This is a genomic window from Desulfobaculum xiamenense (assembly GCF_011927665.1).
Classification (GTDB): domain Bacteria; phylum Desulfobacterota; class Desulfovibrionia; order Desulfovibrionales; family Desulfovibrionaceae; genus Desulfobaculum; species Desulfobaculum xiamenense.
This window is the reverse complement of the sequence record NZ_JAATJA010000002.1, coordinates 460,258-517,928: the sequence shown is the minus strand read 5'-3', so window position 1 is coordinate 517,928 and position 57,671 is coordinate 460,258. Positions and strand designations below refer to the sequence as shown.

General features: G+C 65.7%; 44 protein-coding genes, 1 tRNA gene and 1 riboswitch (2 of these 46 only partly in view). Of the genes, 10 read left to right on the top strand and 35 right to left on the bottom strand.

Annotated elements, in window-relative coordinates:
- Together mnmE and GGQ74_RS10185 are read right to left on the bottom strand one after the other, a co-directional pair.
- Positions 1-1,243: the 5' portion of a tRNA uridine-5-carboxymethylaminomethyl(34) synthesis GTPase MnmE gene (mnmE, locus tag GGQ74_RS10190; protein ID WP_167941451.1), read on the bottom strand. 167 nt of this gene lie to the left of the window's left edge; the window shows 1,243 of its 1,410 coding nt (coding positions 1-1,243); its start codon is at positions 1,241-1,243; the stop codon falls past the left edge of the window.
- Positions 1,244-1,296: 53 nt separating this feature from the next.
- Positions 1,297-2,490 carry an HD-GYP domain-containing protein gene (locus GGQ74_RS10185; protein ID WP_167941450.1) on the bottom strand — a complete coding sequence of 398 codons (1,194 nt, stop codon included), beginning with the start codon at positions 2,488-2,490 and terminating at the stop codon, positions 1,297-1,299.
- Between the two features lie 404 nt (positions 2,491-2,894).
- On the opposite strand from GGQ74_RS10185, the gene GGQ74_RS10180 reads away from it, so the two are divergent.
- The gene (locus GGQ74_RS10180) at positions 2,895-3,680 is read left to right on the top strand and encodes a class I SAM-dependent methyltransferase (protein WP_209280149.1); all 786 of its coding nucleotides are present in this window, start codon (positions 2,895-2,897) and stop codon (positions 3,678-3,680) included.
- 118 nt (positions 3,681-3,798) lie between these two features.
- Here GGQ74_RS10180 and GGQ74_RS10175 read toward each other — a convergent pair whose 3' ends face one another.
- The 18 genes from GGQ74_RS10175 to GGQ74_RS10090 form a co-directional block, all read right to left on the bottom strand.
- Positions 3,799-5,001, bottom strand: coding sequence for a glycosyltransferase family 2 protein (locus tag GGQ74_RS10175; protein ID WP_167941449.1), 1,203 nt, complete (start codon positions 4,999-5,001; stop codon positions 3,799-3,801).
- 18 nt (positions 5,002-5,019) lie between these two features.
- Entirely contained in the window at positions 5,020-5,940 is a 921-nt protein-coding gene (locus GGQ74_RS10170; RefSeq protein WP_167941448.1) for a YceI family protein, read from the bottom strand.
- 173 nt (positions 5,941-6,113) lie between these two features.
- Entirely contained in the window at positions 6,114-6,509 is a 396-nt protein-coding gene (locus GGQ74_RS10165) for a hypothetical protein (protein WP_167941447.1), read from the bottom strand.
- Complete coding sequence (locus GGQ74_RS10160; RefSeq protein ID WP_167941446.1) at positions 6,506-7,963, bottom strand: O-antigen ligase family protein; 1,458 nt, start codon at positions 7,961-7,963, stop codon at positions 6,506-6,508. Before GGQ74_RS10160 ends, GGQ74_RS10165 begins: the two co-directional genes overlap by 4 nt.
- A 36-nt stretch (positions 7,964-7,999) precedes the next feature.
- On the bottom strand, positions 8,000-10,138 hold the full coding sequence (locus GGQ74_RS16495; protein ID WP_167941445.1) for an AAA family ATPase: 2,139 nt from the start codon (positions 10,136-10,138) through the stop codon (positions 8,000-8,002).
- Between the two features lie 15 nt (positions 10,139-10,153).
- Complete coding sequence (locus tag GGQ74_RS10150) at positions 10,154-11,302, bottom strand: polysaccharide biosynthesis/export family protein (protein ID WP_167941444.1); 1,149 nt, start codon at positions 11,300-11,302, stop codon at positions 10,154-10,156.
- 14 nt (positions 11,303-11,316) lie between these two features.
- Positions 11,317-12,348 (bottom strand): HD-GYP domain-containing protein, encoded by a 1,032-nt coding sequence (locus GGQ74_RS10145; protein WP_167941443.1) that lies wholly within the window; start codon positions 12,346-12,348, stop codon positions 11,317-11,319.
- Between the two features lie 20 nt (positions 12,349-12,368).
- Positions 12,369-13,244, bottom strand: coding sequence for an ExeA family protein (locus tag GGQ74_RS10140; protein WP_167941442.1), 876 nt, complete (start codon positions 13,242-13,244; stop codon positions 12,369-12,371).
- Positions 13,245-13,387: 143 nt separating this feature from the next.
- Entirely contained in the window at positions 13,388-14,620 is a 1,233-nt protein-coding gene (locus tag GGQ74_RS10135) for an MraY family glycosyltransferase (protein WP_167941441.1), read from the bottom strand.
- An 89-nt stretch (positions 14,621-14,709) separates the two neighbouring features.
- On the bottom strand, positions 14,710-15,876 hold the full coding sequence (locus GGQ74_RS10130) for a glycosyltransferase (protein ID WP_167941440.1): 1,167 nt from the start codon (positions 15,874-15,876) through the stop codon (positions 14,710-14,712).
- Positions 15,877-15,878: 2 nt separating this feature from the next.
- Positions 15,879-17,105, bottom strand: coding sequence for a glycosyltransferase (locus GGQ74_RS16490; RefSeq protein WP_167941439.1), 1,227 nt, complete (start codon positions 17,103-17,105; stop codon positions 15,879-15,881).
- Positions 17,102-18,112: a GDP-mannose 4,6-dehydratase gene (locus GGQ74_RS10120; RefSeq protein ID WP_167941438.1), complete on the bottom strand. Its 1,011-nt coding sequence runs from the start codon at positions 18,110-18,112 to the stop codon at positions 17,102-17,104. Before GGQ74_RS10120 ends, GGQ74_RS16490 begins: the two co-directional genes overlap by 4 nt.
- Before the next feature lie 66 nt (positions 18,113-18,178).
- A complete protein-coding gene (locus tag GGQ74_RS10115; protein WP_167941437.1) occupies positions 18,179-19,267 on the bottom strand; it encodes a glycosyltransferase family 4 protein in 1,089 nt (362 codons plus the stop codon).
- Positions 19,264-21,630, bottom strand: a complete 2,367-nt coding sequence (locus tag GGQ74_RS10110; RefSeq protein WP_167941436.1) for a glycosyltransferase family 4 protein — start codon at positions 21,628-21,630, stop codon at positions 19,264-19,266. The genes GGQ74_RS10115 and GGQ74_RS10110 overlap by 4 nt, the downstream gene beginning before the upstream one ends.
- Entirely contained in the window at positions 21,627-22,814 is a 1,188-nt protein-coding gene (locus GGQ74_RS10105) for a glycosyltransferase family 4 protein (protein WP_167941435.1), read from the bottom strand. Before GGQ74_RS10105 ends, GGQ74_RS10110 begins: the two co-directional genes overlap by 4 nt.
- The gene (locus tag GGQ74_RS10100) at positions 22,814-24,046 is read right to left on the bottom strand and encodes a glycosyltransferase family 4 protein (protein ID WP_167941434.1); all 1,233 of its coding nucleotides are present in this window, start codon (positions 24,044-24,046) and stop codon (positions 22,814-22,816) included. Before GGQ74_RS10100 ends, GGQ74_RS10105 begins: the two co-directional genes overlap by 1 nt.
- Positions 24,043-25,107 (bottom strand): glycosyltransferase, encoded by a 1,065-nt coding sequence (locus GGQ74_RS10095; protein ID WP_167941433.1) that lies wholly within the window; start codon positions 25,105-25,107, stop codon positions 24,043-24,045. The genes GGQ74_RS10100 and GGQ74_RS10095 overlap by 4 nt, the downstream gene beginning before the upstream one ends.
- On the bottom strand, positions 25,104-26,006 hold the full coding sequence (locus tag GGQ74_RS10090; RefSeq protein WP_167941432.1) for an alpha-1,2-fucosyltransferase: 903 nt from the start codon (positions 26,004-26,006) through the stop codon (positions 25,104-25,106). The genes GGQ74_RS10095 and GGQ74_RS10090 overlap by 4 nt, the downstream gene beginning before the upstream one ends.
- A gap of 827 nt (positions 26,007-26,833) precedes the next feature.
- On the opposite strand from GGQ74_RS10090, the gene GGQ74_RS10085 reads away from it, so the two are divergent.
- Positions 26,834-28,279: an aminotransferase-like domain-containing protein gene (locus GGQ74_RS10085; RefSeq protein ID WP_167941431.1), complete on the top strand. Its 1,446-nt coding sequence runs from the start codon at positions 26,834-26,836 to the stop codon at positions 28,277-28,279.
- A gap of 258 nt (positions 28,280-28,537) precedes the next feature.
- Positions 28,538-30,241 (top strand): glutamine--tRNA ligase/YqeY domain fusion protein, encoded by a 1,704-nt coding sequence (locus GGQ74_RS10080; RefSeq protein ID WP_167941430.1) that lies wholly within the window; start codon positions 28,538-28,540, stop codon positions 30,239-30,241.
- A 91-nt stretch (positions 30,242-30,332) separates the two neighbouring features.
- On the opposite strand, the gene GGQ74_RS10075 is transcribed toward GGQ74_RS10080, so the two are convergent.
- Complete coding sequence (locus GGQ74_RS10075) at positions 30,333-31,253, bottom strand: diguanylate cyclase (protein WP_167941429.1); 921 nt, start codon at positions 31,251-31,253, stop codon at positions 30,333-30,335.
- Positions 31,254-31,645: 392 nt separating this feature from the next.
- Here GGQ74_RS10075 and GGQ74_RS10070 point away from each other — a divergent pair, with 392 nt between their 5' ends.
- Positions 31,646-32,005 (top strand): hypothetical protein, encoded by a 360-nt coding sequence (locus tag GGQ74_RS10070; protein ID WP_167941428.1) that lies wholly within the window; start codon positions 31,646-31,648, stop codon positions 32,003-32,005.
- Here the strand turns inward: GGQ74_RS10070 and GGQ74_RS10065 are convergent.
- Both GGQ74_RS10065 and GGQ74_RS10060 read right to left on the bottom strand, forming a co-directional pair.
- Positions 32,002-32,268: a hypothetical protein gene (locus GGQ74_RS10065; protein ID WP_167941427.1), complete on the bottom strand. Its 267-nt coding sequence runs from the start codon at positions 32,266-32,268 to the stop codon at positions 32,002-32,004. The genes GGQ74_RS10070 and GGQ74_RS10065 overlap by 4 nt on opposite strands.
- Positions 32,269-32,342: 74 nt before the next feature.
- Complete coding sequence (locus GGQ74_RS10060; protein WP_167941426.1) at positions 32,343-34,079, bottom strand: YeiH family protein; 1,737 nt, start codon at positions 34,077-34,079, stop codon at positions 32,343-32,345.
- 646 nt (positions 34,080-34,725) lie between these two features.
- On the opposite strand from GGQ74_RS10060, the gene ilvB reads away from it, so the two are divergent.
- Both ilvB and ilvN read left to right on the top strand, forming a co-directional pair.
- Positions 34,726-36,405: an acetolactate synthase large subunit gene (ilvB, locus tag GGQ74_RS10055; protein ID WP_167941425.1), complete on the top strand. Its 1,680-nt coding sequence runs from the start codon at positions 34,726-34,728 to the stop codon at positions 36,403-36,405.
- Positions 36,392-36,706, top strand: a complete 315-nt coding sequence (gene ilvN / locus GGQ74_RS10050; RefSeq protein WP_167941424.1) for an acetolactate synthase small subunit — start codon at positions 36,392-36,394, stop codon at positions 36,704-36,706. The genes ilvB and ilvN overlap by 14 nt, the downstream gene beginning before the upstream one ends.
- 174 nt (positions 36,707-36,880) lie before the next feature.
- Here the strand turns inward: ilvN and GGQ74_RS10045 are convergent, their stop codons facing one another.
- A complete protein-coding gene (locus GGQ74_RS10045) occupies positions 36,881-39,295 on the bottom strand; it encodes a methyl-accepting chemotaxis protein (RefSeq protein ID WP_167941423.1) in 2,415 nt (804 codons plus the stop codon).
- A 240-nt stretch (positions 39,296-39,535) separates the two neighbouring features.
- Positions 39,536-39,620, top strand: a riboswitch (ZMP/ZTP riboswitch).
- Between the two features lie 51 nt (positions 39,621-39,671).
- On the opposite strand from GGQ74_RS10045, the gene GGQ74_RS10040 reads away from it, so the two are divergent.
- A complete protein-coding gene (locus tag GGQ74_RS10040; protein ID WP_167941422.1) occupies positions 39,672-40,934 on the top strand; it encodes a serine hydroxymethyltransferase in 1,263 nt (420 codons plus the stop codon).
- 446 nt (positions 40,935-41,380) lie between these two features.
- Here GGQ74_RS10040 and phsC read toward each other — a convergent pair whose 3' ends face one another.
- From phsC to GGQ74_RS10020, 4 genes are all read right to left on the bottom strand, one after another.
- Positions 41,381-43,039, bottom strand: a complete 1,659-nt coding sequence (gene phsC / locus GGQ74_RS10035) for a thiosulfate reductase cytochrome B subunit (protein WP_167941421.1) — start codon at positions 43,037-43,039, stop codon at positions 41,381-41,383.
- 48 nt (positions 43,040-43,087) lie between these two features.
- The gene (locus GGQ74_RS10030; RefSeq protein WP_167941420.1) at positions 43,088-43,543 is read right to left on the bottom strand and encodes a cytochrome c3 family protein; all 456 of its coding nucleotides are present in this window, start codon (positions 43,541-43,543) and stop codon (positions 43,088-43,090) included.
- Between the two features lie 108 nt (positions 43,544-43,651).
- The gene (locus GGQ74_RS10025) at positions 43,652-45,340 is read right to left on the bottom strand and encodes an HAL/PAL/TAL family ammonia-lyase (RefSeq protein ID WP_209280148.1); all 1,689 of its coding nucleotides are present in this window, start codon (positions 45,338-45,340) and stop codon (positions 43,652-43,654) included.
- 113 nt (positions 45,341-45,453) lie between these two features.
- Entirely contained in the window at positions 45,454-47,040 is a 1,587-nt protein-coding gene (locus GGQ74_RS10020) for a flavocytochrome c (protein ID WP_167941419.1), read from the bottom strand.
- A gap of 229 nt (positions 47,041-47,269) precedes the next feature.
- On the opposite strand from GGQ74_RS10020, the gene GGQ74_RS10015 reads away from it, so the two are divergent.
- Positions 47,270-48,793: a sigma-54-dependent Fis family transcriptional regulator gene (locus GGQ74_RS10015; protein ID WP_167941418.1), complete on the top strand. Its 1,524-nt coding sequence runs from the start codon at positions 47,270-47,272 to the stop codon at positions 48,791-48,793.
- A gap of 38 nt (positions 48,794-48,831) precedes the next feature.
- Positions 48,832-49,419, top strand: coding sequence for a phosphoglycerate mutase family protein (locus tag GGQ74_RS10010; RefSeq protein WP_167941417.1), 588 nt, complete (start codon positions 48,832-48,834; stop codon positions 49,417-49,419).
- Between the two features lie 367 nt (positions 49,420-49,786).
- Here GGQ74_RS10010 and GGQ74_RS10005 read toward each other — a convergent pair whose 3' ends face one another.
- The 5 genes from GGQ74_RS10005 to GGQ74_RS09985 form a co-directional block, all read right to left on the bottom strand.
- Positions 49,787-50,014, bottom strand: coding sequence for a hypothetical protein (locus tag GGQ74_RS10005; RefSeq protein WP_167941416.1), 228 nt, complete (start codon positions 50,012-50,014; stop codon positions 49,787-49,789).
- 235 nt (positions 50,015-50,249) lie between these two features.
- Positions 50,250-50,325, bottom strand: a tRNA-Ala gene (locus GGQ74_RS10000).
- Between the two features lie 463 nt (positions 50,326-50,788).
- A complete protein-coding gene (locus tag GGQ74_RS09995) occupies positions 50,789-52,162 on the bottom strand; it encodes a PFL family protein (protein WP_167941415.1) in 1,374 nt (457 codons plus the stop codon).
- Between the two features lie 35 nt (positions 52,163-52,197).
- Entirely contained in the window at positions 52,198-52,755 is a 558-nt protein-coding gene (locus GGQ74_RS09990; protein ID WP_167941414.1) for a glycine cleavage system transcriptional repressor, read from the bottom strand.
- 69 nt (positions 52,756-52,824) lie between these two features.
- Complete coding sequence (locus GGQ74_RS09985; RefSeq protein ID WP_167941413.1) at positions 52,825-53,439, bottom strand: DNA-3-methyladenine glycosylase I; 615 nt, start codon at positions 53,437-53,439, stop codon at positions 52,825-52,827.
- A gap of 100 nt (positions 53,440-53,539) precedes the next feature.
- On the opposite strand from GGQ74_RS09985, the gene rarD reads away from it, so the two are divergent.
- Positions 53,540-54,445 (top strand): EamA family transporter RarD, encoded by a 906-nt coding sequence (gene rarD, locus GGQ74_RS09980; protein WP_167941412.1) that lies wholly within the window; start codon positions 53,540-53,542, stop codon positions 54,443-54,445.
- Positions 54,446-54,581: 136 nt separating this feature from the next.
- On the opposite strand, the gene GGQ74_RS09975 is transcribed toward rarD, so the two are convergent.
- Entirely contained in the window at positions 54,582-55,421 is an 840-nt protein-coding gene (locus GGQ74_RS09975) for a nitroreductase family protein (RefSeq protein ID WP_167941411.1), read from the bottom strand.
- 101 nt (positions 55,422-55,522) lie between these two features.
- Positions 55,523-57,671, bottom strand: the 3' portion of a protein-coding gene (locus GGQ74_RS09970; RefSeq protein ID WP_167941410.1) for an efflux RND transporter permease subunit. It continues 896 nt past the right edge of the window; 2,149 of the gene's 3,045 nt are visible here — the last part of the coding sequence; its start codon lies beyond the right edge, outside the window; the stop codon is at positions 55,523-55,525.

Here is a 57,671-nt window from a genome sequence, read left to right as displayed (position 1 = left end):
GGGCCTGCGAAAGCGCCTGCGACTGACGCAGGTTGGGCACGACCTCCCCGGCGTCCGGCTCGCCACCGCTGCCCACCACACGCTCGCGGATGCGGTCGCACAGGCGGTCGAGCCCCGCACCGGTCCGGGCCGACACGCGCACGGTCTCGAAACCGGCCCGCACGAACCATCCGGCTCCGGTGGCGTCGCCCTCCTCATGCGCGTGGCCCTCAGCGAGGTCGCTCTTATTGAGCACCGCCAGCACACGCTGCGGACCAAGCCGCTGGGCGAGGCCGATGTCCTCCGCCGCCACGGGCCGGGTACGGTCCACCACCAGCAAAACGAGATCGGCCCGCTCGGCCATGTCGCGGCTACGCTCCAGACCGGCGCGCTCCACGGCGTCCTCGGTCTCCCGAATGCCCGCCGTATCCACGAGGCGCACGGGCAGGCCGTCGAGATTGACTGCCTCTTCGAGGTAGTCGCGCGTGGTGCCGGGGATGTCGGTCACGATGGCGCGTTCGCGGCCCAGAAGGGCGTTCATGAGGCTGGACTTGCCAGCGTTGACCTGACCGGCCAGCACGGTGAGCGCGCCCTCGCGCCAGCAGCGGCCGCGCTCGAAATTCGCGATGAGCGCGCGCACGGCGTCGGCCACCTCGCGCACGCCGACGGAAAACTCGTCCGGAGCGAGGCATTCCACCTCGTCCTCGGGGAAATCCACGGCCACGCAGAGTTGGGCGCGCAGATGCTCCAACCGGGAGCGAAGCTCGGCGATGCGCTCGCCAAGGGCACCGGACAGCCGCGTCTGCGCCAGCGTCATGCCCGCGCGGGTGGGGGCGGCGATCATCTCGGCCACGGCCTCGGCCTGCGTGAGGTCGAGGCGGCCGTTGATGAAGGCGCGATAGGTGAATTCGCCGGGACCGGCGGCGCGCACGCCGCAGGCCAGCACGGCCGCGAGCACGGCGCGAACCACGGCGGGGCCGCCGTGGCACTGGAACTCCACCACATCCTCGGCCGTGTACGACCCGGGACCGGGCATGAACACCGCGAGGCACTCGTCGAGAGGCTCGCCGCGCTCGTCGAGCGCCCAGCCGTGATGAAGCATGTAGGGCCGAAAATCCTCGAAGGTAGGACGCGAGGACCGGAACAGGCGATGGCCGACGGCCCGGCTCTGCGGACCGCTCAACCGGACGATGCCGACACCACCGGAACCGGGAGGCGTGGCGATGGCGGCCACGGTATCGCGTATGGAGACGTTGTGCTGCATGAGTCGGGTTATATGCGACTCCACCGGGTTTGCAAAGCGCCGCGCGGCGTGCGTCAGCCGAGGTACTCCTCGGTGCGAATGCCGTAGTCGGCGGGTTCGAGGCAAGCCTCGATGGCCACAGGGACGGCCCCTGCAGCCTGCGCCGCCATGTCCACGCGCATGCGTTCGACGGGACGCATGTCGCGGTCGAAGGCCACGATGACCTCGGGCAGAAGCGGTGACGCGCTGTTGGAGCCGCAGACCACGGCATGCATCCCGTTGTCGAGGCGCACCAGCGCCCCCACCGGGTAGATGCCTATGAACTTGATGAAGCGCTCCACGCTGCCGGGGTGGAAATCCTGCCCGCGCATGCCATACATGATGCGCAACGCGTTGTGCGGCGACAGGCCGTTCTTGTACACCCGGCGGCTGGTCAGTGCGTCGTACACGTCGGCAAGCGAAATGATGCGCGCGAAGGGATGAATCGCTTCGTCTCTTCGTCTGGCTGGATAGCCACTTCCATTGTATTTCTCATGATGCTCCGCCACGCCACGAAGCACCCGCTCCGGCAGCGGCCTGCCGCTTCGCAGCATCAGCAGCCCGCGTTCGGGATGCTTGCGGATGATGTTGAACTCGCTCTCGGTCAAGCGTCCGGGCTTGTTCAGCACACGCGGGGGGATGAGCGTCTTGCCGATGTCGTGGTACAGCCCGGCCAGTCCGACGTCCATGAGATCCGCCCGCGACAGGCCTCGGAATTCGGCGAAGGCGGTGCTCAGCACGGCCACGTTGATGCAGTGGGTGTAGGTGTATTCGTCGAAGGCCCGAAGCTTGGTCATACTGACCAACGCGTCGGGATTACGGCTCACGGAGTCGATGACGCCCTCGACGAAGGTTTCGGAGCGCTCGTAGTCGATGCCGCCGCCCTCGCCCACGGCGTTCATGAACGAACGCGCAAAGGTCAGGGACTCATCGTAGAACTTGCGCGCATGCGCGATCTCCATCGCCAGCGGCACGCGTGCCGGAGATGCGCCCGCCTCCGAGGTCACCGCCTCGGCCATGCCGCCGTCGCCGATGTCCAACGTGGCATAGGTTCCGCGCTCGGTGTCGATGAAGGCCTCAGTATAGTCCTCGGCGATGCGCAGCACCTGTTCCGACGACTCGATGATCCCCTCATCCGCGAACAGATAGGGATAGTCCATCCACGACAGCCCGGTATCCACCACGAACATGCCAGGACGAAGCTCGGTAACGGGAATCTTTCGTATCATCTCGATTGGTCTGTGTTGAGGTACGCATGCCACCAGGCACAAACGCCGCCAAGCGCTCACGCAACGAGACCAAAACTGCGACGTACTCCTGCCGAATGGCACAACGACTCATTCGCTGTCATACAAACGGCACCGCATACTCACATGGGCCAGAGCCACTACCACACAAGAATATATGCTGTCCACGCATCGATTCCGCGACGCCAACGACCAAACATCATGCACAACCGACAAGACCACAGTAAGAAATGCCACACGGCGCATGCGTCACGATGAGCTCCGTCGCATGGCCTCGGACGAGACATCACGAGATGCGCAACACATCATCCGCGAACAGGACAATTGACAAATCACCCACCGTTCTCCATCCTCTCGCAACACATCCGAAGCACACAGAGGTAGCCATGTCTGAACGCTCCATGAAACCCGGCGACTTTACAGCCCTTGCGCAGAACTATTCCGCATTCCGCCCCAGATACGCTGACATCATCGTGGACACGGTCTTCGGACTTCAGAACAGACCTGCCCGAGAAATCGACGTCGTCGATGTCGGCGCCGGAACCGGCATCTGGACCAGAATGATGGCCCAGAAGGGCCCCGCCTCCATCCGCGCGGTGGAACCCAACGACGAGATGCGGCGAATGGGCGTTGCAGACTCCTCCGCGCTCCCCATTCAATGGTGCAAGGGAAATGCGGAAAACACCGGTCTGGAAACGGACTCCTGCGATATCCTCTCCATGGCCTCGTCCTTCCACTGGGCGGATTTCGACAGTGCAGTCAAGGAATTCGACCGCGTCCTGCGCCCCGGCGGAATCTTCCTCGCGCTCTGGAATCCCCGCGAAATCAAGGCTGGTAGCATCTTCGACGAAATCGAACACAAGATCTACGAGCTGAACCCCGCCATCAAGCGCCGCTCCTCGGGCAATTCCACTTTCACGGACGGGCTATTCGCATCGCTCACGCAGTGCGGCCTCTTCAGGGACGTGCTCTACATGGAATCCTTCCACAAGGAGATGCGCAGCGTGGACGCCTATATTGGCGCATGGCGCTCCGTGAACGATGTTCGCTCCCAGCTAGGTGAAGAGAAATTCGAGGAATTCCTCGCATTCGTTGAGCAACGCCTTGACGGGATGAACGAGCTGGAGGTCGAGTACCGTACAAGGGCATGGATCGCCCGCAAGCGCGCGTAGGCTTTTCGCCCCCCCCAGGCTCTTCCACATAGGTGCCGAAGCGGACACCTGACACGCCTCGGGCAAGGCGCTCGAATCTTGTCGCCCTCCGGCTTCTTTGCCCCGACAGGTTCGGGGCCTACCTCGTCGCGTCCGCCGATGCGTCGCCTGCGAGGTACGCCGCGCCACCCGGCCGCAGCGCGATATACTGCGCGCGCGACATCCTGCGTCGTTCCCGGGGCACCAGCGGCGCAAGTGCATCCGTGAGCGGATGCGAAACACTCACCGTCGCCAGCTTCCACAGCGGCTCGCCACGCTGGAGCAGGCGAACGTTGTGCGCCACCAGCGTCCGTTCCTCGTCGTCCCGAACGTCGATGCCCCGCAACGCGTCCATGGCCCGCTCGCGCTCACCCGCCTTGACCATGGCCACTGCGGCGTTGAAGCGCACGTCGAAGCGCCCCGGACACAACGCGTCGACCTCGGCGTAGAGGTCGAGGGCGTGCGCCGGGTCCGCGTGCCCTCCCGGAGCGAACAGCAGCAGGTTCGCGTAATCCACAAGCGCTATGCACCGGGCTGCGTCCGAGGCGTTCCCATCAAGAAACGGATACATGTCCGCAAGGGGAATGCATCGACGCAAAGCGGGAAGGAACGCATAATTTTCGCGAACCGCCCCTACCACGTCGGAAGACAGATTGTCCATTGATTGATGGCACAGCCCAAGCGGCAGAGGAACGTGGACGGCCCCCATCTTCCACGCCACGTGTAGGAAAAACGCATAGTCGCCCGCGATGCGCATTTCCTCCGGAAACATGCCGATCGCATCATGCGCATCGGCACGCCACATGGTCACCGGGCCGAAAATGCAGTCGACAACGGCCTGACGCAGCGAATACCCGGGCATGGCCCATACCACGTCGGAGCGCGTGTCCATGTGCGTCTCGTTGACGGCGGGCGTGATGAGGGTATCGGCATAGGCCAGCCCCGCTCCCGAGGCGTCGAGCCATTCGGCCATGACGCGCATCGTGTCCGGATGGTGGCGGTCGTCGGTGTTGGCGTTAGCAATGTAGCGCCCCAAGGCAACGCCCACGGCGCGGTTCCACGCCGCATAGAGCGTCTCGCGCTGTGTGCGCAGGCAGACGATACCCGGATGCTCGCGCGCGTAGGCGGCGGCCAGCGCGCTCTCGCCCTGCCGCGATCCGCTGTCGACCACCACGATCTCCAGAAGCCCCCGCGCGTAGAGGCTCTGCCGCAGAAGATTCTCCATGCAGCCAGCGAACAGGCGCTCCGCGTCGAAGGTCGAGACGATGGCCGTCACCAGTGGCCGCCGCATATGTCCCCCCATTTTCGCCCTCCGTGCCCTCTAGCCGAGGCCGAACACAAGCCGCAGTTCCACCCCAATCATGTCGTAGACGAGATGATGCCCGAGATGCCGGAAGAACCGCCCGGAGCCATACGCCACGCCCCACTGCGTACGGTCGAACTCCAGATGCGCGCTCACGCCGATGCCGCCATTGGACAGGTTGGACAGTGTGGCGCGAACGGCCAACGGGTGGCGAACTCCACGAAGCTCCAACTGCCCGCGCAGATCGTGACTCGCCTGCCCCGGCGTAGCCCCATGCACGGGCACTGCGGCCTCAAGCACGAAGCGCGCCTCCGGATACCGCTCCGCAAAGAAAAAATCGTCGGACAGCAGATGCGCGACGAGCATCGCCCGCAGGGAGTCGTCGGCGAGATCCGTATCGACGAGGGACGACAGCGCCACCAGCACCTCCCCGCGCATGGTCCCGCCGGACACGTCGAGCCTGCCGCGCGCCACGCGTAGCGTGCCCGTGTGCCGCCCCCGCGCGTTGCGCCCCGTCCATTCCAAATGGCACTGGTCCGCGACGGCCGCATACACGCCCTCGACGAGCACGAAGCCCTCGGGAGCGGGCATGCGCCCCGTCCCCTCCACGGGCAGCCCGCGCTCCACCCAGCCCCGCGCTCCTCCGGCCAGCACCCACACGTCGCCATACCCGAGGTGCGCCAGCTTCCCCGCGGCCATGTCCGCCCCTTGGGTATTCTCGTCCTCGCCGTAGAGCACTATGGTCGTCGCGACGTCCGGTGCGAGGGACTGCATCCGCGCGGCGAATTCCACCTCGTACACGCAGGCCCCAAGCGCTCCGGGCAGCCGCCGCGCTTCGTGCACGGCGGGCAGCAGTACGTCCACGCACAAAAATTCCCGCCCCTCGTCCATCCACTGCCGAAGTTCACCGGGCGCGATGCGCCGCGCGGCATCTGCCATTACACCATCCTCCGGTCAAAGCGGTTTGCAGGACACCACACCCTCCATCATGCCACAGCCGCGCCGCCGAAACCACTCTCCCCTCACCCTGACGAAACAAGGCCGTGACACGAATCGCGGAATCCTGTACCCATCAAGACATCCACAAAGACATGGTCTTGCTCCATTGCACTTCAACGACCAAGGAGAGCGATATGTGCAAAAATTGCGGCTGCGGCCCGCAGAAAACAGGCAAGTATCAGCAGTTCATCAAGGACCACGCGCATTCCCACGATCACGACCACGATCATGACCATGCGCACGAGCACGAGCATTGCCACACTCACGAGCACGTGCACGACGGCGACGCCCACTCCCACGAGCATTGCCATTGCCATGAGCACGAACATACCCACCATCACGACCATGACCACGTGCATGACCACACCCACGAGCACGATCACGGCCATGATCATGACCACGAGCATGCCCATCACCACCATGGGGATGACCACAATCACGACCACTAGGGCGCTGCCCACATGACGCGAAAGGGGCGCGGCACACGCCGCGCCCCTTTCGCGTCTCATACGCTCGCGCCGTCCTCCCCCTCACCGTGGGAGACGACGGCATCCCCATCCGCCACTGACGCGACTTCTCCTTCGTCTCCCGCATCCGTCAGGCGCGGAATCATGACGATCATCCCCACCGAGAACCAAAACGGCTCCATAATGCGGCCGATGATGAACGTGTTGGCACTCAGGCCGTGGGCCAGCAGACCGGCGAAGCCGATGAGCACGCCCATGGTCCAACCGCGTTCGAGGTCGTCGCGCGCGCGGCGGTAGACTGCACGCAGCACTGCGGCGGTGCGCAGCATGAGGAAGACGAACAGGGACAGCCCCACCAGCCCCGTTTCGATGATGATGCGGAAATACTGCCCGTCGAGGAATTTGTACCCCGTCACGCCGTAGCCGAGCATGGGATGGATGAGCCAGTCCTTCGAAACCTGCATCCAACTGCGCAGCCGCGCCGAGGACGAGGTGTCGAGGCGCACGCCCATCACCTCCTCCACGTCGGTTCGCGTTGCCCCCTGCGTAAAAGTGTGCTCGATGCGGCGCTTGGCGATCTCCGGCGCACCGAGGAGCAACGCGGAGATGATGGCGCTCATAATCAGCCCGGTCACAACCCTGCGCGGCGTGAACAGCACGAAGACGGCCATGGCCACGGCCAGCCCCAGATACGACCCGCGCGACCCCGTATACAGAAGCGGCACCAGAAACAGCCCCGCGCTCGCCACCAGCGCGACGCGTTGCCGATAGTCCCGCAGATGCCATGCAAGCCCGCCACAGATGGAAATCATGAACATCAGGTAGCCGCCGAAGGTATTCGGCTCGCCCTTGTCACCCTCGAAGGGCGCGGTGATACGCCCGCCCCCCGGAATCTGGAGCACGCCCACGATGGCGGCGATGACGCACGTCGCGATAAAGGCCAGCACGAAGCCCCTGAGCTGCCGCCTGCTGCGCAAGTGGTTGACCACCATGAAATACACGAACATGTACTCGAAGTACTTCACGACGTAGAAAAACGAGGTCTTCAGATCCACGCGCCCCATAACGGCCCCGATGCCGGACGACACCACGCAGGCCAGGGTATAGGCCGCGATAGGCCCATTGAGCGGCGTGTGCAGGAACAGCCCCAACCGCTTGTTCATGGCCATCTTGGCCAACCATGAGAACGCCACGACCACCAGCACGAAGTCGTTGACGCGCAGCGTAACGCCGCGCCCAAGCGACGCCCCGCCCGTGGAGCCGACCACGAACTCCGGCCCGAGCAGCATGGAAAAGATGATGATGTAAAGTGCCGCCTGCGTGCTGAACAGGCAGACCATGAACATGATGATGGCGCTCAGGAAGGCCAGCGCCTTGGTGGGGGACAGGTGCGGCAGAAGCCAGCCGAAGGCCAGACACAGGCCGAGTAGCATGACGAGGGGTAGCGCCATTTGCAGGGGGTTCGGCCCCACACCGGGAACTCGCCTGCGCACCATCCGCCCTCCCCCGTCTCCGCGCCCGCCACCAAGCGCCTAGTAGTACTTGAATGCCCGGAAATCCTGAAAGTCCGGCGTCTCGCCCTCGCGCATGCCGTTGAGGACCACGCCGATGAGATTGGAGCGCACGCGCGAAAGCTCCACCGTGGAGCGCTTGAGCAGTTCCTTGGAGATGGAGCCCACCCGGTACACGAGAAGCACCCCGTCCACCAGCGGCCCGAGCACGGAGAGATCCGCCGTGGACAGCACCGGCGCGGTGTCGAAGATGACGATGTCGTATTCGGAGCGGACCTCCTCCACGAACTCGCTCAAGAGCTTCGATTCGATGAGTTCCGATGGATTGGAGTACATGGTCCCCGCCGTGACGAGGTGCAGATTGTCCAGCCCCGGCGTGAGCATGACCTCGTCGATGCTCATCTCGCCGATCATGAGGTCTGTGACGGTCTTTATGGCGTCGCGCCACGCGTAGTTGCCGAGCAGGATGTCCGTAAGGCCGGGATGGATGTCCACGCCGAAGGCCTCGGACACCATGGGCTTGCGCAGGTCCGCGCCGACCATCAGCACGCGCTTTCCGGCCTGCGCCATGCTCACGGCGAGGTTGGCCGAAACAACGGTCTTTCCCTCCTGCGGGGTGGCACTGGTGATGGCCAGCGTCCGCAAGCCTTTCTCCTTGCAGAAGAGCTGCACGTTGATGCGCAGCGCCCGAAAACTTTCGGCCACCATGGACTTGGGCACGAAGTGCGCCACAAGATGCATGCTCCCGCGCATGCGGGACTTTCGCCCATCGCCGGAATCCTTGAGCAGTTCGCGCATCTCGCGCACGCCCTCGTCGGGGATGACGCCGAGCACCTTGGCCCCCAGCGTGTCCTCCACGTCGCTTATGGCTCCGAGTGAGGTGTCGAAGGCCTCCATGAGCAGTGCCGCGATCATGCCGATGATCAACCCGATAAACACGCCAACGGACGTGATGGGCACCACGCGCGGCGGATTGACAGGCGAACTGGGCAAGAAAGCGGGCTTGACGATGGTCACCTCTTCCGGGCGCTCGGCCTGCCGCAGGGCCGCCTCCCGGTTCTTCTCCTCCAGCATGACCACCTTGGCCCCGAAGGACTCCACCTGCCGCCGCAGACGGTTGTAGGTCAGCTTGCGCTCCATGAGCTCGTTGATTCTGGCCTCCACGTCGCGCCGCTCGTCACCGAGGGTCTCGCGCTGCCGCGCAAGCCGCTCCAACTGCGAGCGGACGATGACCACCATCTTGCGCGCCGTCTCCACCACGCGGCGGTTCAGGGCCACCACCTGCGGATGGCTGGTGGTGAATTCCTCAAGCAGCGACTCACGCTGCACCAGCAAGTCCACCAACTCGGTTCGGGTCTTCTCGTACTGCGGCTCCGCCTGCGTGGAATAGAGATCGCTGCCGAAACCTGCGGGCTTCGCGACAAACGCGCCCAGCCTGTCCAGAAGCGTCCCAAGTTCCGCCACAGCCGTCTCGTTGCCGCGCACGGCGGCGTCGATCTCCTTCCCCCGCGCAAGGAGCGCCTCCCCCTGCAAATCCACGGACACCAACTGGTTCACGCGGGTGAAGGTGTTGAACTCCTCCTCGGCGGTGCGCAGGTCCTCGCGGGTACGGGCAAGCTCGTCTTCAAGGTAGCGCAGGGCGGCGCTGGTGCGGCGCTCCTGCTCGGCGGCGTACATCTCGCGGTAGGTCCGGGCCACCGTGTCGGCCATGCGCTGGGCGAAGACGGGGCTGGAATCGGTGACGGAAATGTCAATGATGCTGGTCTGGGCGTCGCGGGTGATGATCACCTTGGCCCGCAAAGCGTCCACGACGCGGGCCACGTCCGGCGTCTCGCGCAGTTCGGCGTCCGACAGGCCGGACGGAATGCGCCCGAGGCTTTCAGCCACCTTCTGCATCACGCCGTAGCTACGCATGAGCGACATCTGGGACTGGATGTCCGTCTCCTCGCTCCAGGTGATGGTCTGCTCGTAGAGACCGCGTACGGGGATTTCGCGGTTGAACTGCACGCTGCACACCGAGGTGTACCGGGGCGAGGGGCCCATGAACACCGCGAAGGCCGCACTGGACGCGCCAAGCAGCACCGTGGCGGCCAAAACGATCCACTTGCGCTTCTTGAAGATGCGCCAGTACTCGCGGATGTTGACGTCGTACTGCTCCACGCTGCCCCCGTGCGATCACTCGGCCTTGGAACGACTGTCGAACTTCAGGTATTCGCCGTAGAAGTAGGCGTCCTGAACCCTGCGGGGGTAGAACACCCAGTCCAGGAACGTGGCATGATTGCTGATCCATTCCGAGACATCCCCGATGATCTCGCGAGGGACGTAGACGAGGTCGCCCTCGCGCAGCGGAATGTTCTGTGACAGGTCGCCCTCCTCCAGAAGACGCCGCACGTCGGCCATGAGGATGAGAGCCTTGCCGTCGCCGCCATCGGGGCGGATGACGAGCGTGTTCTCCTCGCGCGCCACGGGGCCGAACATGCCCGCCGCGGACAGCGCGGCCAACAGGTTGTCGGCGTTTTCGAGGTCATAGATGCCCTGCGAGCCGACCTGCCCCATCACGTACACCCTGCGCCCCACGTCGGGCAGGTCCGGCACATCGATGACGTCGCCGTGTTCGAGGACCACGTTCAGCCAACCGCGCCCGTCCTCCACCACGTCGAACATGTTGATCTCGTAGGACCGGCCACCCCGGACAAGGCGCACGCGCCTGAGGTCTGCCTTCTCGGTGTAGCCCGAGGCGTCGGAGAGCACCTCCAGCAGCGTGGTGCGCCCCTGAAGACTCCTGCGCCCGCTCGGCAGGCGCGAGCCTTCGCCCGTGCTGCGTAGCGAGGCCACCTCGCCCATGAGCGACACGTACTTGCTGTTGAAGCCGACCACGCGCACGTCGATGCGCGGGTGGCGCAGATAGGCCCGAAGGCGCTCCGTGAGCAGATCATCCGTCTCGCTGGCCGTCAACCCAGAGACGTCGAGGTCATCCACGAAGGAATAGGATATGCGGCCCCGGTTGTTGACCTGCACGGTGGAGGTCTTCACCTCTTCACCGCTACGCGAAGCGATCTCCAGCACGTCGAGGGGACCGATGCGGTACTCGTCCACGCCGTCGATGGTCTTGAACACGGAGTTCTCGTCCACGGCGCTCATGCGCTCCAGCTCGGCGCGCTCCTGATCGGTGCGCTCGCGCAGTTCCACGCGCTGGCGCTGCACGGACGGGGCATCGGCCACCGGAACGCCGCGCACGGCGGTGGTGCCCGCGCAACCTCCCACGAGGCAACACAGAAGAAGGCCAAGCGATATGCGGCGGATCAGAATGCTGCGGATATGCATGTCCCTTCCGAGGTTCAGCCGGAACGGTGCCGATGCGCGTCGCCGTCGTCGAGGGCCTCGACGATGTGCAGGAGGGGAAAATTCTCCAGATGCACCAGCTTTGGGGTTTCCTTCTTCTTGCCCCTGCCGTCCCAGAGCAGTTCGAGGGTGGGGCGCATGGGCCGCTCCTTGTAGGTGGCAAGCACCCGCCCCACGGAGTCGTTGTTCAGACGCACGTACGTGTTGACCGGAAACAGCGATATCTGGTCCAGAAATTCCTTGAGCACCCGGCGCGGAAAGCTGCGGCGCTCCTCGTCCACCACGCGCTTGATGACCGGAGTATGGATGAAGCGGTTGCCGGTGCGCCGCTCGCCGCGCAGGGCCACCACATGTTCCACCAGCCCGATGACCGACGCGAACTCGGAAATGTCCTTACCGTGGATGCCGTTGGGATAGCCCGTGCCGTCCACCCGCTCGTGAATCTGGAGCACCACGTCGCGCAGGGGGCGGTAGTCCTCGCCCATCTCCTCCACGATCTGCGCGCCGATCTGCGGATGAGTGCGCATCTTGGCGCGGTCCTGCGGGGAAAGCGCGTCCGGGGCGATGGTCTCCAGGCGCCGGGGAAAGCGGCACAGCCCCACGTTGGCGAACAGTCCGCCGAGGCCCAGCCACGCCAGACGGCGGCGTCCGTAGCCCAGCCCCAGCCCAATGCGCATGGAGCCGAGGGCCACGTACACGGCGGCCGCCGCGGCGTCGCGATGTTCCTCGTCGAGGGATGCGTGCTCGAAGACCGGCACCACCAGTCCTTCGTCCACAATGCGCACGAAGGCCCGTAGCGCCGGCCGCGCCTCGGCCCCGCCGCCCGAACGCACGGCGTCGCGAATGCGCGCGGCCTCGGCCAGCAGGACGGCATGCAGTTCCGCCACCTCCTGCGGATGCTCCCGCGTGGCCGTACGCTCTGCGTCGTCCCCCTCGGGCGCGTCCGTCGCGGATTTGCGCTCGCGCTGTGCCCGCGCCAGTTCCCACTTGCGCCGTTCAAGGTCGAAGATGCTGAATCCCGCGGCCATCGTCCCTCCGGTTCGCCCGTCTACTGCACCGAGGAATGCCACTTCCGACGCGACACTTCGCGGCAATCGCCCTTCTGGAGATGCAGGTCGTCGATGATGCCCGCCACCACGTCCCCGCTCACCGCCCCGGCTTGCAGGGAATAGGCCTGATCCAGCGACAGCTTGCATATCCTGTTGACGAGGCGCGGAATGCCCTGCGACTCGCGGTACACGAGGTCCATGGCCTCCGGCTCGAACACGGGGTCCGCGCTACGCCGCCCGGCCATGCGCAGCCGGTGCTCGATGTAACGCCCCACCTCGTCTCCCGCGAGAAAATTGAGATGAAAGCGCAGGCTCACCCGCTGATCCAACTGCGGCATGGCGTTGAGCACGTCGCGAAATTCTGGCTGCCCGACGAGAATCATGGTCAACAGGTTCTCGCCGCCGCCGGACAGGTTGGTCAGGTTCTTCAATTCGTCGAGGGTACGCGGATGCATCTGCTGCACCTCGTCGAGGAACACGGCCAGATGTCTGCCCTTGAGGTGTACCCTGTCGAGCACGAGCTTGCGGAAACGAAACAGCAGCTCGTACTTGGTCAGCCCGGTCAGGTCCGGCGGATGCCCCTCCAACTGCCGGATGAACTCCGCCAGCAAATGCACGAAGGGGAGATTCGAGCTTTCCAAACTTATCACCCGGAACGCGGCGGTATCCAGCATTTTTTCCAGCACGTTGCGAGTGATGGTCTTGCCGCTGCCGATCTCGCCCGTCAGCACGCCTATGCCCATGTTCCGGTCGCGCACGAGGTAGCGCAGCCGGGCCAGCGCCTCGCCATGCCCCTGACTCACGTAGAAGAAACGGACGTTCGTGTTGCCCTCGAAGGGGCGTTCGCGAAGTCCGAAATGGGAAAGACAACTCATCGCGCCATCCTCTTTTCCGGCAGAGTCGATCATGCGGGGCACGCCGCCCCACGGCGGAGATTGCAAGGAGCAGGCCACGAAGCACCACGTTTTCCACAGACACTGACTTTGTTTTCAACAGACCGGGATCACGGAAAATCTCATCATCGTCGCGCTTTCAGCGATTTTCTCCACCTGCCGACGGCGGAAGATTCTTCCTCCCGCGAGGCAGAGGATGGGCTGCCCCCGTTGCCGCCGTTCCCACCGCCGGACACGCCCTCGCGCCGCCGCCCCTTGAACATGAGCGCCACGATGACCGTAAACAGCAACACGGCCTGAAACAGCCCGAGCACGGCGTCCAGCGGCCGCCCGTCCATGATGATGAGCGCGCTCACCCCAAGACACACAGACATGGTGAAAATGGCGAACGCCGCCTCCTTTCGCGCAAAGCCCATGAACATGAGGCGGTGATGCAGGTGGTCCTGACTGGCCGTGGCCAGCGGCTCGAATATCCGGCCCACCTTGCGGTTCTTGATGCGCGAAAGGGTGATGTAGAGCATGTCGAAGATGAGCACGCCGAAGATGAGCACAGGCGCGGTGAGCGACACGAAATGACTGGTCACCGACCACTCGCCGAACACCGCCACACCAGCCAGCGTGAACCCGAGGAAGGTGCTCCCCGCATCGCCGAGGAACAGCCGCGCCGACTGACCGGGAATGAAGTTGAACGGCAAGAAGCCGAGGCACGCCCCGGCCAGCGCCACGGCCATCCATCCCAGCGCGGGCTGTTCGCTCTTGAAAGCGATGACGCCGAGGAACACCGCGATGATGACGGACATTCCGGCGGCGAGTCCGTCGATGCCATCGAAGAAGTTCATGGCGTTGGTCAGCCCCACCAGCCACAGCACGGTGAGCGGGACGTTGATCAAGCACGCCCATGCGACACCGGTCACGAGTTTGATCTGGATGCCGCCGAAGAGGATCACGAACAGCGCCGCAGCCACCTGCACCAGCAGGCGCGTCAGCGGCGAAAGGGAACGCACGTCGTCCCACAGCCCCACCACGAAGATGAGCGCGCCAGCCAGCGTCAGGCACCACATCCCCGGCAGGAACACCCCGTTGAGCACGAGGGACAGCAGGAACGCGGCGAACACCGCCACCCCACCGAAGAGCGGCGTGGGGCGCTCGTGCATCTTGCGCCAGCCCGGCCGGTCGAGCACGTTGAGGGCAAGGGCGAGGCGGCGGCACACGGGCGTGAAGGCATACGCCGCCACGAAGGCGTAAAGCAGGATGAACTGCCAGCGCATGCCCGCACGGAAGTAGAATCCCTTCACGGCAGGCAGCGTCAGCAGCACCAGCACGCCCCACAGGAATATCCGCCAGAGTGTCGTCCACATCGCTTTCCACTCCGCTCCCACACGGCCCAGTTGCCCACCGCGCCACGCCCTCGGGCATGCCGCATCAGCCGATCACGAGGAATCCCCGTTCAGTCATGCGCCCTGCGCGCCGCCAAAAGTCCCCGATACACGCCGTCGATGGCGCCAACCATGGCGTCCGCACCGTAGCACTCGGTCACGGTTCGCCGCCCGGCCCGGCCAAGCTCTCGGGCCTGCTGCGTATCGTGCAGAAGGTGATGCATGGCCAGCGCCAGTTCCCGCACGTTGCCCGGCGGCACCAGCAGCCCGTTCTCCCGATGCCGCACAAGATCCGGAATGCCCCCGACCTCCGAGGCGATGACCGGCACGCCCATGGCCATGGATTCGAGCAGCACCCGCCCCATGCCCTCAAAGAGCGACGGCAACACCGTAGCATCGCACGCGCCAATGGCGGGACGCACGTCGGCCATGAAGCCCGCGAAGACCACCGCCCCGCCAAGGCCGAGGCTGCGGGCGAGGCGTTCGAGGTTCGCGCGCTCCGCCCCCTCGCCCACGATGAGGAGCCGCGCTCGCGGCATGCGCTGACGCAGGGCGGCAAAGGCCCTAAGCAGCACGTCGTGCCCCTTTCCGGGCCACAGCTTGGACACCATGCCGATCACCGGCGCATCCGGCGCAAGGCCCATCTCACGGCGCAATTCCCGACGCCGACGCCGCGACACCGGCCGGAACAAATTAAGCCGGATGCCGCTGTAGATCACGCTGTGGGCCATGCCGGGCCGCAGCACGCCCTCACGCCGTGCCCACTCCACCAGCGGCCGCGAAATGAAGATCATGTGATGGCACCAGTTGGCGGCCAGCCTCTCCAGCGCGCAAAACAGCACACGCCGGGGGGCGCTTTCGCTCTCGTGAAAGGCGAAGCCGTGCACCGTGTGCACCACGATAGGTGTCCCCGCGATGAACGCCGCCAGCCGTCCGATGAACCCGGCCTTGGAATTGTGCGTATGCACGATGTCGTAGCCGCCGCTCCGGATCACGCCCACCAGCTCGAACAGGGCGCGCAGATCGGACACCGGAGCCACCGGCTGCACGAAATGCCGGATGACGCGCACGGGCATGCCCGCCGCACGCACCATGTCGTTCAGGCCGCCGCCCGGAGCGCACGCCATTTCCGGAGCGTAACGGGTCCTGTCCAGCCCGCTCATGGTCAGGAAGGTATTGATGCCCGAACCGCTGATCACGGGCAGCGTATGCACATGCAGCACGCGTATCCTGTCCACGGCTAGCCTCCGCTCCGCAAAGGTCCGCCCTCGACCGCCCCACGCACGACCTCCTCGAAGGCCCCGGCCACCATGGACCACGCGAAACGCCCGGCGGCGTGCTCGCGAAGCGCCTGCGGATCGTGCCGGTATTCCTGCGGACGGCGCACCACGTCCTCCATCTTCCGCCGCAGGGCCTGCGCGTCGAGTCCGTCGAACACGTGATTGGGGTCCACGGCGGAAAGGATGTCCGGTATGGCCCCCTGCGGCGTACCGAGCACGGGGGTGCCGCAGGCCCACGCCTCGGGAATGACCAATCCGAAGCCCTCCAGAAGCCTCGTGGGCAGAACGAACCAGTCCGCCGCACCGTAGAGGTCCGGCAACTGCTCCTCGTCCACAAAGCCCCAGAAGCGGATGCAGTCCTCCAGCCCGCCGTCGCGCACCAGCGCCCACAGGCTTTCCTCCAGAAGCCCCCGCCCGCCGATGACGCCCATGGCCCGCTCACGCAGAAGCGCACTCCCCGCGAAAGCCTCCACAAAGGTCTCAAGGCCCATGCGCGGCGCGAGGTTGCGCACGGTGAGAAACAGCGTGCGCCCGCCGGGCAGCCGCAGGCGCTCCCGCGCGCCGTCACGTCCGCCTTCCGGTAGCCGGAAGCGGGACATGTCCACCCCGCCGGGAATCCCCACCACCCGGTCCTGATCGGGCCGATGGGCCTCGACGAGCCGCCCCCGCATGTAGTCCGACAGCACGACCACACGGCAAGAACGCCGCACCAGCGCGCGCTCCATGGCCCGCATGAGCCACGCCACCACGCGGTCCGCGAGGTCCACGCCACCGCGAGCCGCCGCACGGATGAGGTATTCCTCGTGCCACGGCGAATGGAAGTAGTACACGCTCGGCACACCCCGGAGCATCCCCGCGAGCCACGGCGCGAAGGCGGGCAGGCTCTGGTGGATGACCGCCACATCGAAATCCCGAGGCGACAGCCCGGCCACGGTCCGCAGGCTTCCGCCAAGCTCCGCCGCCATGCGCCGCGCCAACCCCGCCCCGGAGCCGGGGCAGGCAAAGCGATGCACCACCACACCGGAGTCCAGCGTCTCCTGCGCGGGCAGCGTGCTCCCCGCGTTTCGCGTCACGGCGTGCACCTCGTGTCCCATGCGCGCCAGTTCGATGCTGGACTGTGTGGCCATGCGCCCGGCCCCGCCGGTGGTGTCCGGAAACCACACATCCGCGAAGACGAGAATCCTCACGAACCCACCTCCCACTCTCCGGGAGCGAGACCGCCGCGTCCGGAAAACAGCGCGATGTCCGAATCCACCATCTCATGCACCAGTTCCCGGAAGCCGACGGTCGGCGACCAGCCGAGACCGTCGCGGGCGCGGGCGGCATCGCCGCACAGTTCGTGGACCTCGGCCGGGCGATAAAACGTCTCATCCACCACGAGGTGCTCGCGATAGTCGAGTCCGGCGCGGGTGAAGGCGGCATCGAGGAAATCGCGCACGCTGCGGGTGCGCCCGGTGGCGATGACGTAGTCGCGCGGCTCGTCCTGCTGGAGCATGAGCCACATGGCCCGCACGTAGTCGCGCGCATGCCCCCAGTCCCGCCGGGCGTCGAGGTTGCCGAGGCGAATCTCGCGCTCAAGGCCAAGGCTGATGCGCGCGGCGGCGATGCTGATCTTGCGGGTGACGAACTCCGCCCCCCGGCGCGGGGACTCGTGATTGAACAAAATGCCCGACACCGCGAACATGCCATAGGCCTCGCGGTAGTTCCGGGTCAGCTCCACCCCGGCCATCTTAGAGATGCCGTAGGGCGAGCGCGGATGGAAAGGCGTGTCCTCGTTCTGCGGCGAAACCGGAACATTGCCGAACACTTCGCTGGACCCGGCGAAATAGAACCGACACTGCGGCGCGAGGCGCTTGAGTGCGGAAAGCACGTAATGCGTGCCATTGAGATTGGTCTGGATGGTGGAGAACTCGTCCTCAAAGGAATAGGACACGAAGCTCTGCGCCGCGAGGTGGTAGCACTCGTCGGGCCGCAGGTCCGCGATGATGTTGAACAGGCTGGCGTAACTTTCGAGGGACGCGCTGTGCAGAGTGACGCGGTCGAGAATGTGGAGGATGCGTCGCATGCGGCTGCGCGGGTACTCCAGCGCCACGCGCCGGACCACGCCATGGACCTCGTATCCGCGCTCCAGCAGCAGCTCCGCCAGATAGCTGCCGTCCTGCCCGGTGATTCCGGTGATGATGGCCTTCTTCACGGCGAAAATCCCTCCATTGTCACAACATACGGCAGCTTGCGCGGCCTGTCGAGCAAAGGGGGGCGCTCACCCACGTGCGTCGAGCAGGCCGGAGAGGTCCGCCACGTGCCCTGCCCAGCCCGCCGCGCCGGAAAGCTCCCGCGCCCGCGCCAATCCAGCGGCCCGGCGCGCCTCGCGCTCGGCACGGGCCTCAAGGGACGCCACAGCGCGCGCCCACTGCGCGGGATCGCGAGGGTCCGCAAAAAGCGCGGCGGGGCCGGACGTCTCGCGAAGGACCGGAATATCGCTGACCACGGCGGGCGTCCCGCTGGCCATGGCCTCCAGCGGCGGAAAACCGTAGCCCTCCGCCAGTGACGGCTGGACGAGGCAAAACGCCCCGCGCAGCAGCGCGGACAGCGCACCGGACGGCACGGCCCCAAGCCACGTGGCGCGGGATGTGGGATGCGCGGCGCGCCAGCGCGCGGCCAACACCTCTGGACAGCCCGCCACCACCAGCGGACGCCCAAACTGTGCCGAGGCATCGAGCACCACGCCGAGGTTCTTGTGCGGACGCCCGTTGCCGATGGCCAGCACATACCCCCGCTCCAGGCCCAGCCCGGCAAGAAGACTCTCGTCGTCCGGTTCCGAATCGGGCGAAAAACCTCCGCCAAGCCCCAGATGTCGCACACGTGGGTCGCGCCCGGCGAATCCGACAAGCTCCCGCGTGCTCTCAAGGCTCCAGCGCGAATCGTACCACGTCATGTCCGCCCGGCGCAGGCCGTGGATCAGGCGCAGACGCGCGTAGCGCGCATGGGAACTCCCGGCGTAGTCCGCATGGGTAATGTTCAGCACATCGTGCACGATGTTGACGGCCAGCGGGCCGCGAAGCAGCGGCGGCAGTTTGGCGTAGGGCGACAGCAGGCAGGCGACGCCCCGCCCCCACAGGGCAAGGGCGGCCTCGGCGGCGAAACGGGAACGGGGGAGTTCGCGCATCGCCACGCCGGGAAGCGCGGCAAGCGCCGCCGGTGCGCAGCCCAGACGCACGGCCAGCGTGATGTCGCCAATCCGGCCGCTGCGGGCCAGCGCGTCCACCAGCCCCTCCAGAACGCGCGAAATGCCCGTGCCACGCCCCGGAGCGAACTCCCGCCCGTCAACGAGAACGCTTCGCGCGCTCATGGCTCGTCCTGCACGCGGCACTCGGCCGCCCTGCCTGCGGAATCGGCCGCCAGCACGCGTAGCGCGGCGGCAAGGACCATGTCCGGGGTAATGCGACGCATGCACTCGTGGGTGCCGATACGGCAGTCCGGACCGCCGCAACCCAGACATTCGAGGTCCTCCTCGCGAAGGGCCTCGGTGCGCCCCGCAGGCTCGCGCCGCCAGCGTGGCAGCGGACCGAGCACGCGGACCGTCGGCACGCCACAGACGTCCGCCAGCGCCATTTCCCATGAATCGCCGCCCACGAACAGCGCCGCGCGGCGGCACAGTCCGCGCACGGTCCGCGCGTCCACATCGGGCATGACGGCATAGCCGCCGGTTCCGCGTTCGCGAAAACACCGCGCAAGCCCGCCGTCCGTCCCGCTCATGACGACGATCACCTCGTGCCCGGCCTCGCCGAGCATGGCCGCCAGATCAGCCCACGATGCGGCAGGCCAACGGTCGGCAACGCTGTGTCCACCGGCGGCGACCACCACCAGCGGCGCGACGGCGGACGATACGGCAGCACCATCCACCGCCTCCGCACCGTCATCGTCCTCACCGCCAATCGCATCAAAGGCCGCGCCCGAGCGGTCCGGCACAACCCGCGCCCCCATGAATGCGCACACGGCCCGCGCAAGGCCCGTGAAGGCGCAGGCTCCGGGATTTGGCCCCGGCAGGGCGGACACGGCCACGGACAAAAACGGCTCGCGCTCGCGCCCGCCCCCCGCAAGGCCGACGCAGGGCGCTCCCCCAAGCCGCGCGGCTACGGGCGGCCCAAGCGCCCCGTCCGTCGAAAAATCGCACACCACGCCATAGCCCGCGGCCCGCACGGCCCGCGCCGCACAGAACACGCCGGACACGCCGCGCACGAACCCATGCACCACACGACACCCCGGCACAAGCCGCGCAAGTTCCGCCGACGCGCCATGGGCAAGCACATCCACGCCGCCCGAAACGCTGCGGGCGAGCATGGCCAATCCGGGCAGCGCCTGTGCCATGTCCGCCGCGTCCGCAGGGGCCACCGCCAGCACCTCCCCACGTCCGGCGCATGGGGACCGAAGCGCAAGGCGCGGCAGCAGGCCAAGCGCCGCGCCCACCGCCCAACGAAGCCCACGGCCGCCCCCACGCGCTAGCCGCCGCACGCGCGGCGTCCTGCGCGGTCCCATGCCGTCGCACGCCATCCCGCACATCACGGACAATCCCTCGTACAGCCCCTGCACGCGCCGCACATGGTCGCCAATGGCAAAGCGGGTCACCGCACGTTCGCGGTTGGCGCGGCCCATGCGCTCGCGAAGCGGCCCGTCCTCGGCCAGCCGCCGCAGAATGCGGGCCATGGCCTCCTCGTCGCCTAGGGGAGCCACAAGGGCATGCACGGGCGGCGGCGCGCCCTCGCGCGTCTCGGGAATATCCGTGGCGGCCACGGGCAGGCCCATGCTCATCGCCTCCATGAGCGCACGGCTCAACCCCTCGCCTGTCGAGGGAAGGACGAAGACGTCGAGGGCGGCCAACAGCGCGCGTGGATCGTCGTGCGGCCCGAACACGTCCACCCGCCCGTGAAGCTCCGGCACGGCGGCGAGCCGTCTCACCTCGCGCAGCACGGCCGCGTCGATCATGTTCCCGGCCAGCACCAGCCGCACGGGCGGCAAGGCCCCACCCACGGCCCGCGCCAGCGAACGTAGCAGAAAGGCGTGCCCCTTGCGCGGCACGTAGCTGCCAAGCATGCCGAACAGCACCTCATCCGGCCCCGCACCAAGGCGCTCGCGCCCAGCGCGGCGCAGTTTTGGCGTGTTGTCGAAAAATGCGGCATCAACGCCATTGCGGATGACGGTCAGCCTGTCGCGGACCAACGGACCGAAGCGCGAGAAGCGCATGTCGCGCACGGCGGCGGACACGCAGACCACGCGGTTCGCACCGAGGGCGAGCAGCAAATCGTAGGGGGCGAAATCGGTCTTGGATTCCCGCACGTGCCACACGACGGGACAGTTGAGCATGCGCCCGGCCAGCGCGGCATACAGCGCACTGCGCGAGGTCGAGGCATGCAGGATGTCCGCTCCGGCGTCGCGCAGGGTTCGCGCCAGCCGGACAACGGACCGCATGAAGCGCAGCGGGTGGCGCAACGGCGAGGGCATGGCCGCCTCCACGGTACGCACCCCGGCATCGCGCAGACGCCCGGCCACGGCACCGGGACCGGGCACCACGGCCAAGGGATCGAAGCGCGCGCGGTCCAGCCCGCGCACCAGGGCCACCCCGCTCTCCTCGCCACCGCCAATGAACTGCGCATGGCCGAAGATATAGGCGGGGCAAGGCCGCGCAGTCACACACATGGGGCTTCGCGCCATCATGGGCAGTCCTCCCCCGAGGCGGCGCACAGCACGCGCTCGTAGCCATCGGCCACCGCATCCCACGAATATTCAGCGCAGGCGCGGCGGTATCCGGCCTCGCCCATGGTCCGACGCCGTGCGTCGTCGGCCAGCAGATCGCACACGGCATCGGCAAACGCCTCATGATCGCCCACGGGAACCAGCAGCCCGGTCCGCCCGTGCTCCACCACCTCCGACAGTGCCGGGTCCGCCGAGGCCACCACGGCCCGCCCGCAGGCCATGGCCTGCGCCGCCACGATGCCGAAGGTCTCGTAGGTCGAATGGAACACGAACAAGTCCGAGGCCATGAGCAGCGGATACACCTCGGCGTCGGGCACGAAACCCGGAAAATGCACGTGGCGCGCCACGCCAAGTACCTCGGCCAGCGAGCGCACACGCTCAAGCTGCGCCCCCTTGCCGCCAATGACCAGCACGGCCCCCGGCTCGCGGCGCAGGATGCCCGGCATGGCCCGCACCAGCACGCCCACGCGCTTGACCGGATCGAAGCGTTGCAGCGCGAAGAGCAGACGGCCCCCGTTCGGCACACCGAAGCGTTCCCGCAGTTCGCAGCTTCGGGCCGGGTCTTCCCGGTCGGCCATATCCACGCCGCCCGGAATGATGTGCCCGCGCCGGGACTGCGCACCCCACACCGCCCGGCGGCACCAGTCGGTGATGAAGGTCGTCTCCGTCGAGGCTCCCCCCACCAGCCGATGCCACATCCGCCACAAACGCGGCACGCCGGGGCCGGGCACGTCGCGCCCGGTCAGGGACAACACAGCAGGCACGCCAAGGACGCTGCGCGCGTACGGCACTGCAAGGCCCGTGGGCATGCAGTAGTGAACATTGAGCACATGCGGACGAAAACGGCGCACGGCGCGGTGCACGGCGGCCACGGCCGACAGGGAGAACGGCGGAATGAGCCCCCCCGTGACGCGATGCCCCCGGATACGCATGAGGCTCACCGCGTCGCGGTAGCGCTCCACCTCGAAATTCACCAGATGATCGTAGCCCGGGTCGCCAATGCTCGAAAGAATCGCCTCCGACAGCACCGGAGTGACCAGCCGCACCTCGTGCCGCAGGGCGAGACGCCGCAGGACATGCAACACGAGGAGTTCGGCACCGCCCACGGCGGGCAGGAAGGTCGGGGACAGGGCGAGGATGCGCATCAGGAAGCCCTCCCGGCGTACGCGCCCTCGGACGCTGCCAGCGCAAGAAGCGCCTCCAGCGCGTCGAGATGGCGCTCGGGGGTGAAGCGCCCACGCACGGCCGCATACCCAGCGCGCCCCATGGATCGCGCCAATTTCTGATCTGCAAGGATGGCGTCCATGGCCCCGGCGAGAGCCGCCGCGTCGCGCGGGGGGACCAGTAGCCCCGTGACGCCGTGCTCCAGCCACTGCGTAATGCCGCCGCTGTCGCTGCCCACCACGGGCAGGGCGTGGGCCATGGCCTCCAGCCCCACCAGCGCGAAGGACTCCGGACACACCGAGGGAACCACGGCCAACGCCGCCCGCGCACGCAGCGCCTCAAGCTCCATGCGGTCCATCCAGCCCGCGAATTCCACGCTCGCCGCCACGCCGAGGCGTTCGGCCAGTTCCCGCATGGCCGGGAGGTCCGGCCCGTCTCCGGCCACCACCAACCGAACCGGGCGCGGCAGGTGTGCAAGGGCCGCGAGGAGCACGTCCAGCCCCTTGCCCTTGTTCACCCGCGCCGCGAAGAGGACCAGCGGCGGCGCATCCGCCGGAAACTGCGGGCCAGACGGCTCGCCATGCGGCGTCGGCACAAAATGTTCGATGACCTGCACCCGCGCCGGGGCGAAGCCGTTGTGCAGGAGCACCCCACGGATGTATCCGCTCGGAGCGGCCATGCGCGTGCGGGAACGGTGCATGCGCACAATGCGCCACCGCGCGGTGATGAGCGGCAACCCGATGCGCGGGTCGCGCGGCATGCATCGGTGGATGTAGGCCCGCGCCTGACACAATGGGCCGAGGGGAAACAGGCACGGCTCCGGCGCGCCGCTCGGCGTCCGACGGTTGAGCATCTTCCTGCCGCAGCAAACCAGTTCCACGTCGTGCACGAAGCGCACGCAGGGTAGCTCCCGCGTCAGCAGGTCCACCAGTTCGGGACAAAACACATGGTTGAGGAGCGCCACGTCCGGCCGCTCGCGCCGCAGCAGCTCGCGCACATCGGCCAGCCTGTCGCCAAGGTCCGGGCAGCGGACATGGGTGACCCACGGCACGCACGCACACCGCGCCCCGTCCACGGCGCAGTCCGGCCGCTCGGGACGTCCGTGCAGAACGAGATTGTCGTGCCCGCGCGCGGCAAGGCCCGCGCACTGCAAGGCCATAACGCGTTCGAGCCCGCCCTCGACGAGGTTGAGATTGACGTGGAGAATCCTCATCCCGCGTCCTCCGCGCGCCGCAGCAGCCGCGCCACTGTGCGCCGTAGCCCGCTCCGGGCTTCCCTCCCCGCAAGCGCCGGGTCCAGCGCCATGGCCCGCGCGACCGCCCACGCCGCCCACGGCACCGACACCCGCGCAAGGGCGGCACCTACGTTCCACAGCCGCCGCCCCGCAAGGCGGTCCACGGCCCGCGCCTCGGCTGCGTCACAGCGCATACGCCGGGCAAAGGCCCGCCGCGCCTCGACCACCAGCCGCGCATAGGCCACAAGCCCCGCCACGGCCCGCTCCGGCGCGAGTTCGACGGCACCGGGCACCGCCGCAGGTAGCGCGTTCCAGAACAGTTCCGCCTCGTCCACGTGCCGCCCCGTCAGCCACGACAGATGCGCGGCCCGCGCCCGCGCGTCGGCCTCGCGCTGGCGTCCGGCACGGGCGCTACTCACCGACGCGTCATGACGGCGGTAGACAACGAAGCGCTCGTCAAGGTTGGCGAAGCGCGTACGCCCGGCCAGCCGGGTCCACAGGTCGTGATCCTGCGCCGCGCCGAAGGATTCGTCGTAGCCGCCCACACGGCGCAAAAGCTCCGTTCGCAGGCAGACCGAGGGATGCGCGAAGGGATGCCCGAAGCACAGCGCCCACGAAATCCGCGCGTGGTCGGGATACAGCAGATACTCACCCGCCGGACGCCCCTCGTCGTCCACCATGTCCACCCCGGTACCGACCACGCCCACCTCGGGATGCGCCGCCAAAAAGGCCATCTGCCGCTCCAGACGCTCGGGCCGCGACTCGTCGTCGGCGTCCTGCCGTGCCACCACCGCGCCGCGCGCCGCCGCGAGGGCGCGGTTCAGCGACGCCGCAAGGCCGAGCCGCCGCTCGTTGACGATACACCGCACCCGCGCATCGCCGCACGCAGCGAGAATGTCGCGGCTTGTGTCGGTCGAGGCATCGTCCACCACGATGCATTCGAAATCGGCACAGCTTTGGGCGAGAACGCTCTCAACGGCGTGCCCGAGCCACCGCTCGCCGTCGCGCACGGCCATGAGCACCGACACCGCCGGGGTCATGTCCGCCTCCACGTTGCGGGATAGAGGTCGTCGATCCTGCGCCGCGCCCGGCGCGGGCCGAACCACTTCGCCGGGGCCAGCACCACCGCTCCGGGCCGGCGGTCCAGCCACGCTCCCCACCAACTGAAACTCGAATTGGCGATGACGTGCCGCCCGCACAGGCTCATAAGCCGCATGTCCGCAAGCGGCGCACCCGCGTTGTGATCGACCACGGTCAACGGGTGGCCGAAGTCCAGATGCCCGCGCACCCAATCCGGGTCATCCGAAAAGACGAAGAATTCCGGGGCGGCAAGCCCGCTCGCGGCCATAAGCGCGGCGCGGCGGTACCAGTCCGGCGAGAGCTCGGCGTAAAGCCCCGCCAGCGTGGGGTCGTGGACGTAGTCGCCCCGGCGCACGTGCACGCTCACCGAGTCCGAAGAAAGAATGCGCGCGGCCAGTTCCGCATTGCGGGCGTCCTGCGGCTCGGCAAGGGTCAGTTCCTTGGCCACGGTGGACGATGCGGCGGCGAAATAGCGTTCGCTCTGCCAATAGCCGTCGAGATAGACGTCCCCGGTCAGGCGCTCGAAGGCCGAGGCGTAATGGAAATGCGGTTCGCGAAAGCGAAGGGGGCCGCCACTTCGCCGCGCGCCGCGCACGCGGCAGGCAATCCGCCGCAGCATGCGCGCGGCCCTGCCCCCGCTGGGCGCGGCGGCTACCGGCGGAAAACACTCCAGCTCGGCGGAGGTGACGACCTCGGCACACAGAGGCAGCGAGCCAAGCGCGAACTCCCGCCCGCGCTCGTCCGGAAAGGACGACAGATCGAGGCGCAACGGGGCCTCAAGGCGCAAGGCCAAGGCGCGCCCCGCCGCATACTGGAACATCTGATTGCCCACTCCGCCCATGAGGCGCACCACGATCACGCGGCACACCTCTCGGCGGCACAGGGCGTCCGATCAGTACCGTTCGGCGTCATCATCCCCCAGGTTCCCGTTTTCCGCCCATGGCGGGTCACTCGGTCCAAAACCGATTCAACATGGCCTGCCCGTGTCTTGATGACCACAGGAAAAGTGTACAAGGCAAAGAGCGCCATCCGGGCGCCCGTCCAACACAACGGACCAATGCCCCATGCACTTGCCCGGACAGGACATGATAGCCCATGAACGGATGCGCGCGCAATCCGTACGGAAAACGACGCGGAGGGACTGGCGAAATCGCCATGAGGAACGACCGACAGGAATACAGGGGACGGGGTGAAACCCTCGCGAAGGGGTGGCGAGGCAAATCAGAGGGGCGCAAACTGCACCGATTCAGATGGGGCGAGGTAGGGCGCGCACAGGCGGCAGCGGAAAAAAAGACAAAAAAACAGGGCCGAAGCTTTCGCTTCGGCCCTGTCACCGTCGGTTCGGATTCGATTCGCAACACTCCCGATCTGACGGCTTCGCATAGGGAAGGGATACCGTTCAGCGGGGATCGGGAGGGGTGCCCTACGCCCGCTGATTTCGTCTTGACGGGAAGCAGTAAAACACGGAATCTGTCACCGGGACAGATACAGATTGAAAAAAAAATAGGCGATACAGTTTTTTCCCCCTGCCCCGCCAGACAGCGGGCAAGCCGAGAAAAACTCTGTTCCACTGCGGGGTGCAGGCCTTTGCCCCGTTTCAAACAACCCACCAGCGCATCTGCAATCAGTACAGATCGGGCACGCACCCGATCGTGACCATAACAGTTGGTTTCCAAGGGAACGCCAATGATCGAACAGACGGAAAACTGGAAGGACCAATTCCGCTACCAGTCGGTAGAGCAGCACATCATGGGCCTCATCGAGTCCGGCACGCTCGGCCGGGGGGACAAGCTCCCCTCGCTACGCACCCTGTCGCGCACCATGAGCCTGTCCATATCCACCATCAGCCAGGCCTACGTGGAGCTGGAAAAGAAGGGCGTGGTGGAATCGCGCCCGCGTTCGGGCTTCTTCGTGCGGGCGTCCTCGCACCGGCTGCCCGCGCCCACGCGCTGCGACCCGACCCCCGCCGAGCCCAAGCGCGTGAGCCGCAACAAGCTCATCCTCACCGTGCTCGAAACCGTGGGCAACAAGGAAATCGTGCCGCTCGGCGTCATCTGCCCCGGCACGGAGCTCCTGCCCGGCAAGTCCATGGCCCGCATCATGAATCAGGTGGTGCGCGAGAACGCCGACACCTCGCTGGCCTACGAGACCGTCTCCGGCAATCCGGAGCTGCGCCGACAGCTCGCCTTTCAGGCGCTTGAGCGCGGCGACCGCTTCGGCCCGGACGACATGATCATCACCAACGGCGCCATAGAGGCCGTCTACATCACCCTACGAAGCCTCACCCGCCCCGGCGACATCGTGTGCATCCAGTCGCCAAGCTACTACTGCTTCCTGCAACTGCTCGAAACCCTCGGGCTGCGCGTGGTGGAAATCTCCTCGTGCCCCAACTACGGCATAGACCCCGCCGAACTGCGCGAGGTGCTCGACAAGTACGACATCCGGGCCTGCATCTTCTCGCCGAATTTCAACAACCCGGACGGCAGCCTCACCCCGGACGACGCCAAGAAGGAAATCGTGTCCATGCTCGCCGAGCGCGACATCCCACTCGTGGAGGACGACGTGGCGGGCGATCTGCACTTCGGCCCGGTGCGCCCGGCCACCTTCAAGCATTTCGACGAGCGCGGCCTCGTGGTGCTGTGCTCGTCCTTCTCCAAGACCATCGCCCCCGGCTACCGCATCGGCTGGATGGTTCCGGGCCGCTTCCGCGACAAGGCCCTTGAAATCAAGGCCACCACCAACGTCTGCGGCGCAAGCCCCACCCAGATGGCCGTGGCGGAATTTCTGCGCCAAGGCCTCTACGAACGTCACATCAAGCGCCTACGCGCAGCCTTCGCCAAGCAGGCGGACACCATGCACCTGCACATGGGCCGCCACTTCCCGCCGGGAACGCGCGTCACGCGGCCGCAGGGCGGCATGGTGCTGTGGGTGGAGCTGCCCGAGAGCGTCGATTCCGTAAAGTACTTCTACGCGGCCAAGGCCGAAGGGGTCGGCATCGCGCCGGGGAGCATCTTCTCCACTCAGAACAAGTTCAACAACTTCATCCGCCTGAGCTGCGGCGGCGCATGGACGCCAGAGATCGAAAACGGCCTGTCCGTCCTTGGCGACATAGCCACGGGAATGGCGCGCTAGCCGGGCACGCACGCGGCACGTTCCCCATTTCGCCGCGCTACGCGCACTGGGACGCATGGGGCGGGAATCCTTGTGCGGCGCGGGTCTAACCGACACGCGCCGCATCGCCGCCGTTTGACCGCTCCGGCCTTTTTCCGTATGCACGAGCTACCCGCGCCACATACCCCGCACCGCATGCGCAAACCGTGGCGCATACGAAACATTCATGCGATACTCGGGTCATATCCCGACAACGACGCCCATACAGAGGAAAGACACATGGCAGAGCCTGAAAGCAACGAAACCGGCCGCGTGAAACACTTCATCCGGACCATCATCGACGAGGATCTGGCCTCGGGCAAGGTGGAGAAGGTCCACACCCGCTTCCCCCCGGAGCCGAACGGCTACCTGCACCTTGGACACGCCAAGTCCATCTGCCTGAACTTCGGCCTTGCCGAGGAATATTCGGGCCAGTGCAACCTGCGCCTCGACGACACCAACCCCGTGAAGGAAGATGTCGAATACGTCGAATCCATCAAGGAAGACGTGCGCTGGCTGGGCTTCGACTGGCAGGACCGCCAGTTCTTCGCCTCTGACTACTTCGAGCGCCTCTACGGCTATGCCGAAAAGCTCATCAGCATGGGCAAGGCCTACGTGGACGACCTTTCGGCCGAGGAAATCCGCAAGTATCGCGGCACCCTCACCGAGCCCGGCACCGAGAGCCCGTACCGCAGCCGCGGCGTGGACGAGAACCTCGACCTGTTCCGACGCATGCGCGCTGGCGAATTCGAGGACGGCTCCCGCGTGCTGCGCGCGAAGATCGACATGACGCACCCCAACGTGGTCCTGCGCGACCCCACCATCTATCGCATCCGCAGGGCGCACCACCACCGCACCGGCGACGCGTGGTGCATCTACCCCATGTACGACTTCGCCCACTGCCTCTCCGACGCCATCGAAGGCATCACGCACTCCGTCTGCACGCTGGAATTCGAGAACAACCGTGCCCTCTACGACTGGGTGCTCGACACGCTGGGCATCGCCCCGCGCCCGCACCAGTACGAGTTCGCCCGCCTGAACCTGACCTACACCGTGCTCTCCAAGCGCAAGCTCATCCAGCTCGTGCAGGAAGGCCACGTCTCCGGCTGGGACGACCCGCGCATGCCCACCCTGAGCGGCATCCGCCGTCGCGGCTACCCCGCCGCCGCCCTGCGCGAGTTCTGCGAGCGCATCGGCGTGGCCAAGGCCGACAGCACCGTGGACATCGCCCTGCTGGAGCACTGCGTGCGCGAGAATCTCAACGCCGCCGCCCCGCGCGTGCTCGGCGTCCTCGATCCGGTGAAGGTGGTCATCACCAACTACCCCGAGGATCTGGTGGAAGAGTTCGAAATGCCCTACCACCCCGAGGACGAATCCATGGGCAGCCGCAAGGTACCCTTCTGCCGCGAGCTGTACATCGAGCGCGAGGACTTCATGGAAGAGCCGCCCGCGAAATACTTCCGCCTCGCTCCGGGGCGCGAGGTGCGGCTTCGCTTCTCCTACTACGTCACCTGTCAGGACGTGGTGAAGGACGAAAACGGCACCATCACCGAAATCCACTGCACCTACGATCCCGAAACCCGCGGCGGCTGGTCCAAGGACGGCCGCAAGGTCAAGGGCACCCTACACTGGGTCAGCGCGCGCCACGCCCTGCCCGTGGAGGTGCGCCTGTACGACCACCTCTTCTCCAAGACCGATCCCATGGACGTCGAGGACGACGGCACCTTCCTCGACAACCTGAATCCCGACTCGCTCACGGTGCTGACCGACTGCCGCGTAGAGCCGTCCCTCGCGGACATGAAGCCCGGCACGGTCTGCCAGTTCGAGCGCAAGGGCTACTTCTGCGCCGACGTGAAGGACTCCCGCCCCGGCCATCCGGTCTTCAACCGCACGGCCTCCCTGCGCGACAGCTGGGCCAAGATCCAGCAGAAGTCCGACAAGTAGCGCCCCTTTCGAAACACACGAAAGGCCGTACGGTTCACGAACCGTCCGGCCTTTTTTTCTTATCGCACGCGGTTATCCCGACGCCTGCGGTTCAGGGCAGACTCATGCCCTCCACGCGGTTTCGCCCGCCGTCCTTGGCCCGGTAAAGCATCCTGTCCGCCGTCGTGAGCAGATCCTCCGAATGCTTCTCCTTGCCCGGAATCGTTGTGCACACGCCGACGCTCACGGTGACGTGGTTGGTCACATCGGAATGCTCGTGCATCAGGCCAAGGGATTCGATGGCCTCGCGCATGGTCTGGGCGATGCGCACCGCGCCGTCGAAGTCCGTATCCGGCAGCACCGCAACGAACTCCTCCCCGCCGTAACGGGCCACGAAATCGTGCGGACGCTTGAGCGTGGCCCGCAAGGCCCCGGCCACGTGCCGCAGACAGCCGTCGCCAGCGGCATGGCCGTAATGGTCGTTGAATTTCTTGAAGAAATCGATATCGAGCATGACCACGGACAAGGGGCTGCCCGTGCGCTGCAAACGCCGCCATTCGAGGTCCAGCACCTCGTCGAAACGCCGACGGTTCGGGATGCCCGTCAGTCCGTCGAGGGACGACAGATGCTCCAGAATGTCCGTCTTGCGCTTGAGATCGAGATGGGTGCGCACCCGCGCGCGGACGATGGGAATGCTGAAGGGCTTGGTGATGTAATCCACGGCCCCGAGCTCCAGCCCGCGCATCTCGTCGCCTTCCTGATTCATGGCCGTGATGAAGATGATGGGGATGCCCTGCGTCGTCGACCGGGACTTGAGCTCCCGACAGACCTGATGCCCGTCCATGCCCGGCATGATGATGTCGAGCAGGATAAGATCGGGATGCGGCTCGGCCTCGGCCACGGCGATGGCATCGCGCCCGTTGGTCGCCACGCTGACCTCGTACTCCTCCGAGAGGGCCGAACCGAGGATGCTGATGTTGAACGACGAGTCGTCCACGATCAGAACCCGCTGTTTTTCCGTTCCGCCTTCCATTCAAACCCCTCGCGTGCATTGTGCGAATGCCGGACTCGTCCACCCTCCCCGGTCGAAACCGGACCGTTGCGTTTCGCCAGACCGATGGCGACACGGTACCGTCCACCCTACCACGCCCAACGCAAAAGAGTAAACCGCAAGAACATCCCGTTCGCTCGTCACACGTCCGTCACGCAACCGTCACACAATCGCAACAGCCCCCAAACGACAGGAAGACCGACGGGTATCCGCCGGTCTTCCTGATGGCCGCAGATGCGGCCCGAGCATACGCACAATCCCGCCGGAAACTCCGGCAACGTGTTACGCCTGTTGACGAAAGACTTTCTATCGAACTACGTTGAACAATAGCGGTAGAGGCTTCCCCGCATCATCCCGACACAGGCAGGCGCATCATGCATCCGGCTCACGTCGCGGTTCTCGCCATCGTCATGGGCTTCGTCTCCGTGGATCTCTTCTCGCGGGCATGGATGGGGCTCATGTCCCTCGTCGCCTCGGCCGTGCTGGCGCATCGCGACGAACTCGCCGGGCGGGAACTGCGCTCCCGCCTGCACACGGCGCTTGCCGTCATGCTGCTCAACGCCGGACTGCTCGCCGTGCTCTTCCACTTCTACAGCCGAGTCCACGGCCTCGGCACGACCACCCTCGAATGCCTGCTCTACCTCATTGCCGCCTCGGTGCGCATGCTCGTCTTCCTGCGCGGCGTCTCGCGCCGCATCGACGAGATGCTCACCCCGGGGCGCGACGGACGCTAGTCCACCTGCGCGGCGGGATGCGGTCCACTCGGCGTATAGTCGAAGGTGCTGCGCGCGCCGATGTTGGCGTGCCCCACGCACTCGACATCCGTGTAGTAGAACTCGCCCGTCTCGATGTTGGACTCGTCCACGAAATCAGCCATGCGGCGCATCTCCGGAACGGCATTGACCAGCGCCGGACAGGCCACGAACACCACCACCATCGTCACCAGCACGGCAGCCGCGAAGGACAGCCAACGCCCGGCGAAACTTTTCTCCTGCATCTCGAATCTCCTTGCTGCAAACCGAAAATGGCGGGAGCCGATGGCTCCCGCCGTCGCGATCGGAACCGACGCCGTCAGATCTTGGCGGTGATGTCGGGGAAGACCAGATAGAACATGATGTAGGCCATGATCAGGGTCAGCACGAGGTTGAGGGACTGACCGCACACGTACAGGATGAGCGGCTTGCCGCCCTTGAAGTACGACTTCAGCTCGCGGAAGTTGGTGGCAAGGCCGATGGCCGCGAAGCTCATGCAGAAGAACCAGCCACGGAAGATCTTGCTGAAGCCGCGGATCACGCCGTGGTCAACCACGGAGAAGCCCACGTCGGAGCCGAGCGCGCCGTACATCACCGAGAAGATGATGGATGCGGAGATGAAGCCCAGCACGAACTTGGGGAAGCGGTTCCAGATTTCGATCCAGCCCACGGTCTTGCCTGCCTCGCACTCCACCTTGGCGCACCAGTACACGGCCACGCCGAATGCCGTCACGCCGATGAGGACGTTCTGGATCATCTTGATGGTGGCGGCCACGTAGAGGGCCTTCTCAGACAGGAACGCGCCGGCAGCAGCCACGGCGCCCGTGGCGTCGATGGTGCCGCCCATCCACGCGCCGCCGAGGATGAAGGGCATGCCCGTGGCCTTGATGACGGCAGGCATGACGATCATCATGATCGAGGTGAACACCAGCGACAGGCCGATGGACAGGGTCAGCTCCTCCTTCTTGGCGCGGCAGGCGGCTGCGGTGGCGATAGCCGCCGAGGTGCCGCACACGGACATGTCGGCGGAGATGACCATGTTCAGCGTTTTGGACGGAATCTTCAGCACCTTCTGGCCGAAGATGAAGGTGGAGATGAGCACGATGGGGGTGACCACCCACGCCACGAAGATGCCCGGAACGCCGATGGCGATGATCTTGTTGAAGAGCACCTCGGCGCCCAGCAGGACGAGACCGGTCTTGATGTAGAATTCCACCTGCAACGCGGGCTTGACCCACTTGGGGGTACCCACGGTATTGGAGATGAGCATGCCGAGGAAGATGGCCCACGCGGCGTAGCCGATGCCGTAATGCTTCATCGTGGCCTGATAGGCCATGAAGTAGGACAGCACGCCGATGAGGAACACAAACCAGAATCCCTTGAGGAACGCCGTGGCGCTATGGCCCATGGCCTTCATGCCCACGGAGAACAGCAGGCCGATGACGACCATGAGTCCGGCGAGAGTCGGGAAGCGGTTGAAGGCGTGATGGCCGATCTTCTTCTTCACCGACTTCGCCTTGGACTTGGCCTTGAGCCAGTTCTGGATGCCATCCTCGGCGGCGGTGTTGAGTTCGGCGTTCATGAACCCGGCGGCAGCGGCTGCCTCCTCAGCGACGACGGCGACGGTACGCGCCTCGGCTGCGACGGCCTTGGCGGCCTCGTACTTGGGCATGGCTGCCGCGTTCAACTCTGCGGCGCGCTCGCTGGACATGTAGAAGCTATCCAGCGGATTGTCCTTCCAGTTGCCGGGCGCTGCGGTCCAGCTCTTGATGGACTTGCCAATGGCGGACTTGCTGGCCTGCACGCCTTCCTTCTTGTCCTGCGCCTCGTAGTAGGCCACGGTCTTGAAAGGTGCGCGCTCGGCCTCGGCGGCCATGATGGAATTGGCCCGCGCGAAGGTCTCGTCCATATCCTTGGGCACGTTGTTGAAATAGATCAGCCCGCCCACCAGAAGCAGGAAGAAGCCGAGCCAAATGGCCAGATAATCTTCCTTCCTCCACAGGTCGGACCACGAACTCGACGAGCTATCGACCACAATGTTGCTGTTCTCGGACATGAGCCTCGAATCCTCCTTGGAAAGTGAATGGTGCGACGCGACTGCGGCAGGCGTGCTAACCGGGCAGGGATCGGTGGCCACGGCGCAGCGCGTCGTTCGTCTCGCAGGGACTGGAGGCCCGCATAGCAACACTCGTTCCAAAAGGAACAATCTCTTTCATCATACTGTTTTTATTTGATATGCATGGACTGACGCACGCAATGCGCCCGCTCTTACGACCGCGAACATGCTAACTCAAGGACGCACCTTGCCAACACGGGGATGCGAAGTGGCGAAAATCCACGCCCCGCCGGAGCCTGCGGCAACGATCATCCTCCATCCGCAAAAAATTGTCTTCGAGCGTATTGACTTGCGAAGGCAAGGCTCGTAGCCTTAGGCCTTCACGCTGTAACGATTCGCAACAAAGGAAACCGACCCCCATGCTACGCAACACTACCTCTACCATCACCTTCGCCGGCAACGGCCTGGTATTCGTAGGCGTAGTAGTACGCGTAGTACGCACTATTGCGTCGTAACGGGTCAGGTCCACACAACACAGCTGTACAGATCCCCCGCCGGCGCAGAGCCGGCGGGGGATTTTTCTTGCACCAGAAGTGCGCGCCGGCCCTGCTCCACCCGGGGACACCCCAAGGAAGGAGAACGGGATATGAAATGCACCGGCGCGGAAATCGTCATCCGTCTGCTTGAGCGTCAGGGAATCCGCACCATCGCGGGCATTCCCGGCGGCGCGAACCTCCCCCTGTACGACGCCCTCTCCAAGAGTCCGTGCATCCGCCACGTTCTGGCGCGGCACGAACAGGGCGCGGGCTTCATGGCCCAGGGCATGGCCCGCGTCAGCGGCCGCCCGGCAGTGTTCTTCGCCACGTCCGGTCCCGGCGCGACGAACACTCTCACCGCCATCGCCGACGCCAAGCTCGACTCCATCCCCCTCATCTGCATCACCGGGCAGGTGCCGCGCAGCCAGATGGGGACAGACGCATTTCAGGAGGTGGACACCTACGGCCTGTCCGTGCCCATCACCAAGCACAACTTCCTCGCCCGCTCCGCATCCGAACTCCTGTCCATCATCCCCGAGGCATTTCGCATCGCCGCATCCGGACGCCCCGGCCCCGTGCTCATCGACATCCCCAAGGACGTCCAGACCCAGACCATCGACATCGACGCATGGCCCGAACCCGGCCGCCCCGACCGTGCGCCCGAATTCTCGCAGGCCACCATCCGCCGCGCGGCGGACCTCATCAACGCCGCCAAGCGCCCCGTGCTCTACCTCGGCGGCGGCGTCATCGCCGCAGGTGCGGGCGGGCTGGCCACTCGCCTCGCCGAAAAGACCGGCATGCCCGTGACCATGACCCTCATGGGCCTTGGCGCGGTGCCCGCCGATCATCCGCTGTCCATGGGCATGCTGGGCATGCACGCCGCCCGCTACACCAACATGGCGCTTGAGGAATGCGACCTGCTCATCGCCGCTGGCGTGCGCTTCGACGACCGCGCCACCGGCCTTGCCAACCAGTTCTGCCCGCAGGCCGCCATCATCCACATCGACATCGACGCCAGCGAACTCGACAAGATCAAGTCGTCCTGCGTGGGCATCACCGGCGATATCCGCGAAGTGCTCGACGCGCTCATCCCCATGACGCAGACAGCGCCCCGCGCCGCATGGCTCAACCGCATCAAGGAGCTGCGGACCATCAATCCGCCCACCCTGCCCGGCTCCGACGATCCGCGCTCGCCCTACGGTCTCATCCGGCTGGCGGCGCGCATGCTCGGCGACGACGCCATCATCACCACGGACGTCGGCCAGCACCAGATGCGCACCGCGCAGGCCTATCCCTTCCGCCGCCCCCGCCAGTGGCTGACCTCTGGCGGGCTTGGCACCATGGGCTTTGGCGTGCCTGCGGCCATTGGCGCGGCGCTGGCCAGTCCGGGCCGCACGGTGGTCTGCGTGAGCGGCGACGGCAGCATCCTCATGAACATTCAGGAGCTGGCCACCGCCGTGGAAGAGAACGCCAACATCAAAATCATCCTCATGAACAACAACGCGCTGGGCCTCGTGCACCAGCAGCAGGACATGTTCTACGACGGCAACATCTTCGCCTCGGACTACCGGGCGCGCGTGGACTTCGTGAAGATCGCCGAGGGATTCGGCGTGCGCGCCTACGACCTCGCCGATGGCGACCCGGCGGACATCCTCGCCAGCGCCTTTTCCGTGCCCGGCCCTTGCCTCGTGCACGCGCCGGTGCCGAACATCGAAAACGTCTATCCCATGGTGCCTCCCGGTGCCGCCAACAAGGAGATGATCGGAGGTGAAGCCCATGCGACAGCCTGATATCCACGCCACACTTCTTGATGCGGCACGCACCACCGTGCTCGAACTCCTCGTGAAGAACCACCCCGGCGTCATGTCCCACGTGTGCGGACTCTTCGCCCGGCGCGCCTTCAACGTGGAAGGAATTCTCTGCATGCCCGTCAGCGATGGAACCACCAGCCGCATCTGGCTGCTCGTGGACCGCGACGGACGCCTTGACCAGATGATCAAGCAGGCCCGCAAGCTGGAAGACGTCATCGACGTCACCCGCCACGACGACGGCCATCACGTGTTCTCCGGACTGGAAGCGGCCTTCCGCTAACCAGCCCAAACACGCCGGGCGCGGGAATAGGGGTATTACCGCGCCCGTGGGCCGCCCCGCGGGGCACGGCTTCGCTCATAGGGAATAGGGCCGGTGGATCGCACCACCGGCCCTTTCACATTTCGGGAAGGATGGGGGAAAGGGCGGCCCGGACGGGACACGCCCTGAGGGGCATCAGCCGCGCATGCCGCCGATGATGTCGCGAATGCGCTCCACCTCGCGTTCGAGCGCTACGACGCCCTGCACGGATTTATCCATGGCCTGCGCGGTTTCCGCGGCGATGCGGTCGATCTCCGTGGCCGAGCGCGATATCTGCTCGCTCGCGGCGGACTGCTCCTCCGCAGCGGTGGCGATGCTCTGCACCTTGCCGCTGGACTCGCCCGTCAGCGCCATGATCCGCTCCAGCGCCTCGCGCGCGTTGCGGGCGAGCTTCGCGCTCTCTTCCACCTCGCCATCAGCCCGCGCCATGGCCTCGATGCTGCCGCGCGTCTCGGACTGGATGGCCTTCACCGCCTCGCCGACCTCCTTGGTGGCGGCCATCGTCTTCTCCGCCAGCTTGCGCACCTCGTCCGCCACCACGGCGAAGCCGCGTCCGGCGTCTCCGGCGCGGGCGGCCTCGATGGCGGCGTTGAGCGCCAGCAGGTTCGTCTGGTCCGCTATGTCGTTGATGACGTTCATCACGCTGCCGATGCCGTCCACGCGCTGGCCCAGGCTGTCCATGTCCCCCCGCAGGCTGCGGATGCTGTCGCGCACGGCAACGATGGCATCCACGGAATTCGCGACCACCGCGCCGCCGCTTCTGGCGTATTCCTGCGCGTCCTCGGCGCTGCGGGCGGCGTCCGCCGCATTGCGCGCCACTTCGAGCACCGTGGCGTTCATCTCCTCGATGGCGGTCACGGTCTCCGAGACGCGGTCCTTCTGCATCTCCGAGCGCTTCATGGACGTCTTGGCTGCTTCGCCAAGACAATCCACGGCCTCGCGCACCTCCACGCTCGCCTCGTCGGCCTCCACGGCGGCGGCCTCGATGCGCCGATGCTGCTCAGCCACGGCGGCCTGCTCGCGGCGCAGTTCCGTCACATCGTTCCAGAAGGTGATGCCGCCGATGAGCGAACCGTCCGCCCCGTAGAGGGGCCGCACGTCAATGAGATACTCGCCCGTGCGCCCATCGAGACTCGTATAGCGGAATTCCACGCCACTACGAGGCTTCCGGTCCGCCAGCGCCTTGGAAAGGACGACAGGGCGCGAGGAGTCGTTGAACAGGAACGTGCTCAGATGCATGCCGATGTAATCCTTCGGCTCGCCGCCGCGTCCCGTATGCCGCAGCATGCTCCGGCTACAGGCCGTGATCGAGAGGTTCACGTCCGTCACCGCAAAGGGATTGGCTATGCCATCCAGCACGGCGGTCATGAAACCCTTCTCCGTCTGGAGCCGACCGATGATGTCCACGGTCATCGCGTGCAGCGCATTGCCAAGGCGGCCTATCTCGTCGTTCCCCATGCGGCCCATGGACGCCGAGAAATCGCCGCTGGCCACGGCCTGCGCGTAGGCACCCACCCTGCGCAGCGGACGCACCACCATACACTGCGTCAGGACGAACAGCGCCCCGGCCAGCGCCAGCAGCATCACGCCGTTCGAAAGCACGATGAAATTGCGAATATCCTTGGCACCGGCGAGAATCTCGCTTTTGTCCTGCCGCGAGCAGATGAACCAGTCGTGCAGAATATTGCCGCTAGGGATGTCGATCTTTCGCGCGTGGTAGACGCGGGCATCCTTGCCTTCGCCCAGTTCGAAATTCTGTTCGCCGCCCGAAATGCGCCGTAGCGAGTCCGCATGCCCTGCGGACGCCTCGCTGTTCAGGATGGCCGAGGCATCGGGGTGGGCGATGAGCATGTTCCTGTCGTCCGAAAAGAACAGGAAGCCCGTTTCGCCAATCCTGACGTCCTTGACAAAGGCATCAGAAAAATAGCTCATGGTGGGCGCGAGGATCAGCGTGCCGACGACCCGCCCACCCTTGCGCACCGGCGCGGCCACCACGAAAATGGGGTTGCCCCGCAGAAGGCTCGGATAGACCTGACTGACGAAGAAGGGACGTCCCTCGCGCGTCGCCTTGACGAAGCTCAACTGTGCCCCGCCCTTGCCGATGGTCTTCCCGCCCACGGTGTCGATGAAGAAGCTGCCATCCTTCACCATGCGCGTTCCGTCCGAAGTCTCAACGGCAAAGGAATCGCCGGAGTCCATAACCGCCGCCAACGGGATGTTCTCGTAGAAGCCGTAGGCATCGTGGAAGCGCTGGAGCACCACCTGCGCCTGCGCGGCCTTCTCCCTGTCCCGAGGATCGGCGCAGGCCTCGATAACGGCATCGTTGCGCGAAAGGGCCTGCGCCAGCCGCACCTGCGAGTCCATCCACGCCTCGAGGGCGCGCGCCGCGTCATCGACAATTATCCGCGACGCCTCGTCAGCCTTACGGATTTCCTCCTGCGTCTGACGCTCGAACATCACCCACCCGGCAGCGCCCCCCATGCCCACGAGCAGCACAAGAACGCAGACAATGTACCGCAGCGCAATGCTGCGCCCGAAAAAGCCTACCATACCGCAACCTCCGCGATTGATGCCTTGCGCATCATGATTGTGAAGTACACGTTCGCCCCAATACACTCTTCGCGGATTTTCCTGCATGGCGGGGCAATCTGGCCCTACCACAATTGCGCCAGCCAGCCGTTGCGCGCCCCCCGTGCAACGTCCCCTTTCCGAAGCGCGTCCCACTCTCGCCCCCCCTCTTGACAGCCGCCCACGCTCGGGACTACACACCCAACGTTTCGTTTCAAAATTTCGGTACCGCGCGACTGGCGAGAATTGTGGAACCAACCACAGGGAAGCGCGGAAAGCCATCAAGCCGCTCGCCTGGGCTGCATCGACACGATGCCAACACCTGCCCTCCTCATCGGAGGCCAGTGGAGAAAAGCCCATGCAGCACCCCTATCTCGATCTTCTCGAATCCACCGATCCCCAGATCCACGCAGCCCTCACCGGCGAGGAAAATCGCCAGCGTCTGGGCATCGAGCTCATTCCGTCCGAGAACTACACCTATCCCGAAGTGCTGGGCACGCTCGGCAGCGTGTTCACCAACAAGTACGCCGAAGGCTACCCCGGCCGTCGCTACTATGGCGGCCAGCAGTTCACCGACGTCATTGAGACCATCGCCCGCGAGCGCGCCTGTCAGGTCTTCCGTTGCGAGCACGCCAACGTGCAGCCGCTGTCCGGCTCGCCCATGAATCAGGCCGTGTACCTCGGCCTGCTCGAACCCGGCGACACCATCCTCGCCATGGACCTCTCCCATGGCGGTCACCTGACCCACGGCGCACCTGTGTCCCACATGGGCCGCATCTTCAACTTCGTGCGCTACAAGACCAACCCCGTCGACGGCTCCATCGACTACGATGAAGTGCTCGAAATCGCCCGCAAAACCCAGCCCAAGCTCGTGCTGTGCGGCTACACCTCCTACCCGCGCGATATCGACTACGACGCCTTCAAGCGCATCGCCGACGAGGTCGGCGCCATGACCATGGTCGACGCCTCCCACTTCGCGGGCCTCGTGGCCGGTGGCGTGCTGGAAAATCCCTTCGACCACGGCTTCGACGTCATGACCACCACCTCGCACAAGTCCCTGCGCGGACCGCGCGGCGGCATGATCCTCTGCCGCAAGGAATTCGCGGCCCGCATCGACAAGTCCGTCTTCCCCGGCCTGCAGGGCGGCCCACACATGAACGTTATCGCGGGCATCGCCATAACCATGGGCAAATGCCTCACCCCTGAATTTGGCGACTACGCCAAGCAGGTGCTCCTCAACGCCCGCGCCATGGCCGAGACCTTCCTCACCGAGGGCGTCTCGCTGGTCACCGGCGGCACAGACAACCACATGATCGTGGCCAACACGCAGGACAGCTTCGGCCTCGACGGCCGCGTGGCCGAGGAACTCCTCGACGCCATCGGCATCACCGTCAACAAGCAGATCATCCCCGACGACACCAATCCCCCGCTGCGCCCCAGCGGTATCCGCATCGGTACCCCCGCCGCCACCACGCGTGGCATGAAGGAGGAACACATGCGCACCCTCGCCGGATGGATGGTCAAAACTCTCCGCAACCCCTCCGACTCGGTTCTGCACGCTTCCATCAAGAGCGACGTGGAAGCCCTGTGCAGGCAGTTCCCGGTGCCGGGACTCGATTAAGTAGCAGTAGCCCTCCTCCCCTCCCCCACACCCGAACCGGCACCACCGCCGCCCGCAGGATGAGCGTCTCTGCGGGCGGCTTTTTTCATCCCGCACCTTGGGCCGAGGCGTATCGTGCACCTTGGCCCAACCGTATCGGTCGTTGACGGGTGCAAGACGTAGGCTCCGCCGGCCAAGGGGCCGCTGGCCCCCTGGACCCCCGACATGCGATAGGCCGTCTGTCCTTGGCACATCGTGCGGCTTTGAGCGACGAAGCCCTAGTGAGGATTGTCAAGGGGGTCACCCCCTTGACCGGGGTCCGGGGCAGAGCCCCGGCCGTCGGAGACCTTTTCCCGCCTCACCTCGCCTCACCCCCAAAAAGAACAGGCCCGCCATTGCTGACGGGCCTGTCGACCTTTCGGAGAAAACGCGGCGCGGGCGCGGGGCCTTCGCCGCAGGTGGACGAACTAGCGCTCGTCCGTGTCGTGGTGCTCGCGCGTCACGTGGTAGCCGGTAAACATGCCCTTCACGAGGGAGAGAACCTTGTCGCCGGTGGTGCTGAGGTAGACATGGGCCACGAGGAAGATGGCGAAGCCCACGGCAAGGATATTGTGCACCGACGCGGTCAGCCACATGCCGGGGTAGCCGAACACGGTCTCGGGCGTGAGTTCTGGGAAGAACATCCACACGCCGGAGAGGATCAGAAGCGGCATCATGAGGTACATGATCGGCAGGTATGCGGCCTGCTGCAACGGGTTGAAGCGCTGCGAACGGGTAACGCGGTAGGGATGCGCCTCGCCCCGGAAGATGCCCCACAGGTAGAACCGCGCCTGCACGGCCCAGCGCACGATCATGCCGCGCGGATTCGGGATGTACTGGCGGATGTTGCCCGTGGCCAGCGCCATGAGCACGAAAACGCCGTAGTTGGCCACAAGGAGCCAGCCCGCGATGTCGTGGGCATGCACGCTCACGGCGAAGCCGATGGTTCCGGGCAGTCCGGCGAAGTGCATGCTGAAGCCGGTGGCGACGAGCACGACGAACAGCGCGGCGTTGATCCAATGCCACACGCGCACGTGCAGATCATAGACGTATTCGCTGTGCTCGGGCCCGGCCGCGCGGCGGCGGCGCATGGCGAAACGCAGGCAACCATGCAGCAGCACGCCCGCAAGCACGGCGAGGCCGAGCTTCAGCGACCATCCGTCGATGATGACATTTCGCGTTGCGCCGATGACGTAGGAATCAGCGAACAGGCCGCTGTTGATGAACCCGTTGGCGTCCACCTCGGCGCGCTTCGCCGCCGGGCCGGACTCGGTGGCCAACAGCTTCGCGACAAGCGTTTCGTCATCGAACAGGCCCTTGCCGAGGAACATGCCTGCCACGTCGTCATCGGCCATGTCGGTCCGGGTACGCGCCACGAGGGCGGAACCGGCACGGTGACAGGCCGTGCAGTCGCGCAGGGACTTGTCCTTGGGCAGGATGCGATGCACGTCCGTGCCTTCGACGGGAGTGTGACACTCCACGCAGCGCACGGCGGCGAAATGCCTGTCCTTGTTGGGCAGGAAATCATGGGACAGATTCTGCTCCCAGACCTCGCGTCCGGAAAGCGCCTTGTACCCGGAGAGATCCGTGTGACAGCGCAGGCAGGTGTAGTTGTCGAAACGGACCTGCTCCGCGTCCGTACGGGTCGCGCTGCGCGCCTCGGTGGTGTGCGCATCGTGGCACGACGAGCAAGAGAACTTGTCGCCAAGCTTCTCGACATGGCGGCTCGCCGCGAAAGAGGCGCTGATGTCGCCGAAGTAACGGGCATGACAATCGGCGCAATCTTTCGTGCCACTGGCCGAAAGCTTGTGCGGCGCGTGCGCGAAGTCCTCGGTTGTTCCGGCGCCTTCATGGCAGTCCGTGCAGGCCAGCCCGCGGTGCGTGCTTCTGGCCAGCCGCTCGGCGGGCACGTAGAGATCCAGCGCAGCCCCCCGCTCGGTACGCGCGGAGAGGTCGGGATCGCCGTGACATTTCAGACACGCGGCGTTGGCCTCCGCGGCCGGGACCGGCGTGGCTGCCGACAGCGGGGCGGCGGCGAGGAGGCAGAAGAGAAGGAGCGAAAGCACTCCCGCGGCTATTCTGCGCATTGTGTGTATCCTCTGTGGTTTGCAGGGCGACAGGACTCTGCCGCTGCCCTATTTCTTGAAATTCTCGAACTTGAAGGGATGGCAGGAGTTGCAGTACACGCGCGACTCCTCGTGCTCCCTGTGGCAGGTGGTGCAGGGGGCGTCCGTCCCGTAGTGCGGAGAATTGTGCGGATTGTGTTCCAGCTTGGCCGTCAGTTGCGCCACCTGCTCACGCGTTCCGTGGCACTTCAGGCAGTTGCGGTCATCGGGGGCGGTGGTGGGATTGTTGGCCGCGTGGCACAGTTCGCAGTTGGTTCCGTTCTGGTGGACCTTGCGGTGGTAGTCCTTCACGGTCTTGCGACCGAGGCGGGTATCGATCCAAATCTGCGCGCGTTCGCCAAGGCCCGGCTGGTGCACGGCCTGAGGCGCGTCGGCGCGCTCTCCCGCCGCGAAGGACGGGGCGAACCACCCGCACAGCGACGCGCCAAGCACAAGGGCGCACATCACGGCTGTGTGCTTCTTCATGGTCGTTTCCTGTGACTGGATTATTGAGGATGGGCGGCTGCGGCGGACCGGCTCCCCACACGGGGAGCCGGCTGCCGCAACCTTGGAGGTGCAAATGGTCGGCTTCAACTACCGAATGGCGTAGCCCTTCAGGAAGTCGTGGGACTTCGCGATGTCGGGGGTGAAGGGACGGTCCTTGTCAACGAAGGACACGACCTTGCGGTAGGCCTTGTACATCTCGCCGGTGCCGTGGCCCAGTTCGATGGCGGCGTCGCGCTGGCGCAGGTCCACGGCCTGTGCGGCGTGGAAGAGTTCGAGGCCGTAGATGTAGTAGAGATTGTCCACGATGCGGCTCAGACGGTCGGCCACGCGCATGGAGTTGGTGGCGGTGTCCTCGATGTCTCCGGCCACGGGAACGGTGTCGATGGACACGGGGTTGGCCAGTTCGCGCACGTCGGCGTCGAGGGAGACGTAGGGCTTGGCAATGGCGCCAAAGTTGATGGCCACGTCGTCAGCGGCAAGGAAGCGCGAGAGGTGCGTGAAGTGCGGATCGCTCAGGCGCAGGGTGCGCATGACGGCGTTGCGCGACACGTGGGCCAACGCCACGGACAGGTTCTGGGCCTTGAGCACCACGGGCAGCGGCTCGAAGTTGGAGGTCGGGAAGATGGCGCCCTTCACGTATCCGGCGTCGAGGTAGTACTTGGCCAGCTGGGCCGGGGTGTCCTTGGCGGGCACGACGTCCACCACGACGGCGGGGTTGTCGTCGGAGGAGTTGAGCTGCACGGCCAGCTTGGTCTTCACGTCGGCAAGGGCCTCCATGGCCGCGCCGAGGGTGTAGGTGGTGGTGCGGTAGGACAGCGGGTCCTGCAGGGCACGGCCGTCCATGGGGGTCCACAGGTAGCTGCCCTCAAGCTCGGCACGCACGGCCTTGGAGGCGGCGGCGAAGCAGGTGAAGGGGCGCACGTCGTTCACCGGCTGGATGAAGGGGGCCACGTTGCCGTTGAGACCTTCGAGGGACAGGCCGAAAACCGTGGTGGCCACGGAGAGGAAGCGCTCGGCGTCGGACACGGCGAAGACGGTCTTGGCCATGGCCGGGGCGTTGGTGCTCAGGATGGACAGAGCGTCCTTGCCGAAGGCGTCAAGGCGCTTGAGACCGGCCTTCTTCAGGGCGTCCGCGCCGGAGATGCGCTTGCCCTTGTAGTCGGCCTGCCACTCGCCCATCATCACCAGTCCAATGTGGGGGGCCAGCGTAATGTCGCACTCGCCCACTGTGCCGCGGGAGGGAACAACGGGGGTCACGCCCTTGTTCAGGAAGTCGCGGTACAGCTCGGCCACGTGGACCTGTGCGCCGGTGCGGCCGCTCAAGAGAGTGTTCAGACGGATGACCATGGTGGCGCGGACCATCTCCGGCTCCATGTCCGGGCCAACACCGGCGCTATGGGCGCGCAGGGCGTTGACGTTGAACTGGCGGGACAGGTCCATGACCTCGGGGGTCAGGGTCTTGCGGCCGTCGGCGGCGGTGTGGAAGATGGCCTTGTCCTTGTTGAGGCCCACGCCCACGGTCAGGCCGTAGACGGGACGTCCCTCGGCCGCGAAGGCCATGAGCAGCTCGTGGCTTTTGGCGCACAGGTCAAGGGCGGCGGGGTCGATGGCGACGTCGGCGCGGCCCTCGGCGATCTCGACAACCTGTTCGATGGTGAGGTCCTGACCGTTCAGGGTCACGACCTTCTGACCGGCCCATGCGACACAGGCCAGGCACTGCATGGCGACGAGGCAGACAAGGCCTGCCGCGAGTCGGCGTGCAATTGCGAATTTCATGGCTGATTCCTCCGATGCTTCTCTTCTGATTGTTTGCCTGATGTTGCGTTCGAGCCGTCGGCCGACATGCCTGCGGCACATCCCTCGCCGCCCGCCCGAACGCGAAAAATCGTCTACGCCTTGTGCAAGGCCGCGTTGCGGCCGGCGATGCGTCCGATGACCAGCGTCTCGGCCACGGCGCAACTGCCCAGACGGCTCGCCCCGTGCGGGCCGCCGGTCACCTCGCCTGCGGCGTACAGCCCGGCGATGGGCAGCCCCGTGCGCATGTGCATGACCTCGGCCTCGGTGCTGATCTCCACGCCACCCATGGTGTAGTGGACCTTGGGCCAGCAGCGCACCGCGTAATAGGGGCCCTTGCCAAGGGGAATGGCGCGGCCCATGGGCTTGCCGAAGCGGGTGTCCGTTCCGGTGCGCACGCCCTCGTCATACAGGGCCACTTCCTCGGCGAGGCCTGCGGCGGGCATGCCGAAATGCGCGGCCAGCGCCTCAAGGGTGTCGAACTGCCACGCCACGCCGAATTCGAGACACTTCTCCAGCGTCTGGGCGCGGCTTGCGCCCTCGGCGGTGCAGAAGACCACAGGATACACCGGATTGCCCTGCTCGTCCTTGCGGGCGAGGATGGCCTCGGCGCGTTCCTTGCGGTCGCCAAGCTCGTTGACGAAGCGCTTGCCGGTGCGCACGTCGACCATGATGCCGTTGGGAAAGCCCGCGATGGTGTTGAACTGCGAGACCATGCCGAAACCGGCCTCATCCGGGGACGACCACGGACCGAGCTGGATCAGGTTGATCTGCACCGGGGCAGCGCCCACGGCGAACATGGCCTGCAAGCCCTCGGCGGTTGCGCCCGGCTGGTTGGTGCTATCCACCTTCTCGTCAAGCTTGGGGTCCTGCATCATGCGAAAACGGCGATCCTGCGAGAACCCGCCGGAACACATGACCACGCCACGGCGGGCGCGGAAACGGCGCAGTTCGCCGGAGTTCTCCTTGGGGAAATCGTAACGGTCACGCACCACGATGCCCATCACGCCACCGTCCTCGTCGAGCACGAAGTCTTCGAGCTTGCAGCGGTTGCGGAAGGCCACGCCCATGCGCGCGGCACTGGCACGCAGCGGACGCACGATGCCCGCGCCGGAGCTGATGGTGGCCTGCAACGTGCGCGGCACGCTGTGACCGCCAAAATGCTGCAAAAACGGCTTGTATTCGACACCATGCTCAAGGGTGAACTCATAGGCGGGGCGCGTTCCGGCGGCCACGATCTTCAACAGGCCCATATGGTTCAGGCCGCGACCGGCCTTGAGCATGTCCTGCACCATGAGTTCCACGGAATCCTTCACGCCCTCCTTCTCCTGAAGGGGGGACCCGGCCACGGCGAACGCGCCGCCGTTGATGGCGGAGTTGCCGCCGTACACGGGCATCTTCTCGACGACCAGCACCTCCGCCCCGGCCTTGCGGGCCTCAATGGCCGCGGCCATTCCGGCGAATCCGCTGCCGACGACGATGACGTCATACTCCTTGTCCCATGCGCCGAGCGGCGTGCGGGATTTCTCCACGGGCTGGTCCTTGTCCTCGTTTCCCGTCGCGCAGCCCTGCAGCATGCCCGCGGCAAGGCCGCCGGCCAGAATCGCCCCGGCGCGCAGCACGTCCCGGCGGGAGCGCTTCTCGCCCCGGCCTGCGGTGCGGTTCGTTTCGGTTTCCTTCATATCGGCAGAAAGCTCCTTGCTTGCGAAATGCTCGCATCGTCCCTCGACGACGCCCTTGCCCACCCCATGGCGGACACCCCGTCCTTGGCAGGAAACGTGCCAGCATTCACAATCAATGATTCCGATATGTTACTGTCGCATGTGCGCCGAATCGCGATATTTCGCGCTTGACCATCGCGATATTTCGCACTAACCGCGACATTTCGCACATCACGCGAGGAGGCGGACAATGGACCCACGAGATTTCTTTCACCACGCCACGCTGCGCATCTGCGGCAGTCTGGACATCGACAAGGCGCTCTACGACTGCTGGAGCTTCCTACGCTCGACCATCCCGGCCGACGGCATGTACATCAATCTGTACATGCCCGAACGCCGGGCCATACGCTTCATCGCCCGCGCCGACGCCGCCGGGCCGGAAATCATGGATGCGCAGGTCTGCATCACGCCGGACATGTGCGCCACGCTCGAAAGCCCCAACCGCCCCCGCGTGCGCATCATCGGCGACATCCGTACCGACCCGGTGACCCATCGCGTGGCGCGCTCCATCGTCGATGACGACTCCTCCGTCATCCTGCTGCGGCTCATGATCGACAACCGCCATCTCGGCGTGGTGGGCATGCACGCCCACGGCCGCCACCGCTACACGCAGGAGCACGCAGACCTCCTCGGCATGCTGCACGAGCCCTTCGCCATTGCCACGGCAAACGCACTGCGCCACCGTAGCCTGCTCGACACCAACTCCCGCCTCTCCCGCGAGAACCGCCAGTTGCGCGAACAGCTCGGCAGTTCGTCGCGCTGCTCGACCATCATCGGCATCGATAGCGGCCTGCGCGACGTGATGACCCGCGTGACGCAAGTCGCCCCGCTCTCAAGCACGGTGCTGCTCCTCGGTGAGACGGGTGTCGGCAAGGAGGTCGTCGCCTGCGCCGTACACGAGAGCTCGCCGCGCAAAAACGGTCCCTTCGTCAAGGTCAACTGCGGAGCCATCCCCGAATCGCTCATGGATTCCGAGCTGTTCGGCCACGAAAAGGGCGCCTTCACCGGCGCGGACGCGAGCAAGAAAGGTGTGTTCGAACAGGCCCACGGCGGCACGCTGTTCCTCGACGAAATCGGCGAATTGCCGCTGGCGGTGCAGGTGCGCCTGCTGCGGGTACTCCAGACGCACACACTGGTCCGCGTGGGCGGCCAGACCCCGCGCGAGGTGGACATCCGCATCATCGCGGCCACGCACCGCGACCTCGCGACCATGGTCCGCGAAGGCAACTTCCGCGAGGACCTCTGGTTCCGACTGAACGTCTTTCCCATCACCATCCCGACCCTGCGCGAACGGCGCGACGACATTCCGGAACTCGCCGCATGGTTCGCCGCGCGCGCAGCCCGCAGGCTCGGCACGGGATCGCTGCCCGAAATCCCCTGTGACGAAATGGCACGGCTCAAGGCCTACCATTGGCCCGGCAACGTCCGGGAACTCGAAAATTGCGTGGAGCGCGCCATCATCCTCTCCGGCGGCAGGGTTCTGCGCTTCGACTGGCTGAGCTGCCCGCCCCACGAGCACCTCCCGGCCGAGCACCCCGTCGCCCACGCAGACCAGACCCTCGACGAAGCCATGCGCAGGCATATCGAAGCCACCATCGACGCCGCTGGAGGCAAAATCCACGGCCCCGGCGGCGCTGCGGAACGCCTCGGCGTCAACCCGAGCACCCTGCGCAGCAAAATGAATAAACTCGGCATCCAATACGGCCGACACTAACCGCCCTCACCCTGCAACCAGCCCGCACGGAGCACATCATGACCGACTTCGCCGCCATCGCCGAGCGCAACCAGACTCGCGCCCGGCACATCATCGAGGACACGAACATCCTGCGCATCTGGGAATCCCTCGGCATCACGGCCAACCTCGTTGGCTCGCTCAGGACCGGCCTGCTCTACGATCACCTCGACATCGACTTCCACATTTATTCCGAACCCTTCGTGCTGGCCGACAGCTTCGCCGCCATGGCCCGGCTGGCCGAAAACAGCCGCATCCGGCGCATCCAGTACGCCAACCTACTCGATACCGACGAAAAATGCCTCGAATGGCACGCATGGTACATGGACGACGACCAGCGGGAGTGGCAGATCGACATGATCCACATCCTCAATGACTCGCCCTTCGCCGGATACTTCGAGCGCGTGGCCGACCGCATCCGCGAAGCCCTCACCCCCGCGACGCGCGAGGCCATCCTCGCCATCAAGGCCGGCCTCGATCCCGCCAAAAGGCCGTGCAGCATCGCCATCTATCAGGCCGTCATCCGCGACGGCGTCGCCGACTGCGAGGCCTTCCGCCACTGGGCCAAGACCCACCCGACCGACGGCATCATCGAGTGGATGCCCTGACGGGTGGCCTCCGGTGACAGGGTTGGGGAGGAGAGAGGCCTCCGGCGGCCGGGCTCTGCCCGGACCCGGTCAAGGGGGTGACCCCCTTGACAATCCTCACTAGGGCTTCGTCGTGTAAAGCCGAACGGCGCGCCAAGGGCAGACGGCCCATCGCATGTCGGGGTTCCAAGGGGCCAGCGGCCCCTTGGCCGGCGGAGCCTACGTCTTGCATGTGGCAATGAACGATACGGCCGAGCACTGCGCTCGCGAAAGGGGCACCCCCCGTCAACGAACGATACGACAGGCACAGCCCTCCAAACGCAAAAGGGGCCTGCGCATGAATGCGCAGGCCCCTTTTGCGTTTACGGAGCGCGGTCGAATAAGCCGTCTATTCGCAGAAGATGTCCAGCAGGCCGAAAACGACGCAGCAGGCAACCATCTGGTTCAGGAGAGCGGGCATGTTGATGACGCAACGGCGACCGAAACGCTTGGGCGGAGTAGCGATGAAGGAGTAGCAGTACGAGGATGCTTCGCCCTTGCGCCGCAGCACGAACGGGGGAAACAGAATCATGTAGATCATAACCAGAGTGCCGAGAAAAAGGACTGCGTCCTGCACGGTCTACCAACCTTCCTATCCGTTGAATGTTCCCAAAAGCACAAGCCGGTCACCAAAAGTGGGCGTGACACGGCCCTCCCCGGCCGACCCGGGGATTACACCTCGCTCCACCTGCGCGGGATGACACGGATTTTTGATCTCCAACCCTTTGAGAAAAACGTCACGAAGACGACAGGGGGAAATCAGGGGAAAAAATAAGCGCCAAGCGTATGCTTGGCGCAAAAAGCCTTATGAGTGGTGGAGCTGGGGAGAATCGAACTCCCGACCTCTTGAATGCCATTCAAGCGCTCTCCCAACTGAGCTACAGCCCCACTCGGCGGAAACAGAAACTGACCGAACAGCCCGTTTTTGTCAACCGAAAACTTGAATTTTTTCGATGTGCCCCCGCGAAAGTGCAGGCGGGGCCGCTTGCGCGGGCCGCTGCGCCCCGCGTAGCGCCCCCGCGCTGTGGCCAACCGTATCGTTCGATGACGGGTGCAAGCCGTAGGCTCCGCCGGCCAAGGGGCCGCTGGCCCCTTGGAACCCCGATGAGGCGATGGACGTGGTCACTGATGGCTCACGTTTCGGCTTTTATTCAACAATTCCAATATATAATGATTCTCAAGGGAATTATTCCCTTGAGCGGGGTCCGGGGCAGAGCCCCGGCCGCCGGAGGCATTTTTCCTTCTCACCTCACCCGGCCGCCGGAGGCATTTCACCTTCTCGCCTCCCCTCGCCTTCGTCCCGTCGCACACGAAAACGGGACCGCCGTTTCCGACGGTCCCGTTCGGGGAATCAGTTCTTCATCTGATGGATGGGTGCGGGGATGCGTCCGCCGAGGGAGATAAAGTCCTCGCTGCCGGACATGTGCGGCAGGCGCATGATGGTGGCCTCGCCGAGCAGGCCGCCCCACGAGACGGTGTCTCCGGCCTTCTTGCCTGGGACGGGGATGATGCGGGCGGCGGTGGTCTTGGAATTGATCATGCCGATGGCCATTTCGTCGGCGATGATGGCCGAGATGGTCGATGCGGGCGTGTCACCGGGGATGGGCACCATGTCGAGGCCCACAGAGCACACGCAGGTCATTGCTTCGAGCTTTTCGATAGACAGCGCGCCGCTGGCTGCGGCCTCGGCGATGTTCAGATCCTCGGACACGGGGATGAACGCGCCGGACAGACCACCCACGTGGGAGCTGGCGAAGGCTCCACCCTTCTTGACCGCGTCGTTGAGCATGGCGAGCACGGCGGTGGAGCCGGGCGCGCCGATGGACGACAGGCCGAGGCTCTGGAAGATTTCGCCCACGCTGTCACCCACCTGCGGAGCCGGGGCGAGGGAGAGGTCGACGACGCCGAAGGGCACGCCGAGGCGGTCCGCCACCTCGCGGCCGATGATCTCGCCCACGCGGGTGACCTTGTAGGCCGTGCGCTTGATGACCTCGGAGAGTTCGCCGAGGTTGAACTTCGGATTGGACTTGCGGGCGCGGTCGATGGCCTTGCGCACCACGCCGGGGCCGGAGACGCCGACGTTGATCACGGCCTCCGGCTCGCCCACGCCGAGGTAGGCACCGGCCATGAAGGGCACGTCCTGCGGAATATTGGCGAAAACCACCAGCTTCGCGCAGCCAATGCCATCGCGGTCGGCAGTGCGTTCGGCGGCGAGCTTGATGACTTCGCCCATGCGGGCCACGGCGTCCATGTTGATGCCGGTCTTGGACGTGGCGACGTTGACGGAGGAGCACACGCGCTCGGTCTCGGCCAGCGCGTCGGGCAGGGCGTCGATGAGGGCGCGGTCGCCTGCGGTCATACCCTTGTCCACCAGCGCGCCGAAGCCGCCGAGGAAGTTGACCCCGGCCTCGCGGGCGGCGTCATCCAGCACCTTGGCGGCGCGGACCATGTCCTGCGGCCCGAAGGACGCGCAGACCACACCCATGGGCGACACGCTGATACGCTTGTTGACCACGGGGATGCCGTACTTGTCGCCCACCTCGTCGCAGAACGCCACGAGGTTCTTGGCGTGACGGCGAATCTTGGCCCGCACCCGCGCGGCGAAGACGTCGAAGTCGGGGCTGGCGCAGTCGAAGAGGCTAATGCCCATGGTCACGGTACGCACGTCGAGGTGCTCGTTCTTGAGCATTTCGAGGGTGCTCAGCACTTCGCGATCTGTCAGCATATTCGTATCCTTGTAGATATGGGGAAAAGACGGCCCTACAGGGGCTGCACGCGGTGCATGGCCTCGAAGATATCACGGTGCTGGAGGGTGGCGTCCATGCCCAGACGGGCGGCCTCCTCCTTGAGCGTGCGGCGAAAGACTGGCAGGTCCACGGCATCGGGCAGCGCGATCTCGAACCCGATGACCACCATCCCGGCGGCGTCCTCGCGGGGCACGGCCTTGAGGTTCTCGATGTTCACGCCAAAGCGGGCCAGAACGCCGCTGATGCCCGCAATGATGCCGCGACGGTCCTGCCCGTTGAGGGTGACCACGAAGGGCTGCGTGGTGCGGGGCACGGCGCAGGCGTCCTCGCCGAACTCGCGCAGGGTGTAGCTCATGTCGTACTTTTCAAGTCCGGCGGCGAGCCGCTTATCCAATTCGGCCATTTCCAGCCCATCGGGAAGCGTGGCGATGAGGATCATCGCGAATTCCGTTTGCAGGATGGTCTGGGTGATTTCCTCGATGTTGCAATCAAGGCCGCACAGCAGGTCCGCAACGCTGTGCAGCACGCCGGGGCAATCGCGCCCCAAAAACGAAACGACGATCTTGCGCATTGAAATCTCCCGCATTGAGCCGCCCGTGCGGCATGTTTGGCAATGGCTTGATGTGCTTGCGGAAATTTGTCAACCCTTCCCGCATTGCGGCATGGCTGTACGGGTAGCGGCCAACTCGGCGTACCGGAAGCACGACACGAGATGATCGTTGACCAATCCCACGGCCTGCATGTGCGCATACATCACCGTAGGCCCCACGAAGCGAAATCCGCGCCGCTTGAGGTCCTTCGAAATGGTTTCGGAAAGCGGCGTCTGCGCGGGGAGTTCCGCCTGCGTGCGCCACGCGTTGACGATGGGCCGCCCGTCCACGAATCCCCAGAGGTATGCGTCGAACGAGCCGTACTCCGCCTGCACGGCGAGAAAGGCCCGCGCATTGCCCACTGCTGCACGAATCTTCGCACGATTGCGAATGATGCGCGAATCGGCGGCGAGCGCCTCCATGTGCGCCTCGTCGAACTGCGCCACGGCCTGCGGGTCGAACCCCGCGAAAACCTCGCGGTAGCCCTCGCGCCGCTTGAGGATGGTCAACCAGCTCAACCCAGCCTGTGCGCCCTCAAGCACGAGGAATTCGAAATGCCTGCGGTCGTCGTGCACCGGCACGCCCCACTCCTCATCGTGATAACGCGTCATGATCTCCGGCTTCGCGGCCCACGGGCAACGCGTTCTCGCGTCATTCTCCATCATGCTCTCCCCGCCTCGCGGCGACTTCCCTCTTCACAAAACACGCCATCGCAGGGCATAGTATTGTGCATTTGCAACACTTCTTCTTCAAGGATTCCCCGTCATGACCCACTCCGCATCCGCCGCACGCATCGGCGGACTAGCCGCCGCCGCTGCCTTTGCAGCATGGGGCCTGCTACCCATCTACTGGAAGGCGCTCGGCACCGTGCCCGCCGCAGAAATTCTCTGCCACCGCATCGTGTGGTCAGTGCCCTTCGTCGCGCTGCTTCTCGCCGCGACGCACAGACTCGGCGAAATCCGCACCATCCTCGCGGACCGGCGCACCACGGGGCTGCTCACGGTTTCGGCGCTGCTCGTCGGCTCCAACTGGTTCGTCTACATCTGGGCCGTGAACAACGCCCACATCGTGGAGTCGAGCCTCGGCTACTACATCAACCCGCTGGTCAGCATGCTGCTCGGCTTCATCTTCTTCCGCGACAGGCTGAACCGCGTGCAGGGCCTCGCCATCGGCTTCGCCGTGTGCGGCGTGCTGCTGGAGCTGTGGCAGTTCGGACGCATCCCGTGGATAGCCCTCGTGCTGGCCGTCACCTTCGGCCTGTACGGGCTGGTGCGCAAGATCGTGAATACCGAGGCCCTGCCCGGCCTGTTCGTGGAGACGGCTATCATGGGCGTCCCGGCCGCGGCATTTCTGCTGTTTCGCGAATCGCAGGGGCTGGCCGCCCTCGGCCACGGAACTCTCGCCATGGACGCGCTGCTCGTGGGCGCTGGCGCGGTGACCTCGCTGCCGCTGGCGGCCTTCGCCTTCGGCGCACGACGCCTTCGCCTGACCACGGTGGGCGTCCTCCAATACCTGAGCCCCACCGGCATGTTCGCCCTCGGCGTCTTCGTCTACGGCGAGGAATTCACCGCCGCGCATCTGGGCACCTTCGCCTTCATCTGGGCGGGTGTGGCCCTGTACATGCTGGACAGCATCGTCCGCCTGCGTAGGACGCCAATCGCGAAAGTCTAGCGCGCTCTCGCCGCCGGATTCATCCGCCACTCCCGGCAGGATACACCTTCCCACCGCGATTCGGAACACGCCGAAGCATCAAACAAAAAAGGGGCGGCCCAAAGGCCGCCCCTGTCATATTCAGTCGTCTGTCGCGCTATTCCACCCAGTTCACGCCGCCCATCTCGCGCGGGGGGATGGCCGCGTAGCGCACGGCGGGATGCCCGAGCATCAGCGTGGCGTAAACCACGTGCCCCTCGGGAATGCCGAGGTACTCCGCCAGCGGCTGGTGGCCGTTCACGGCGTGGGTCACGTACCCGGCCCAGCATGCGCCAAGACCGGCGGCATGGGCGGCCAGTTCCACGTGGCTCGCGGCGATGACGGCGTCCTCCGCCGGAGTCGCTCCCTCGCGCGGGGCATGAGCCAGCGCCAGCGCGGGCGCATTGCGGCAGATGAGATCCGCCCCGGCCCTACAGGCCCGCACCACGCCACGCAAGTGCAGGGACTGCACCAGCGGGTGCTTCTCATCAACCTTCAGCTGCATCCAGTCCGCCACCATGCGGGAGACGGTCTGCACGGCCTCGGGCGTGGCCACCACGGCCCACTCCACCTTGCGCTCGTTGTGACCGGACGGAGCATAAGCCGTCACGCCCATGAGGCGCTCCAGCACAGCGCGTTCCAGAGCCTGCGCCTTGAAGGCGCGCACGGACCGCCGCGAACGCATGAACTGCTCGACCTGATCGAGAGTCACAGCCAGTTCGCTCCGCACGGGGATGGCCTCGCGGCCGCCGAACCGCGAAAGGCGGATGGCTCCGGTGGGGCACACGGCCATGCAGTGGCCGCACGCGAAACAGCGCTCCGCCCGCTTGGGATGCGGAGCGGCCGAACCGGCCTCCTTGTCCACGACAATCACGCCCAGCGGGCAATCCTTGGCGCACAGCCCGCAGGCGACACACTTTTCGGCATCTATGATGATGGGGGATTCAAATTCTTGCATGCGCACCTATCTAATCACTTTCCGCAGAAGCGCAAGCGTCTTTCTCCCGCCCCCATCCGATCTGCCACCAAACCGATTCCACGTCCCGATTGGCATCGCGCTCATGCCGCACGCTCCGGATGCAGCAGCGAATAGGTCACCGGCACGAAGAAGAGCGTCATGAGCGTGCCCACGGCCAGCCCGCACATGATGACGATGGACATGGCGTACCAGAACTCGCCGCCGAGAAGCGCCAGCGGGATGAGGCCGACCACCGTCGTCGTGGTGGTGATGATGATGGGCCGCACGCGGATGAGCGCCGCAGACACCACGGCCTCGCGCACGGAGACTCCCTCCGCGCGCTCCTGATTGATGCGGTCGATCATCACGATGCTGTTATTGATGAGGATGCCCGCCAGCGAAAAGATGCCCAGAAGCGCCGGAAACTCGAAATGCGCGTTGAAGGCCAAAAGCCCCAGCACCGAGCCGACGAGAATGAGCGGAATGGTGGACATCACCAGAAGCGGGTCCCTGAACGTATTGAATTGCAGGATGAGTAGCGCAAGGATGCCCAGCAGGCAGTGCGGAGCGTACTTGAACAGCTCGCCCTGCGATTCGGCGGAGTCCACCACCTCGCCCGCCGGGGCAAGGGCGTAGCCCTCCGGCAGGTCGATGGCGTCCAGCCCCGGCTGCAAGGCCCGATAGAGATCCATGGAACTCATATCCGGATGCCGGGCCGCAATGGTCACGGTGCGCTTCTGGTCCAGACGCCGGATGATGCTCGGCTCCACCACGCCACGCAGCTTCGCCACCTGCGGCAGGGACACCGAGGTCCCCAGCGCATCGGAATAGAACTCCACGGAGCGCAGTTCGTCGAGCGTTGTCCGCGAACCGCCGTGGGAACGAACCAGAAGCGGGATGACGTTCTCGCCCTCCCGGAACTCGGACACGCCGTAACCGTCCAGCGTGGCAGAAAGCGTCCGGGCGATGCTCTCGCTGGACAACCCGGCCCGCGTCGCCAACTCCTGATCCACCTCCACCCGCACGGACAGCACGGGGTTCTCCCAGTCGCTACGCAGACCGATCACGCCGGGCACGGCGCGGTAGACGTCGAGCACCTTTTCGGACAGCACCTGCAACGCCGCCACGTCCGGGCCGGTGATCTGCACCTCCACGGTACCGATGGGCGACGCGCCGAGGAACAGCGTCTCCGTGCGCCCGCGCGCCTCGGGAAGCTGCTCGGCCATGTAGTCCTCCACGCGCTCCATGACGCCCGTCATCTCCGCGTAATCACGCACGTTGACGACGAGGAAGGCGCTGTTCTCCAGCGGGTCCGGCGGCTGAAGGGCAAGGAAGAAGCGCGGCCCGCCCGAGGCGATGTAGGCCACGTTTCCAGTGATCTCCGGATTGCGCTCGGAATCCGACAGGAAATCCGCCAGCCGCCCGGCCACGCGCATGGTCTCCGCGACCTCGCTCCCGGCCGGAAGCGACAGGGAGATGGTGAACTGGTTGCGCTCCGACGGCGGCATATTGCGCTGCTTCACGCCGCCCATGAGCACCAGCGATCCGGCCACCGCGGCGAATATCGCCACGACCACCAGCACCCGCTGCCGCAGGGCGGCCTTGAGAATCCGCTCGTAGAAGACATAGGCCCGGCCCGTCGGGCGCTCCTCCCCGCCGTGGCCCTCTGCTGGCGCGGGCAGAAACCAGTAGCAGAAGGCGGGAATCACGCTGATGCACAGAAACCACGAGCCCAAAAGCGCGAGGATGACCACCTGCGTCAGCGAGGCGAGAAATTCACCGGATGTGTTCTCGGCCAGCATGAGCGGCAGGAAGGCGAGGACCGTGGTCAGCGAACTGATCAGCAGCGGCACGGCCAGCGAGCGCGCCGCCTCCGTAGCGGCCTTCATGCGGTCCGGATCGAGGCTCAGCCTGCGTTGGATGTCCTCGGCCATGACGATGCCGTTATCCACCAACAGGCCAAGCGCCACGATGATGGCCGCAATGGAAATGCGATGGATGGCGACGTCCCACATGGACATGCCCACCAGCACCACCATGACCGTGAGCGGAATGCCCGTGCCGACGATGAGGCCGGTGCGCCAGCCCAAAAAGACCATGACCACCACCAGCACCACGCCGATGGTCTGGAACAGGTTTTCGGTGGCTCCGGCCACGGCCTCGGCCACGAGGTCCGGCTGGTAGTTGATGACGGACAGCTCCATGCCGAGCGGCAGATCGGCCCGGATGCCGGGCATGACCGCCTCGACG

Coding starts and splice junctions, on each gene's coding strand:
- GGQ74_RS10185 (WP_167941450.1), bottom strand. CDS start 2,490: ATGATACGAAAGATTCCCGTTACCGAGCTTCGTCCTGGCATGTTCGTG.
- GGQ74_RS10180 (WP_209280149.1), top strand. CDS start 2,895: ATGTCTGAACGCTCCATGAAACCCGGCGACTTTACAGCCCTTGCGCAG.
- GGQ74_RS10175 (WP_167941449.1), bottom strand. CDS start 5,001: ATGGGGGGACATATGCGGCGGCCACTGGTGACGGCCATCGTCTCGACC.
- GGQ74_RS10170 (WP_167941448.1), bottom strand. CDS start 5,940: ATGGCAGATGCCGCGCGGCGCATCGCGCCCGGTGAACTTCGGCAGTGG.
- GGQ74_RS10165 (WP_167941447.1), bottom strand. CDS start 6,509: ATGAGACGCGAAAGGGGCGCGGCGTGTGCCGCGCCCCTTTCGCGTCAT.
- GGQ74_RS10160 (WP_167941446.1), bottom strand. CDS start 7,963: ATGGTGCGCAGGCGAGTTCCCGGTGTGGGGCCGAACCCCCTGCAAATG.
- GGQ74_RS10150 (WP_167941444.1), bottom strand. CDS start 11,302: ATGCATATCCGCAGCATTCTGATCCGCCGCATATCGCTTGGCCTTCTT.
- GGQ74_RS10145 (WP_167941443.1), bottom strand. CDS start 12,348: ATGGCCGCGGGATTCAGCATCTTCGACCTTGAACGGCGCAAGTGGGAA.
- GGQ74_RS10140 (WP_167941442.1), bottom strand. CDS start 13,244: ATGAGTTGTCTTTCCCATTTCGGACTTCGCGAACGCCCCTTCGAGGGC.
- GGQ74_RS10135 (WP_167941441.1), bottom strand. CDS start 14,620: ATGTGGACGACACTCTGGCGGATATTCCTGTGGGGCGTGCTGGTGCTG.
- GGQ74_RS10115 (WP_167941437.1), bottom strand. CDS start 19,267: ATGAGCGCGCGAAGCGTTCTCGTTGACGGGCGGGAGTTCGCTCCGGGG.
- GGQ74_RS10110 (WP_167941436.1), bottom strand. CDS start 21,630: ATGATGGCGCGAAGCCCCATGTGTGTGACTGCGCGGCCTTGCCCCGCC.
- GGQ74_RS10105 (WP_167941435.1), bottom strand. CDS start 22,814: ATGCGCATCCTCGCCCTGTCCCCGACCTTCCTGCCCGCCGTGGGCGGT.
- GGQ74_RS10100 (WP_167941434.1), bottom strand. CDS start 24,046: ATGAGGATTCTCCACGTCAATCTCAACCTCGTCGAGGGCGGGCTCGAA.
- GGQ74_RS10095 (WP_167941433.1), bottom strand. CDS start 25,107: ATGACCCCGGCGGTGTCGGTGCTCATGGCCGTGCGCGACGGCGAGCGG.
- GGQ74_RS10085 (WP_167941431.1), top strand. CDS start 26,834: ATGATCGAACAGACGGAAAACTGGAAGGACCAATTCCGCTACCAGTCG.
- GGQ74_RS10080 (WP_167941430.1), top strand. CDS start 28,538: ATGGCAGAGCCTGAAAGCAACGAAACCGGCCGCGTGAAACACTTCATC.
- GGQ74_RS10075 (WP_167941429.1), bottom strand. CDS start 31,253: ATGGAAGGCGGAACGGAAAAACAGCGGGTTCTGATCGTGGACGACTCG.
- GGQ74_RS10070 (WP_167941428.1), top strand. CDS start 31,646: ATGCATCCGGCTCACGTCGCGGTTCTCGCCATCGTCATGGGCTTCGTC.
- GGQ74_RS10065 (WP_167941427.1), bottom strand. CDS start 32,268: ATGCAGGAGAAAAGTTTCGCCGGGCGTTGGCTGTCCTTCGCGGCTGCC.
- GGQ74_RS10060 (WP_167941426.1), bottom strand. CDS start 34,079: ATGTCCGAGAACAGCAACATTGTGGTCGATAGCTCGTCGAGTTCGTGG.
- ilvB (WP_167941425.1), top strand. CDS start 34,726: ATGAAATGCACCGGCGCGGAAATCGTCATCCGTCTGCTTGAGCGTCAG.
- ilvN (WP_167941424.1), top strand. CDS start 36,392: ATGCGACAGCCTGATATCCACGCCACACTTCTTGATGCGGCACGCACC.
- GGQ74_RS10045 (WP_167941423.1), bottom strand. CDS start 39,295: ATGGTAGGCTTTTTCGGGCGCAGCATTGCGCTGCGGTACATTGTCTGC.
- GGQ74_RS10040 (WP_167941422.1), top strand. CDS start 39,672: ATGCAGCACCCCTATCTCGATCTTCTCGAATCCACCGATCCCCAGATC.
- phsC (WP_167941421.1), bottom strand. CDS start 43,039: ATGCGCAGAATAGCCGCGGGAGTGCTTTCGCTCCTTCTCTTCTGCCTC.
- GGQ74_RS10030 (WP_167941420.1), bottom strand. CDS start 43,543: ATGAAGAAGCACACAGCCGTGATGTGCGCCCTTGTGCTTGGCGCGTCG.
- GGQ74_RS10025 (WP_209280148.1), bottom strand. CDS start 45,340: ATGAAATTCGCAATTGCACGCCGACTCGCGGCAGGCCTTGTCTGCCTC.
- GGQ74_RS10020 (WP_167941419.1), bottom strand. CDS start 47,040: ATGAAGGAAACCGAAACGAACCGCACCGCAGGCCGGGGCGAGAAGCGC.
- GGQ74_RS10015 (WP_167941418.1), top strand. CDS start 47,270: ATGGACCCACGAGATTTCTTTCACCACGCCACGCTGCGCATCTGCGGC.
- GGQ74_RS10010 (WP_167941417.1), top strand. CDS start 48,832: ATGACCGACTTCGCCGCCATCGCCGAGCGCAACCAGACTCGCGCCCGG.
- GGQ74_RS09995 (WP_167941415.1), bottom strand. CDS start 52,162: ATGCTGACAGATCGCGAAGTGCTGAGCACCCTCGAAATGCTCAAGAAC.
- GGQ74_RS09990 (WP_167941414.1), bottom strand. CDS start 52,755: ATGCGCAAGATCGTCGTTTCGTTTTTGGGGCGCGATTGCCCCGGCGTG.
- GGQ74_RS09985 (WP_167941413.1), bottom strand. CDS start 53,439: ATGATGGAGAATGACGCGAGAACGCGTTGCCCGTGGGCCGCGAAGCCG.
- rarD (WP_167941412.1), top strand. CDS start 53,540: ATGACCCACTCCGCATCCGCCGCACGCATCGGCGGACTAGCCGCCGCC.
- GGQ74_RS09975 (WP_167941411.1), bottom strand. CDS start 55,421: ATGCAAGAATTTGAATCCCCCATCATCATAGATGCCGAAAAGTGTGTC.